Genomic DNA, 55,125 nt, shown 5'->3' on the forward strand with positions numbered 1-55,125 from the left:
GGTGCTCTCCAGCGCCGCCGCCGGCAGCATGGGCCTGCACGTGGTGGCCCACCTGGCCGCCCGGTACGGGATCCGGGTGCAGTTGCACAACACCGGCACCGGCACGCTGGCCCAGGTCGAGGTGCCCGAGTCGGCGCTCGTCCGGGTGGAGACGGTGTCCCGGCGCCCCGTTCCCGTCCGCCAGCCCGCCTCGACGGCGGCCTGGTTCCGGGCCGGGGCCGGCGCGCCGGCCCTGGCGGCGACCGTGCCGAACCCGACGCCCGCGCCCCGGCTGACGCCGACGTACGGCGGCAGCCTGTTCCGGCCGGACCCGACCGACGTCCACCACGCGCCGACGGTGACGTTGCCGGTGGTCACCCCCGGTGCCGGGGTCGCGGCCCCGCCCCGGCCGCCGGTGCTCCGGGCCGCCGTGGCGCCCCCGCCCGGCGCCGCCCACCCGTCGACCGGGCCGGCCACCTCCGGCGCCGGCCTGCCCCGCCGGACCCGCGGCGATCAGCTCCCGACCTTGCCGAACACTGCGCCGGCCCGACCGGCGGAGGACCTGCTCGACCCGGAGGTGGTGCGGGCCCGACTGTCCGCGCTCGCCGAGGGGGTGGCCAGCGCGATGCGACGTAACCAGCAGACGAGACCCAACGGGAGACACCGATGACCACACCCGTGAGCGCCGGCCTGGACTGGCTCCTGACGAACTTCGCCGAGCAGGTGCCGGACGTGTCGCACGCCGTCGCCGTCTCCGAGGACGGGCTGCGCCTGGCCTCCTCACCGCACCTCTCCCCCGACCAGGTGGACCAGCTCGCCGCCGTGATCAGCGGCCTGGCCAGCCTGACCGTCGGCGCCGCGCGGCTGATGTCCGCCGGCCGCGTGCGCCAGCAGATCGTCGACATGGACGGCGGGGTGATGCTGGTGATGGCGGTCGGCGAGCGGGCCCTGCTCGGGGTGCTCGCCGCGCCGGGCTGCGACCTGGGTCAGATCGGTTTCGAGACCGCGACCCTGGTGCAGCGGGTGGCGGAGGCGTTGGAACCGGCGGTCCGGGCGTGACCCGCCGGCCACCGCACTTGCTGGCCGTCCTGCTGGTGACGCTGCTGGTGGCGGGCTGCGGAGAGCCGGCCGCGCCGCCGCAGGCCTGGCACGGCGGCCGGATCTTCCTCGCCACCGGCAACACCACCGGCGTGTACTACCAGCTCGGTGGCGGCTACGCCGATGTGATCAGCCGCCACCTGCCCGGGTACGAGGCGCGGGCCGAGCCGACCGGCGCCTCGGTGGAGAACGTCACCCGGCTGGCCAGCGGCGACATGGAGATCGCCTTCAGCCTCGCCGACACCGCGGCCGACGCGGTCACCGGGCAGGGCGCCTTCGTCGGGCAGCCCCAGCCGGTGCGGGCGCTGGCCCGGGTGTACAGCAACTACACCCACGTGATCGTGCGGGCCGACGCCAAGGTGAAGGACTTCGCCGGGCTGCGCGGGAAGCGGGTTTCCACGGGTTCGCCGAAGTCCGGCACGGACATCATCGCCGGGCGGCTGCTGACCGCCGCCGGGATGGACCCGGACCGGGACGTGGACCGGTTCACCCTGTCCCTGCCGGAAACGGTCAAGCGGATGCGGGCCGGCACGCTGGATGCGATGTTCTTCTCCGGCGGCCTGCCCACCCCGGGCATCGCCGACCTGCTCTCCAGCGCGCCGGGCACATTCACGCTGCTGCCGATCGCCGACCTGATCGAGCCGCTCAACGCCCGGTACGGCTCGGTGTACACCACCGCCGAGCTGCCGAAGGACGCCTACCGCACGCCGTCCGGCACGCCGACGGTCACGGTGTCGAACATGATCCTGGTCAGCGCCGACATGCCGGACGAGCTGGCGTACGACCTGACCCGGCTGCTCTTCGCCTACCAGGGCGACCTGATCGGGGTGCACCCGGAGGCGGGCAACTTCACCCGGCAGAGCGCATCCAGCACCGACCCGATCCCGCTGCATCCGGGCGCGGCGCGGTTCTACCGGGGCGGGTGAGCCGGTTCAGGCGTCAGCGGGGGCGGTCGCGGCGCGGGCGGCCGCCACCAGCCGGTCGGTCTCCGCCAGCACGGCCTCGTCGTCGGCGGGGGTGCCCGGGTCGAAGCGCACGGTCCAGCTCAGCCCGTCCACACCGGCCACCCGCCGGGCCGCGACCCGCCCGGCGCCGCCGGGCAACGGGTGGTGCGCGGTGTACGCCACCGACCGGGTGACCCGGGCCCGCACCTGGTGCGGCAGCTCGCCCGGGTCGACCAGCAGGTAGGTCTCGGCCGGGCAGTCCGCCACCACCTGGTAGCCGTCGCGCTCGGTGATCCGCTCGGCCGGGGTGACGGTCAGCTCGTGGCCGGACCACACCGCCTTGAGGATGTCGTGCCAGCCCAGCCGGTGCGGGCGGCCGGGCAGCCAGAGCCCGAGGTTGCTGGCCACCACCACGCCGTCGCCCTCGCCGTTGCCGGCGGCCGCCCAGGCGAGCACCCGTTCGTCGTCGGCGAGCGGGGGCCGGGCGGCGGGCGGCAGCTTCGGCTTGCGGCTGAACAGTCCCATCACAGTCCTCCCGCGGCCTGCTCGCGCAGCGCCCGCGCGTGCTGCTCCAGCGAGAGCAGTTCCCCGAAGAGGGCGAAGTACTCGTCCTTGTTGTTCACCGGGTTGACCCGCTGGATCTTGGATTTGAGGTCCCGGATCCGGGCGGTGACCGAGCCCCACTGCAACCGGGCCATGGTGATCGAGACGTACCGGGGGTCGGGTTCGCCGTCGATGCGCAGCGGCTCGACGGCCAGTTCGCCGACCAGCGCCCGGGCGGCGAGGTCCTCGCAGGCGTCGCGGACCGACTCGATCCAGACCGCGCCGGCGGTGGCAGCCGCGGCCCCGCCCGCCGCGGCGATCGCCGCGCGGACCGCCGCGTGCACCGGGTGCCGGTACTCCGGGGCGTCGACCGCGTCGAACATCGGCCCGGCCAGCACCGGCTCCTGCAGGGCCAGCTTCAACGCCTCGCGCTCGACCATCGACTGCGGGCTGTCCACCGCCGGCTCGGGCGCCGCCGTCGAGCGGGTCGGGGCGGACGAGCGCCGCTCGGCGGTCGGGGTGGCGTCGGCGGCGAGCACCGCGCGCTGCACCGGCTCGATCTCCATGCCGAGGTCGCCGGCGAGCTTGCGGACGTACTCGGGGCGCTTCTCCCGGTCCTTGATCTTGGCGACGAGCGGCGCGGCCCGGCGCATCGCCTCCACCCGGCCGTCGACGGTGTCCAGGTCGTACCGGTTGATCACATGGCGCAGCGCGAAGTCGACCAGCGGCTCGCGGCGGGCAACCAGGTCGCGCACGGCCAGGTCGCCCTTGGCCAGGCGCAGCTCGCACGGGTCCATGTTGTCCGGGCTGACCGCGATGAAGGTACGCCCGACGAAGCGCTGGTCGTCCTCGAAGGCGCGCAGCGCGGCCTTCTGGCCGGCGGCGTCCCCGTCGAAGGTGAAGATGATCTCGCCGGCCACCGCGTCGGTGTCCAGCAGGAGCCGGCGCAGCACCGCGATGTGGTCGGCGCCGAACGCCGTGCCGCAGGTCGCCACGGCCGTCGGCACGTCGGCGAGGTGACAGGCCATCACGTCGGTGTAGCCCTCGACGACGACCACCTTGCCCTGCTTGGCGATCTCCCGCTTGGCCTGGTCGATGCCGTAGAGGACGTGCGACTTCTTGTAGATCGGCGTCTCGGGGGTGTTGAGGTATTTCGGGCCGTCGTCGTCGTCGAAGAGCTTGCGGGCGCCGAAACCGATCACGTCGCCGGTGATGTCCCGGATCGGCCACATCAGCCGGCGGCGGAACCGGTCGATCAGCGTCCCGGAACGCGACGGGCGGGACAGCCCGCCGGTTACCAGCTCGTCGTGGCTGAAGCCCTGCTGGCGCAGGTGCTTGGTGAGCAGGTCCCAGGCGTCCGGGGCGAAGCCGCAGCCGTACCGCTGGGCGGCGGCCCGGTCGAAGCCCCGCTGCGCCAGGAACTCCCGGGCCGGCCGGGCGGCGGCCGTGGTGAGCTGGGCCTGGTAGAACTCGACGGCGGCGGCGTGCGCGGCCACCAGCCGCTGCTTCTGCCCCTGCTGGGGACGGGGGCGTGGGGCGGCGTTGTCGCCCTCGACGTAGCGCAGCTGGATGCCGGCGCGGGCGGCGAGCCGCTCGACGGACTCGATGAAGCTGAGGTGCTCGGCGTCCATCAGGAACTTGATGGCGTCGCCGCCGGCCCCGCAGCCGAAGCAGTACCAGACGTTGCGGGCGGGCGAGACGTTGAAGGACGGGCTCTTCTCGTCGTGGAACGGGCAGAGGCCCTTGAGGTTGCCACCGCCGGCGGACTTGAGGGTCACCGTGTCGGAGATGACCTCGGCAATCGAGGTGCGTTCCCGGACCAGCGCGATGTCCTCGTCCCGGATCCGCCCAGCCATCTGCCACCCCCTCGGCGTACATCCTGCCCTGCCGGGCCGACGATCCGCCGACGGGGGCACGGGCGTGTGGCGAACGACGCCGGCGGGGGTGGTGTCACTGCGGGGGGCGGTGGAACCACCGGGTCACCGGTGGCGGATCCTCCTCCTCGTACGACCGGGCGGCCCGCATCGCGGCGACCAGGCCGTAGCGGCGCGGCCTGGCCACGGGCGGGTTGACCGTCGGGTCCCGCGCCAGGTCGCACAGCAGGGCCACGGCGAGCCCGAGCATCACCACCACGAACGGCAGCGCGACCAGGATCGTCGCCTGTTGCAGGGCGGCCAGGCCACCGGCGAGCAGCAGTGCGGCGGCGACCGCGCCGATCAGCACGCCCCAGAGCACCACCACGCCCCGGTGCGGCCGCAGTGCGCCCCGCGAGCTGAGCGAGCCCAGCACCAGCGCCGCCGAGTCGGCGCCGGTGACGAAGAAGAGCGCGACCAGGACCATCGCCAGCACCGTGGTCAGCGCCGCCAGCGGCAGCGCCTGGAGCAGGCCGAAGAGGGCCTTCTCGGTGCTCGCCGAGACATCGGCGACGAGGTCCCGGGTGCCGGTGGTCTGCACCCGCAGGGCGGTGCCGCCCATGATGGCGAACCAGATCACGCTGGCCCCGCTGGGCACCAGCAGCACCCCGGTGACGAACTGCCGGATGGTCCGCCCCTTGGAGATGCGAGCGATGAAGATGCCGACGAACGGTGCCCAGGAGATCCACCACGCCCAGTAGAAAATGGTCCACGCGCCGAGCCAGGCCGGGTCGGAGAAGGCCCCGGTCCGGGTGGACATGATCGTCAGGCGGCTGAGGTAGTCACCGACCGAGGCGGGCAGCACCTCCAGGGTGTAGATGGTCGGCCCGGCCACGAAGACGAAGACCATCAGCCCGACGGCGAGCACCACGTTGGTGGTCGAGAGCCACTTGATGCCCTTGTGCAGCCCGGTGAAGGCGGAGACCACGAAGGCGGCGGTGAGCGCGGCGATGACCACCAGCTCGATCGCGGTGCTGTCGGGCACCGCGGTCGCGCTCTCCAGGCCGGCGGCCACCTGGAGCGCCCCCAGGCCCAGGCTGGTCGCCGAGCCGAAGACGGTGGCGAAGACCGCCAGCAGGTCGACCGCCTGTCCGACCCGCCCGTACGACCGCGCGCCCAGCAGCGGTTCGAAGGCGGCGGAGATGCGGCTACCCCGCTTCTTCCGGAACGTCGAGTACGCCAGCGCCAGCGCCGCGATGGCGTAGATCCCCCAGGGGTGCAGGGTCCAGTGGAACAGGGTGTACTGCATCGCCACCTCGGCGGCGGCCGGGGTCTGCGGTTCGACGCCGGCGGCCGGTGGCGGTGCGGCGTAGTGCTGGATGGGCTCGGCCACGGCATAGAAGACCAGGCCGATGCCCATGCCGGTGCTGAACATCATCGACACCCAGGCCATCGTGCTGAACTCCGGCTCGTCGTCGTCCGCGCCGAGTCGGATCCGGCCGAAGCGGGACGCCGCGATCACCACCGAGAGCACCAGGAAGGCGTCCGCGGCGACCACGAAGAACCAGCCGAAGGTGTTGATCGCCCAGGCCAGCCCGGCGGCGCCGAACCCGGCCAGCGAGCCGCCCCCGAACACCCCCCAGCCGACCACCGCCAGCACCCCGGCGACGCCCAGCACCAGCACCACCGGGTCGATCCGCCCCGCCGGCCCGGCCTCCCGCGCCGACTCCCCCGCCCGCTCCGCCATGGTCACATGGTGCCGCCGACGAACCTCCTGAAAAGTCGCATACCCCCACGGTTCACCCGCGTCGACCGGGTGATCCCGCGCTCGCGGAGCCATCGCGGCCCCGAGAACAACCCGGGGTACCGAGGTCGGCGGGGCGCGGTCGGGTCAGCCAACCGGGGCGACCTCTTCGGCCTCGACCTGGCGGTTCCAGTCCGCCTTGGTGGACCGCCAACCCTCGTCGTCCATGCCCCGACGCCAGTAGCCGGAGATGGAGAGCGCCTCGCGGGGCACCCCGCGCTCGACGCGCAGCAGGCGGCGCAGCTCGCGGACGAAGGTCGCCTCGCCGTGGACGAACGCGTGCACCCGGCCGGGCGGGAACTCCAGCGCCCGGACCGCCTCGACCAGCGCCTCGCCGACCGGCCGGGAGCCCCGGTGCAGCCAGGTCAGCGCCACCGCGCCGGGGCTGAGCAGCCGCTGCTCGTCGGCCGGCCCGTCGACCTCGACGAAGACGGCGGCCGGGGCGCCGAGCGGCAGCCGCTCCAGGGCCGCGCCGATCGCCGGCAGTGCGCTCTCGTCGCCGACCAGCAGGTGCCAGTCCGCCGTCGGGTCCGGCGCGTACGCGCCGCCCGGGCCGGCGAAGAGCACCTCGTCGCCGGGGCGCAGCCGGGCCGCCCAGGGCCCGGCCAGCCCCTCGTCGCCGTGGTGGACCACGTCCAGGGTGAGTTCGCCGGCCTGCGGGTCCCAGGCGCGCACGGTGTACGCCCGCAGGCGGGGCCACTGGTGGCGGGGCAGGTCACGACGGATCGCGGCCAGGTCCAGCGGCCTGGGGTGGTCGACCCCGGGCGCCGGGAAGACGATCTTGATGTAGTGGTCGGTGTACTCCCCGACCGGCAGCCCGGCCAGCTCCTCCCCGCCCAGGACCAGGCGGATCAGGTGCGGGGTGGGCCGCTCGGTCCGCAGGACCCGGGCGGACGTGACCTTCTTGGGGCGCTCCGTCATGTCACTTAGGCTAACCTAAGTCGTCGCGGGGCCTCCGGTCGGGAGAGCGACCCGCACGCCGGACGAGCCGGTCGTGCCAAGCCACCGCCGCCGGGTCGGTGAGCGACGCCACCTGGTCGACCACCACCCGCAGCCGGGCGGCGTCGTCGGGGGCGGCCCGCCACAGCGGCGCGAAGACCGGGTCGAGCGCGTCCGGCGCCCGCTCGCCCAGCACGCCGACCAGCTCGGCCAGGATCGCCCGCTGCCGGTCGTACCGGGCGCCGGCGCCCGGGCGGTTCATCACGTAGCGCCAGGCGATCCCCTTCAGCAGCGCGCACTGGGCCCGAACCCGGCGCGGCACCACCAGGTCGGCGGCGTACCGGCGGTGCGGGCCCGGGCCGAACCGCTCCCGGGTGGCGGTCACCACGGCGGAGACGAACCGGCCGGTCAGCACGCTGGCGGTGGCCTTCAGCGTGACCTGCGCGCGATGGCTGCCGTCGTACCCGGCGAGCGCGGCGAGCTCCGGCTCGTCGAGCAGGTCGACCAGCACCTCGCCCAGATCGGCCGGGGACTCGCCGGAGTAGACGGCGGCCACGTCGACGCAGAGGGCGGCCCGCTCGTCCGGGTCGTCGAGCAGGGGCCGCAGCGAGAGGTACCCGCCGTGGATGCCGTCCTCCACGTCGTGCACCGAGTAGGCGACGTCGTCGGCCCAGTCCATCACCTGGGCCTCCAGGCAGCGCCGCGCGCCGCCGGGCGGGCCGCCGCCGTCCCCCGCGGGTACGCCCTCGCGCAGCCAGTCGAAGACCGGCCGGTCGTCGTCGTACACCCCGAACTTGCGCAGTCCCGGCTGCCGGGGCCACGGGTACTTGCCGACCGCGTCGAGCGAGGCCCGGGTGAGGTTGAGCCCGGCGGGTACGCCGTCCGGGCCGACCACCTTGGCCTCCAGCCGGGTCAGCACGCGCAGCGTCTGGGCGTTGCCCTCGAACCCGCCGCAGGACGCGGCGAGCCGGTCCAGGGCGTCCTCGCCGTTGTGCCCGAAGGGCGGGTGGCCGAGGTCGTGCGCCAGCCCGGCGGTGTCCACCACGTCCGGGTCGCAGCCCAGCCGGGCGCCCATCTCCCGGGCGATCTGGGCCACCTCCAGCGAGTGCGTCAGCCGGGTACGCAGGAAGTCGTCGGTGCCGGCGACGTGCACCTGGGTCTTGGCGGCCAGCCGCCGGAAGGCCGCCGAGTGCAGCACCCGGGCCCGGTCCCGCTCGTACGGCGACCGGCCGTAGCCGGTGTCCTTGGGCGCCTCGTCGACCCGACGCCGCGCGTCGGACGCGTCCCACGGCCCGGCCGGGTCGGCGTCACGCACCCCTCAGCCCTGCTGTCGCAGCACGCAGAACTCGTTGCCCTCCGGGTCGGCGAGCACCGTCCAGGAGGCGTCGCCCTGGCCGACGTCGACGTGCCGGGCCCCCATGTCGACCAGCCGCTCGACCTCGGCCTCCTGGTCGGCCGGGCGCAGGTCGAGGTGGAGCCGGTTCTTGGTCTCCTTGCCGTCGGCGACCGGGACGAAGACGATGCCGGGCAGCCGGTCGCGCGACTGGCGGATCTCCACCTCGTCCGGCTTCTCCGCGATCACCTGGTAGCCCAGCGCCTCGGCCCACCAGTGGGCCAGCCGGGACGGGTCCCGGGCGTCGACGGTCAAGCTCTCCCAGACGCTGGTCATGCGGCCACCCTTCGCCGGTCGTACGCAACTGCTCGCGGGAGCTCAGGTTACGCCCGGGTGGCCCGCGGGGCGCGCCGGCGAACATCGCCTGGCGGGTCCGCAACCGCCAATCAGACGACAGTTGTCGACCGATTGCCGACCGTCACGGGATCGCGGGCACGGCGTGGCCTTCGGTAACGTGCCGGGAGCGGTACGTGACACCGACGACCGGAACGCGACGAACGGGGGACGCTCGTGCACGTTGACACGGTGATGGACACGGAGCTGCGGAGGCTGCGCCGACGCCGCCCCGAGGTGGCCGGCACGGTGCTGGGCGGGCGCGACGGGATGCTCATCTCCAGCGACCTGCCGACCACCGACGCGACCCACCTGGCCGCCCTCGCCGCGGTGAGTTTCGGGGTGGGCCACCAGGTCGCCCACACGGTGCGCGGCGGCGGCTTCCGGGAGTCGGTGGTGCACACGGCCACCGGCTCCGTGGTCACCTATCCGGCGGGGCGGCACGCGCTGCTCACCCTGGTCACCGGCGCGGGTGCAGACCTGGAGGCGCTGCACGTGGAGGCGCGGGCGGTGGCCGAGCGGGCCGGCTCGGCGTTCGACTCGCAGCGGGTGGCGGTGGGCGCGACGCCCGTGCCGCAGGTGCACCGCGCGCTCGCTGTGCGTACCCCGCTGCCGGCGCTGGCCAGGCGGCGGCCCGGATCGACCTGGCGGCGCCCGCCGCTGTAGGGCCCGGCCCTCCGCGACGCAGACGCACCACACCCACCGACGACGATGGCGGCTCCGGGGCACCCGGAGCCGCCGTCGGTCGTGCGGTCAGCGGCTGTCGGAACCGTGGGTCTCGACGGCCGCGCGGCCGGCCTCCAGGCGGGCCACCGGCACCCGGAACGGGGAGCAGGAGACGTAGTCCAGGCCCACCTCGTGGAAGAAGTGCACCGAGTCGGGGTCGCCGCCGTGCTCGCCGCAGACGCCGAGCTTCAGCTCCGGCCGGGCCGCCCGGCCCTCCTCCGCGGCGATCCGGACCAGCCGGCCCACCCCGTCCCGGTCGATGGACTCGAACGGCGAGATGCCGAAGATGCCCAGCTCCAGGTAGCGCCAGAAGAACGCGCCCTCGACGTCGTCGCGGGAGAAGCCCCAGGCCATCTGGGTCAGGTCGTTGGTGCCGAAGGAGAAGAACTGTGCCGCCTCGGCGATCTGCCCGGCGGTCAGCGCCGCCCGGGGCACCTCGATCATGGTGCCGATCAGCACCTCGACGCCGCTGTCCCCGACCACCTCGGCGATGATCTTCTCGGCCTCGGCCCGTACCGTCTCCAGCTCCTGCACCGCGCCGACCAGCGGCACCATGATCTCCGGCTTGGCCACCGCGCCGGCGCGGGTGACCGCGACGGCGGCCTCCGCGATGGCCCGCACCTGCATCGCAAACAGGCCCGGGATGACCAGGCCGAGGCGCACGCCGCGCAGGCCCAGCATCGGGTTCTCCTCGTGCATGCGCCGGACGGCGGCGAGCAGCGCCTCCTCCTTGGCGACGTCCTCGCCGCGCTCCTGGGCGACGGCGACGTTGACCGCGAGCTGCTCCAGCGGGGGCAGGAACTCGTGCAGCGGCGGGTCGATCAGCCGCACCGTGACCGGCAGACCGTCCATCTCGCGGAAGATCTCCTTGAAGTCGTCGCGCTGCAAGGGCAGCAGCGCGGCGAGCGCCGACTCCCGCTCGTCGTCGGTACGGGCCAGGATCAGCCGCTCGACCAGCTCCCGCCGGTCGCCGAGGAACATGTGCTCGGTGCGGCACAGGCCGATGCCCTGGGCGCCGAAGCGCCGCGCCCGGGCCGCGTCCGCCCCGGTGTCGGCGTTCGTCCGGACCGCCAGCCGCCGCTTGGCGTCGGCGTGGCTCATGATCCGGTGTACGGCCCGGACCAGCGGGTTGTCGACGTGCTCCGGCTCGAGGCTGCCCTCGAAGTACTGCACCACCTCGGACGGCATGACCGGGACCTCGCCGAGGTAGACCTTGCCGGTGGTGCCGTCGATGGAGACGATGTCGCCCTCGTTGACGGTCTGCCCGGCCACGGTGAACCGCTTGGCCGGCACGTTCACGTCGATCTCGTCGGCGCCGGAGACGCAGGTCTTGCCCATGCCCCGGGCCACCACGGCTGCGTGGCTGGTCTTGCCGCCCCGCGAGGTGAGGATGCCCTGGCTGGCGATCATGCCGTTCAGGTCGTCCGGGTTGGTCTCCCGGCGGACCAGGATCACCGACTCCCCCTCGGCGGCCAGCTCGACCGCCCGCGCGGAGGTGAAGACCACCTTGCCGGAGGCGGCGCCCGGTGAGGCGCCGATGCCCTTGGCGACCGGCTGGAACTCGTGGTCGAGCCGGAACCGGGGGAACATCAGCTGCGCCAGCTGCGCGCCGTTGACCCGGTGCAGCGCCTCGTCCAGGTCGATCAGGCCCTCGTCGACGAGCTGCCCGGCGATGACGAACGCGGCGGCGGCGGTGCGCTTGCCGACCCGGGTCTGGAGCATCCAGAGCTTGCCGCGCTCGATGGTGAACTCGATGTCGCAGAGGTCCTTGTAGTGCCCCTCCAGCCGGGCCATGAACGCGAGGAGCTCGTCGTAGGACTTCTTGTCGAGCTGCTCCAGCTCCTGCAGCGGCACGGTGTTGCGGATGCCGGCGACGACGTCCTCGCCCTGGGCGTTGGCCAGGTAGTCGCCGTAGATGCCCTGGGCGCCGCTGCCCGGGTCGCGGGTGAAGGCGACGCCGGTGCCGGAGTCGGGGCCGAGGTTGCCGAAGACCATGGAGACCACGTTGACCGCGGTGCCGAGGTCGGCCGGGATGCGCTCCTGGCGGCGGTAGACCACGGCCCGCTCGGCGTTCCACGACTCGAAGACCGCACGGATGGCCAGGTCGAGCTGCTCGCGCGGCTCCTGCGGGAACTCCCGGCCGGTGTGCTTGACGAAGATCTTCTTGTACGCGTCGACCAGCCCGCGCAGGTCGTCGGCGTCGAGGTCGAGGTCGTTGGTGGTGCCCTTGGCGCGCTTGGCCTCGTCCAGGGCGTGCTCGAACTCCTCGCCCGGCACCTCACAGACGGTCTTGCCGAACATCTGGATCAGCCGGCGGTACGAGTCCCAGGCGAACCGGTCGTTGCCGCCGGCCTGGGCGGAGAGCCCGACCACGCTGCGGTCGTTGAGGCCGACGTTGAGGACGGTCTCCATCATGCCGGGCATGGAGAACTTCGCGCCGGAGCGTACGGACACCAGCAGCGGGTCGTCCGGGTCGCCGAGGCGGCGGCCCATCTCGCGTTCCAGGGCCTCCAGGTGGGTGGCGATCTGACCGGCCAGCCCGGCGGGTTCCTCGCCGGTGGCCAGGTACGCCTTGCACGCCTCGGTGGTGATGATGAACCCGGGCGGGACCGGCAGCCCGAGATTGGTCATCTCGGCGAGGTTGGCCCCCTTGCCACCGAGCAGGTCCTTGAGATCCTTGTTGCCCTCGGCGAAGTCGTAGACGTACTTGTGATCGACCGTCTCTTGCGCTGCCACCAGAGCCTCCCACGCGCGCCGGAATTGACACTTAACGAAGGTTCAGCTGCCTCATACCCCGGGGCAGGCCACCGGTAATCCCGGTGCCAGCACCGATCGGTGGGCGAAGGTTAAGCGAACATCGAGTGGCCTGGGACCGTTCGGTGACAATAGGCACAGTCATCACGACTATCCGCGTTCGCGGCGGTTTCTGGGAACGCTTCCATGCGCACGATCACGCAATTCCGAGTCTCCTCGTACTCTTGACGGCACCGGTTCTGCTGAACCTGACCTTTGCCATATCCGCCGCAAATACACCCCCGGAGCCGCCGCCGTGCCGCCCACCCCCGCCACCAGCCCGGAGACCGGCGCCGCCGCCAGCGCCGGGGCCGACCGGGAACCGCCGGATCAGGTCGACCTGTCCGCCCACCGGCCGGCCGCCGCCGAACTGGCCCGGGCCGCCGAGCTGACCGCCGGGGAGTTGCTGGCCCCGCCCGCACCGGTCCGACTGGGCGACGTGGTGCCGGCCCCGGAGCAGGTCCGGCCCGACCTGACGGCCGACTTCACCCTCCCCGCCGACGCGGCCGTCCGGGTGGGCCCGGACCCCGACGCCCGGGACGTGGCCGAACAGCTCGCCGAGCTGCTGCGACCGGCCACCGGGTACCCGCTGCCGGTCGTGGTCGAGGCCACCGCGACCGACGGCCCGCTGGTGCTCACCCTGGCCGCCGCGACGCCGCCCGCCGGCGTACCCCGCCCCCGGATCGCGGCCGAGGACGCGGCGAGCGCGGACGCGGGTGAGCTGGGCGTCGAGGGCTACCGCCTGGACGTCGCCCCCACGGGGGTGCGGATCAGCGCCGACACCGCCACGGGCCTGTTCCACGGGGCGCAGACGCTGCGGCAGCTCCTGCCGGCGGCGGTCGAGAGCCCGTCCCCGGTCGCCGCCCGCTGGGTGGTGCCCGGCGGTGTGATCGTCGACCGGCCGCGCTTTCCGTACCGGGGCGCGATGCTCGACGTCTCCCGGCACTTCTTCGGCGTCACCGACGTGCTGCGGGTGATCGACCACCTGGCCCGGTACAAGCTCAACCACCTGCACCTGCACCTCACCGACGACCAGGGCTGGCGGATCGCCGTCGACTCGTGGCCCGCGCTGACCACCGTCGGCGGGGCCACCGAGGTCGGCGGCGGCCCGGGCGGTTTCTACACCGGCGCGGACTACCGGCGGATCGTCCGGTACGCCGCCCGCCGGCACGTCACCGTCGTCCCCGAGATCGACCTGCCCGGCCACACCAACGCGGCGCTGACCGCGTACCCCGAGCTGGCGCCGGACCGGGTCGCGCCACCGCCGTACACCGGCACCGAGGTCGGCTTCAGCTACGTCGACCCGGCCAGCGAGCGGACGTACGACTTCGTCGCCGACGTGCTCGGCGAGGTGGCCGCCCTCACCCCCGGCCCGTGGCTGCACATCGGCGGCGACGAGGCGTTCAAGGTCAAGGGTGCGGCGTACACCGGCTTCGTGGAGCGCACCCAGCGGATCGTCGCCGGCACCGGCAAGACGGTCATCGGGTGGCACCAGATCGCCCCGGCCGAGCACGCCGAGGGACGGGTGGTCCAGTGGTGGGGCACCGACGGCGCGGACCCGGTGGTCGCCGAGGCGGTACGCCGGGGCGCCCGGCTGATCCTCTCCCCCGGCAACCACGCCTACCTGGACATGAAGTACGCCCCGGACACCCCGATCGGCCACGACTGGGCCGGGCTGATCGACGTGCGGCGCGCGTACGACTGGGATCCGGCCACGCACGTGGCCGGCGTACCCGCCGACGCGGTGCTCGGCGTGGAGGCGCCGCTCTGGACCGAGTCGGTGACCACGCTGGCGGAGATCGAGTTCATGTTCCTCCCCCGGCTGCCCGCCATCGCCGAGCTGGGCTGGTCGCCCCGCTCAACGCACGACTGGGCCGGGTTCCGCGAGCGCCTCGCCGGCCACGGCCCGCGCTGGGCCACCGCCGGCATCGCCTTCCACCGTGCCCCGGAGATCCCCTGGCCCGCCGAACGGGACGCGGCCGACACCCCGCCCACCGGAATCCCCACCCCACCCGCCACGCCGACCCCCACCGGTTGACACCTGACGCCCCGCGAAGCCCGCATTGCCCGTTGATCAAGAAGTTTGCGTCGGTCGGACGGCGTGTTTCTGACCCAAACTTCTTGATCAACGAGGCGGAGGCGGCCGGGCCGTCGGTTCGGGGTCGGATGTCCGGTTTGGGGTGGGCGGTGTCGGCCGGAACAGGTCCGTCTGGCCTGCGGTGTCGGGTGGGCGGGGCCGCCCCGGTTGCGGAATGGCCGGTGGGGCGGGGTCGTTGTACATGGCGTACCTCCGGCGCTCCCCCGGCCGGACGGATCCCGGGACCGGCCCGATGGAATGCGCGGCCGCCCGGGCCGGTTACATCCCCCGGACACCCGAGCAGGTCGCGCCGATCGCCGGGTCGATCCCCCTTCTGACTTGTCCCGCGGCACCGCGCCCCCTGTTGCGTGTGCCGCGCACCCCCGAACAGAGAGGCCGATCATGCGTACCGATCTGATCCGCAAGACCGCCCTGGCCGCTGCCGGCCTCGCCTTCACCGGCGCCGTCGCCGGCCCGCTCGCCACCGCCAACACCGACTCGGCCGCCACCGACAAGGGCGCCGCGTCGGCGAAGAACGACCGCAGGTCGCACGGCGAGCGTGAGCTGACCATGCGCTACGAGGCCCAGCCGAACTTCTACTACTGCGGCCCCTCGGCCACCCGCAACGCCCTGTCGGTGCAGGGCAAGGACATCGACGTGGACACCATGGCCAAGGAGATGGGCACCACCGAGGCCGGCACCAACTCCATCAACGACATCACCCCGGTGCTGAACAAGGAGACCGGCAAGAAGGTCTACCGCAGCGTCGAGATCCGCGACAACAGCGCCGACCGCAAGCAGACCGAGAAGCTGCGCGCGGACGTCGTCCGCACCATCGACGACGGTCGGGCCGTGGTCGCCAACATCGCCGGCACCGCCACGGACACCGACGGTGTCACCCACTCCTTCGAGGGTGGCCACTACATCAGCGTCATCGGCTACCGCGACGGCGGGAACGTCGTCACGATCGCCGACTCGGCGAACGCCGACCAGATGTCCTACCGGATGAGCGTGGACAACCTGGCCGACTGGATCGCCACCCGCGGCTACGCCGCCGCCGCCTGATCCACGGCACCACCGACACGGGCCGGCCCCCACCCGGGGGCCGGCCCTTCGTCGTGTGCGCGTCGGGGCGACGTGCGGACCAGCGGCGGTCAGCCGCCGGAGTCGTCCAGCTCGGCGCCCTCGGGCACGGTGTCGTCGTCCCGGCTGGCCAGCCAGCCGTCGGGCAGGAAGACCTTGCCCGGGGAGTTGGTACGACCACGCGGCTGACCGAGGGTGGCCACCGGGAAGGGCTCCGTCGGGTCCAGCTTGCCGAGCAGGTCGTCGAGCTGCGCCAGGCTCTCGATCATCGCCAGGTCGCGGCGCAGCTCGCTGCCGACCGGGAAGCCCTTGAGGTACCAGGCGACGTGCTTGCGGAAGTCGATGCAACCGTCCCGCTCACCCCGGGCCGGGGTACGGCTGCCGGCGGTGAACTGGTCGACCAGCAGCTCGGCGTGGCGGCGCATGGTCTGCGCGACCTCGCCCAGGGTGGGCAGCCGCCGCTCGGGGCGACCGTCGAACGCGGCCTCCAGGTCGGCGAAGAGCCACGGCCGGCCCAGGCAGCCTCGGCCGATCACCACCCCGTCCACGCCGGTGTGCGCCACCATCCGCAGCGCGTCGTCGGCCTCCCAGATGTCGCCGTTGCCGAGCACCGGCACGTCGAGGGCCTGCTTCAAGGTGGCGATCGCGTCCCAGTCGGCGGTGCCCGAGTAGCGCTGCGCGGCCGTACGCCCGTGCAGGGCGACCGCCGCCACCCCGGCGTCCTGCGCGGCCAGCCCGGCCTCCACGTACGTCAGGTGGTCGTCGTCGATGCCCTTGCGCATCTTCACGGTGACCGGCACCCCGGCCGGTGCGGCGGCGTCCACCGCGGCCCTGACCAGGCGGGCGAAGAGCCGCCGCCGCCACGGCAGCGCGGAGCCGCCGCCCTTGCGGGTCACCTTGGGCACCGGGCAGCCGAAGTTCAGGTCGATGTGGTCGGCCAGGTTCTTCTCCACCACGATCCGTACCGCGGCGGCGGTGATCTCCGGATCGGTGCCGTAGAGCTGGAGGCTGCGCGGCCGCTCGTCGGCGCCGAAGGCGATCATGCGCAGCGTCTTCGGGTTCCGCTCGACCAGGGCGACAGTGGTGATCATCTCGCAGACGTAGATGCCGCCGCCCTGCTCCCGGCAGAGCTGCCGGAAGCCGACATTGGTGATGCCGGCCATCGGGGCGAGCACCACCGGCGGCCACACCTGGTGCGGCCCGAGGGTGAGCGGGCGGAGCGCGACGGACGGGGCGGGACTGGTCACGTACCCAAGAATCCCATGCCCGGCGCGGTGGCCCCGGGTCCGGTGGCCGGTCACCGCCGCGATGGTGAGCGAACTCGCACCGCGACGGCGACCGGCGGACGGGTCAGTACGTGCCGGGGCTGGACAGAATCAGGCCCGAGACGTCCACGATGACGGACGTGGCCGCGCTGACGTGGATCGCGAACGACAGGCCGTTGCCGTTGTAGCTGCCGAGCTGCACCTCGACCAGGTTGGAGAGGATCTGGTTCGGTCCCCACCAGTTCAGCGACGAGGTCTGCGGCTTGGCGATCGAGGAGCTGTACGCGGTCAGCACGCCGGCGGAGACGGTGCCCGCCACGGTGATGTTGACGTACGCGGCGGTCGCCTTCTCCGCCAGCGCCGGTGGGACGTTCTTCACCGTCAGGTGGATGATCTTGCCGGCGTTGAGCTTGCCCGAGGTCACGCCGGCGCTGCCGGCCAGGATGTTCCCGCTGTAGGTGGAGATCGCGCGGGTGTCGAGGATCCGCTGCGGCGGGACGGCCATCGTCCGGTTCGCCCACCGCGAGGTGTTGACGTACGCGCGCGCCCCGCCCTTGCCGCCGATCACCAGCTCGCCGGAGGGGGTGACCGCGAGCGAGCCGGTCGGCAGCTCCTGCGGGATGCTGGCGGACGGAGTGGGGGTCAGCACCAGCGGAGGACGGGTGCTCGGCGCGTCGACGGTCAGCGTCGGGGCCAGCGCCGAACCGCCGCGCAGCACGGTCTCGGTGGCCCCCGCGTCGTTGGTGACCCCGATGAGCACCGGCTGCCCCGGGTCGGCGGCGGCCGGGGTGGCGACGACCGCCGCCGCGCCGACGCCGGCACCCGCGGCGACACCGGCCTTGATGATCCGGCGGCGGGTGGTCGACGACGTCTCGTCGGTGGTCATGCTGGTGGTCTCCTCGGTCTCACGCACGGGGCTGCACCTCCCGGTCAGCGCGCTCGGCGTTGACCTTGATCACGTCGGCGCGGACCCCGCTGGTGCCCGAGTCGGCGGTCAGGCTCTTCGGGTTGTTGATGACGGCGGACTCGGGGTGGAACACGAGCAGGCCGGTCACGTCGAGGATGACGGCGGTGGCGCTCTTCTGCACCCAGATGGCCACGGTGTCCGGGTAGTAGTTGCCGTTGGCGGTCGACCAGGCGCCGGTCTGGGTGATCACGCCGTTGGAGAGCAGCTGGCCGGCGCCCCACCAGTTGATGGTGGACGCGCCCGGGGCCTGGCCCCGCCCGTAGACGGTGGCGAAGCCGCCCTTCTCGGTCTTGGCGACGGTCACGTTGCCGATCAGGCCGTCGCCGTACTCGACGATGCCGGCCAGGTGGACCAGCAGCCAGGCGCCCGCGACCGCGCGGCCCTGCGAGTCGATCTGTCCGGCGCCCTCCAGCAGCCGGGCCCGGCCGGCGGCGGTGCGGGTGTCCAGCACCCGGGTGGGCGGGATCGGCACCAGCATGGTGGCGTTCGCCGTGGTGAGCGTCTCGTAGCGGCGAACCACGCCACCGGAGTCGGTGCCGGCGGCGCCCAGGCCGAGGGTGGTCGACTCCAGCGAGCCGGGCAGCACCGGCAGCTTCGACTCGGAGCGCTTGAGCAACAGCGCCGGGCCGGCGTCGTTCTGCACGGCCAGGGTGGCCGCGCCGTTGCCGGCGGCGCTGGTCACGGTGGTCTTGCCACCGCTGTTCGGTGCGCCCAGCACGACCGGCTCGCCGACAGCGGCGCTGGCGGGGCTGGCGTTCGCCGCGGTGACGGCGGTGGCGGCGACCGCCGCGCCGCCGGTGACGGCGGCCCGCCGCAGCAGGGTACGCCGCGAGGCGGAGCGGTCGGGTTCGGACGAAGTCATCTCATTCCCCCGTTGGATGGGTTGGCGGTCTGCGACGGACGGCTGTCGAGGCGGGCCGGGAACGGCCGGGCCACCTACGCCCCACCGCCGAGCAGCACCTGGCTCGGGTGGCCGACCAGCAGGCTGGTCATGTCGACAATCGCGTGGGTCGGCGACGAGGTGGCCTGGAGGGTCAGCACGCTGCGGTACGCCCCGACGGCGCCCAGCTCGGTGAAGAGGAAGTTCGACAGGATGGTGCCGGCGGTCGCCCAGTTGACCGTGGACGCGGTGGGCTTGGTGCCGCTCCCCCACACGGTGAGCACACCGGCGCCGGTCATCCCGACCACGGTGACGTTGCCCTTGATGGCGTAGCCGTCCCGGACGTACGGGTCGAGGGCGAGCACGATCGGCACACCCGGCTGGAGCCGGCCGAGGGAGTCCAGCGACCCGGAGACGATGTTGCGCCGCAGGTTGGCGTCGCGGGTGTCGAGGATCCGGGTCGGCGGCACGGCGACCGAGGTGGTGGCCCACTCGCTGGTCCACGCCCAGCCGTTGGTGGGGTTGGCGTCGGTGCCCGCCCGGACGAAGAGGTCGCCCTGGTCGTCGACCGCCACGGTGCCGGCCTCGGAGTCGAGCACGTGCGGGTAGAGGCCCGAGCTCGGCACCAGCCGCAGCGGCGCGCCGGCCGGGTTCGCCAGCACCAGCGGGGAGTCGGTGTGGGTGAGGGTGGTGCTGGCGCCGCCCGCGTCGTTCGTCGTACCCATGATCAGGTTGCCGCCCGCGTCGGCCTGGGCCGCGCCGGGCATGCCGACCGCGCCGGCGACACCGGCGCCGGCCGTGGTGGCGGCGACCGTGGCGGCGCGGCGCAGCAGGCGCCGCCGCTTCGGGTCGTGGTCGTTGTCCTGTTGCGACGCGCGCGTCATGCAGACACCCCCGTGATGAGATTCAACGCCGGGAATGCTCGCACGAGATCAAGCCCGGCTCAACCACCGGGTGGGCGCAACCGCCGCCGATGGGCCACCGACGACGACGGCCCCGCCCCTGGTCGGGGCGGGGCCGTCGGGTGCCGGTTCAGCAGCCGGGCAGACGCTCGATCAGGTAGCGCTCGACCTGGTCCAGGGCGATCCGCTCCTGCGCCATGGTGTCCCGGTTCCGCACGGTCACCGCGTCGTCGTCGAGGGTGTCGAAGTCGACGGTCACGCAGAACGGGGTGCCGATCTCGTCCTGCCGGCGGTAGCGGCGGCCGATGGCCTGCGAGTCGTCGAACTCCACCACCCAGCGCTTGCGCAGCTGCGCGGCGAGGCCCTTCGCCTTCGGGGAGAGCGCCTCGTTGCGGGACAGCGGCAGCACCGCCACCTTGACCGGCGCCAGCCGCGGGTCGAAGCGCATCACGGTGCGCTTGTCCACACCGCCCTTGGTGTTCGGGGCCTCGTCCTCGTCGTACGCCTCCAGCAGGAACGCCAGCACCGCGCGGGTGAGACCGGCGGCCGGCTCGATGACGTACGGCATCCACCGCTCCTGCTTCGTCTGGTCGAAGTAGGACAGGTCGACGCCGGAGTGCTTGCTGTGCGTGGAGAGGTCGAAGTCGGTCCGGTTGGCGATGCCTTCCAGCTCGGCGAACTCGCTGCCGCCGAACTGGAACCGGTACTCGATGTCGACGGTGCGCTTCGAGTAGTGGGAGAGCTTCTCCTTGGGGTGCTCGTAGAAGCGCAGGTTCTCCGCCGACAGGCCCAGGTCGAGGTACCAGTTCCAGCGCTCCTGGAGCCAGTACTCGTGCCACTGCTCGTCGGTGCCCGGCTCGACGAAGAACTCCATCTCCATCTGCTCGAACTCCCGCGTACGGAAGATGAAGTTGCCCGGGGTGATCTCGTTGCGGAACGACTTGCCGGTCTGCGCGATGCCGAACGGCGGCTTCTTGCGGGCGACCGTCTCCACGTTCTTGTAGTTGACGAAGATGCCCTGGGCGGTCTCCGGGCGCAGGTAGTGCAGGCCCTCGTCGCTCTCCACCGGGCCGAGGTAGGTCTTCATCAGGCCGTTGAACATCTTCGGCTCGGTGAAGGTGCCCTTGTTGCCGCAGTTCGGGCAGTTCAGCTCGGACAGCGAGGTCAACGGCTTGCCGTGCTTCTCGGCGTACGCCTCCTCCAGGTGGTCGGCGCGGAACCGCTTGTGGCAGAACTGACACTCGGTGAGCGGGTCGACGAACTCGGCGATGTGGCCGGAGGCCTCCCACACCTTGCGGGCCAGGATGACCGCGGAGTCCAGGCCGACGACGTCGTTGCGCTGCTGGACCATGGTCTTCCACCACTGCCGGCGGACGTTCTCCTTGAGCTCCACGCCGAGCGGACCGTAGTCCCACGCCGACCGGGTGCCCCCGTAGATCTCGCTGGAGGGGAAGACGAAGCCTCGGCGCTTGGCGAGGCTGACGACGGCGTCGATACGGTCGGCTGGCATGTTTCCTCCTACGCCGGCTGGCGGTCGGCGGGGACGTGATGTGGACGGAACAAGACGTGATGTGGACGGAACGAACAGTTCGGGACAACGGTACGACCAGCGGCGTCCCGAGCCCAGCAGAATACTCCGGCCGGCTCAGTTGACCCCGCAGACCTCCATGCCGCCGGTCTGCTGGTCCGGCGCGAGGGTGACCTGCTGGGTGTCCTGGAAGCCGCCGCTGTAGGTGACGTCCACCGGCACGGTGAGCGCGTTGGGGTCGACCTCGCCCACCCGGTAGGCGGCGACCGCCGGCTCGTCGGCCGCCCGCTGGGCGAAGTCCGCCCGGGACTCGCGCCGCTGCTCCTGGTCGCAGAGCTTGTCGTAGGCCGCGCCGTACTCCTTGCGCACCAGCGCGCGGTAGTAGGCGTCGGTGACCGCGTGCCCCTGCTCCTCGATCGCCTGGGCGTTGCTGATGGTCAGGCCGACCAGGGCCGCCCCGCCCCCGCCGCAGCAGATCAGCAGGGCGAGCGCCCCGACGCCGAGACCCAGCCAGAGCCGCTTGCGGCCGCCCTCGGTGGGCGGCGCGGCGAACGGCGGGGCCACTCCCGGGCCGGGCGGCGGGGCCGGCACCCCCGGGTCGGCCGGCGGGTTGCCGTCCCCACCGGGCGTCGCGGGGTACGGCGGTGGGGCTGCCGGGCCGGGTGCGGTCATGAGTGCAGGGTAGTGCCCAGCCTCTCAGCGGTGCGGACTCGCGGCCCGATCACTGGTGGCCACCACGACCCCGCCGTCCGGGGCGGCGCTGGCCAGCGTCTCGTACGCGGACGGCTCGTCCAGCGACTCGGCGAGCAGCGGGACCGCGGCGATCTTGACGTCGAACCCGCCCAGCGCCCGCCGGTACGCCCCGACCGACTCCCACTCGGTGACCAGGCACCAGTGGGCCGGGTCGTCGAGCGCCCGCAGCAGTTCGCCGCGCAGGTAGCCGGGGCGGGCGGCGAGCGCGGCGAGCGCGGCGTGCGCCCGACCGACGAAGTCGTCGGCGACATCGACCTCGACCACGAACCGGTTGGTGACCAGCACCGGCGTCCCTCCTCGTAGAGTCTGTGGGATGCAGCGTACGCAGAGCCCCCTGCTGGTCCGACTCTCCCGGGCCAACCCGACGTCGGTGTTCCTCGCCACCCTGGTGGTGGTGCTGGTGGCGTTCTTCGCACCCGGGCCGGTGGGCGGCGTGCTGCTGCTCGCGCTCGCCGCCGGGCTGAGCTGGCTGCTGGCGACCACCTGGCCGGTGCAGGCGCCGCAGACCCGGATGATCCGGCTGGTGATGCTGACCCTGCTGGTCGCGGTCGCGTTGGCCAAGCTGCTCTGACATGCACTCATGCGTTTTTGACAATCATTTCCGTTGTCACGGACAGTTCATGACATGAACATCCGCTCCGCTCCACGCGCCCTGGCCGCCGCCACCGCCCTGCTCGCCCTGAGCGGCGTCGCCGCCTGCTCGTCCGGCGGGGCGGGCGCCGATCCGCAGCGGGTCGACGTGGTGGCCGCCTTCTACCCGTTGCAGTTCCTCGCCGAGCGGATCGGCGGCGACGCGGTCGCCGTCAGCAACCTGGCCAAGCCCGGGGCGGAGCCGCACGACCTGGAGCTCAACCCGCGCCAGGTCGGGCAGGTCAGCGAGGCGGAGCTGGTCGTCTACCTCAAGGGCTTCCAGCCGACCGTGGACGAGGCGGTGGACCAGAACGCCGCCGACCGCGCCTTCGACGTGGCGACCGTGCAGCCCCTGCTGACCGCCGCGGCCGGCGGCCACGAGCACGAGGGTGAGGCCGGTCACGCCGAGGAGCCCGGCGGCGGCCTCGACCCGCACCTCTGGCTGGACCCGACCCGGCTGGCCACCGTCGGCGACCAGCTCGCCGAGCGGCTCGGCCGGGCCGACCCGAAGCGGGCCGCCGACTACACCGCCCGGGCCCGGGCGCTCCGCGGCGAGCTGGAGAAGCTCGACGCCGAGTTCACCGCCGGACTCAAGACCTGCCAGCGCCGGGAGATCGTGGTCAGCCACACCGCCTTCGGCTACCTGACCGAGCGCTACCAGCTGGAGCAGGTCGGCATCACCGGCCTCACCCCCGACACCGAGCCCTCCCCGCAGCGCCTCGCCGAGGTCGCCGCCGAGGCCCGCGAACACGGGGCCACCACGATCTTCTTCGAGACCCTGGTCAGCCCGAAGGTCGCCGAGACCATCGCGGCTGAGGTCGGCGCGAAGACCGCGGTGCTGGACCCGATCGAAGGGCTGTCGACCGACTCCGGCGGGGACTACCTTTCGGTGATGCGCACCAACCTGCAGACCCTGCGGACGGCGTTGAGCTGCTCGTGACCGCACCCGTCATCACCGTCACCCACGGGGCGGTCGGCTACGACGGCCGACCCGTGCTGCGTGACGTGTCGCTCACCGTCACCGCCGGCGAGGTGGTCGCCGTCCTGGGGGCCAACGGCTCCGGCAAGTCCACCCTGATCCGCGCCGTGCTCGGGCTGGTCCCCCTGGCCGCCGGCTCCGTCGCGCTCTTCGGCACCCCGCTGCGCCGGTTCCGGCAGTGGCGGCGCATCGGGTACGTCCCGCAGCGGCTCGGCGCCGGCGGCGGCGTACCGGCGACGGTGCGCGAGGTGGTCGCCTCCGGCCGGCTGGCCCGCCGGGGCGTGCTCCGCCCGCCGGGGCGGGCCGACCGGGAGGCGGTCGACGCGGCGCTGCGCGCCGTCGGGCTCGCCGACCGGGCCGCCGACCCGGTCGCCACCCTCTCCGGCGGCCAGCAGCAGCGCACCCTGATCGCCCGGGCCCTCGCCGGCCGGCCGGAGCTGCTGGTGCTCGACGAGCCGACCGCCGGGGTCGACGCGGCCAGCCAGGAGGCGTTCGCCACCGCGCTGCGTGACTTCGTCGCCGACGGCGGCACCGTACTGCTCGTCGCCCACGAGCTGGGCCCGCTGCGACCGCTGATCAGCCGGGCGGTGGTGGTCCACCAGGGCGGGATCTGCCACGACGGCGCGGTGCCCGAGCCCGCCGGCCACCACGCGGAGCCCGACCACGACCACGTGCACCCGCACGGTCCCGACGAGCCCGCCGGGCTGTGGAGCAGCTGACCATGGAACTCTTCCAGTACCCCTACATGCAACGCGCGCTGATCGGCGCCCTGGTCATCGGCCTGGCCGCCCCGGCGCTCGGCATCTACCTGGTGCAGCGGCGGCTGACCCTGATCGGCGACGGCATCGGCCACGTGGCGCTGACCGGCGTCGGCGCCGGGCTGCTGCTCAACCGCTCCCCGGTGCTGGTGGCGGTGGTCGTGGCGACCCTCGGCGCGATCACCATCGAGCTGGTCCGGGCGCGCGGACGCACCTCCGGCGACCTCGCGCTGGCACTGCTCTTCTACGGCGGCATCGCCGGCGGGGTGATGCTCGTCGGGCTCTCCGACGCCACCAGCGCCAACCTCAACGCGTACCTGTTCGGCTCGCTCACCACCATCTCGCCGCAGGACCTGATCACCATTGCGGTGCTCGGCGCGGCCATCCTGGTCACCATGCTGGCGCTGCGCCCGGCGCTCTTCGCGGTCTGCCACGACGAGGAGTACGCCCGGGTCGCCGGGCTGCCGGTCCGGACGTTGAACCTGCTGCTGGCGGTGGCCACCGCGGTCACCGTCACCATCGCCATGCGGGCCGTCGGGGTGCTGCTGATCAGCGCCCTGATGGTGGTGCCGGTGGCCACCGCGCAGCAGGTCACCCGGGGCTTCCGCAGCACCATGACGGCGGCCATGGCGCTCGGCCTCTTCGCGGCCGGGTCCGGGGTCTGGGTGGCGGCCACCGCCGACACCGCCCCGGGCGCCTCGGTGGTGCTGCTGGCCATCGCCTCGTTCCTGGTGGTCGCGCTCGCCGCCGCCGGCTGGCGGACGCTGCGCCGGCGGTCCACCCCGACCGGTACGCCGGCGCCCGAGCCGCACGAGGTCGTGCTCCAGTGACACCGCCCCGGCACCTGTCGGTGGTATTGGTTACCGTTGCAGGGTGACCGGCACGAACGGGTACGAGGCCTACGAGGGCGCGGGTGACCTGCTCCGCGCCCTGTCCGCCCCGATCCGGCTGGCGATCGTGAGCGAGCTGGCGCAGGGTGAACGGTGTGTGCACGAACTGGTGGAGAAGCTCGGCGCCCCCCAGCCGCTGGTCTCCCAGCACCTGCGGGTGCTGCGCGGGGCGGGCGTGGTCCGCGGCTCGCGGCGCGGCCGCGAGATCGCGTACGCGCTGGTCGACGAGCACGTGGCGCACATCGTGGCGGACGCGGTGAGCCACGCCGGGGAGGGATCATGAGCGAGGGGGCGCTGCGGAACACGCGGCAGCGCACGGCGGTGAGCTCCCTGCTCGCCGAGGTGGAGGGCTTCCACAGCGCACAGGAGCTGCACGCGATGCTCCGGGACCGGGGCGAGCGGGTCGGGCTGACCACCGTCTACCGCACCTTGCAGGGCCTCGCCGACGCCGGCGAGATCGACGTGATGCGTCCGCCCGGTGGGGAGCACCTCTACCGCCGGTGCAGCGAGGGGCACCACCACCACCTGGTCTGCCGGGCCTGCGGCCGCACCGTCGAGGTGGCCGGGCCGGCGGTGGAGACCTGGGCCGAGCGGGTCGCCGCCCAACACAGGTACGCCGACGTCAGCCACACCCTGGAGATCTTCGGCACCTGCCCGAAGTGCGCCGCCTGACGGCGATTCAGGGGGTGCCCGCCGGGCCGCGTCGTGGCACGCTGTCCGGCGTGAAGATCTACGCTGATCGCTTCCCCGTCGCCCTCCGCCAGCTCCTCACCGACCTGCTCGTCGTCGTCTGGGTGTACGCGGCGATCCGCTTCGCCCTGTGGGTGCACGACCTGGTGCAGAAACTCGCCGTACCCGGACAGAAGCTGGAGGGGGCCGGCGGCGGTCTCGCCGACAACCTGGCCGAGGCCGGCGGCAAGGTCGGCCGGGTGCCGCTGGTCGGCGACGAGCTGACCGCCCCCTTCGAGCGGGCCGCCGAGGCGGCCCGCGCGGTCGCCGACGCCGGCCGGGACCAGCAGGAGCTGGTCGGCCAGCTCGCCCTGGCCCTCGCCATCGCCGTGCTGGTCTTCCCGCTCGCCCTGGTGCTCTTCGGCTGGCTGCCGCTGCGGGTGCGCTGGATGCGCCGGGCCGCCGCGGCGAAGGCGCTCGCCACCGCCCCGGCCGGGCGGGACCTGCTGGCGCTGCGCGCCCTCACCGGGCAGCCGCTGCGCAAGCTGACCAGGATCGATCCGGACGTGGCGGAGGCGTGGCGGCGGGGCGACGACGCCACCGTCGACGCGCTCGCCGCACTGGAGCTGCGCCGACTCGGGCTGCGGGGCGGCCGCTAGGGTGTGGCGGTGCTGTACTTCCTGATCGTCGTCGCCGTGCTGCTGCTCGGGTACGCCGCCGTCCTGGTGAGCTTCGTCCGCAAGGGTCGCAAGATCCCGCCGCAGGCGTACCTGGTGCTCGCCCTGCTCAACGGGCTGATCCTCGCGGCGGTGCTGGCCTGGGCCGTCGCCCGCTGACTTCAGCGACGGCCCAGTCCCTGCTCAGCCGCCCTGACGCGGGATCCGGCGGCGGACGTCCGGCGTGGTCGACGGGCCGGGTGACCAGCGCGCCACCCACGGTGTGTCGGCTGGCGGGGTGAGCACGCCGGACTCCAGGGCGGCGTACCGGCCGGCGAGGATCCGCTTCGCCGCCGCGACGTCGACGGAGTCGGTGTTCTCCCACAGCGCGGTGAACAGCTGCTCCACCCGGACCCGGGCCTGCCGGCAGAACAGGTCGGCCAGCTCGACGTTCTCCGGGCGGGTGTCCCGCTCCGCGTACGCCCGCACGCAGACCGCGGACATCGCGAACAGCTCCGCGCCGATGTCCACCACCCGGCCGAGGAACGCCTGCTTGCGTTCCATCTTCCCCTGCCAGCGGGACATCGCGTAGAAGGTCGAGCGGGCCAGCTTGCGGGAGTGCCGCTCCACCTGCCGCAGGTGACCGGCGAGCGGGCCGAACTCGCCGTACGCGTGGGGGCTCTGTCCTCTGCCGACGGCGAGGGTGGGCAGCCATCTGGCGTAGAAGGCCCCGGCCCGAGCCCCCGCCCTGGCCTTGCGGCCGAGGCCGGCGTCCGGGTCGATGATGTCGCCGGCGACCGAGAGGTGCGCGTCGACCGCCTCCCGGGCGATGAGCAGGTGCATGATCTCGGTGGAGCCCTCGAAGATCCGGTTGATCCGCAGGTCCCGCAGCATCTGCTCGACCGCGGCCGGGCGTTCGCCCCGGGCGGCGAGCGAGTCGGCCGTCTCGTAGCCGCGCCCGCCCCGGATCTGGATCAGCTCGTCGGCGATCTTCCAGGCCATCTCGCTGGCGTAGAGCTTGACCAGGGCCGCCTCGATCCGGATGTCGTTGCGGTCGTCGTCGGCGAGCAGGCAGCAGAGGTCGAGCATGGTCTCCATGCCGTACGTGGTGGCGGCGATGAAGGAGAGCTTCTGGGCGACCGCCTCGTGCTCGCCGACCGGCCGGCCCCACTGCACCCGGTCGGCGGCCCACTCCCGGGCCACGTTCAGCGACCACTTGCCCGCGCCGACGCACATCGCCGGCAGCGACAGCCGACCGGTGTTCAGCGTGGTCAGGGCGATCTTCAGTCCCTTGCCCTCGCCACCGATGACGTTCTCCCGGGGCACGAAGACGTCGTGGAACCGGGTGAGGCTGTTCTCCAGGCCGCGCAGGCCGACGAAGGCGTTGCGCCGCTCGACGGTGATGCCGTCGCTGTCGCCGTCGACCACGAACGCGGTGATGCCGCCGCGCCGCCCCTCGCCGGCCGGCACCCGGGCCATCACCACCAGCAGGGTGGCCACCGTGCCGTTGGTGGCCCAGAGCTTCACCCCGTTGAGCCGGTAGCCGGTGCCGTCGGCGGTCGGCTCGGCGATGGTGGCCAGGCGGGCCGGGTCGGAGCCGACGTCCGGCTCGGTGAGCAGGAACGCGGACACCTCCCCGGCGGCCAGCCGGGGCAGGAAGAGCTGCTTCTGCTCGTCGGTGCCGAACATCTTCAGCGGCTGCGGCACGCCGATCGACTGGTGGGCGGAGAGCAGCGCGCCGATCGCCGGGCTGACCGAGCCGGCCAGCATCAGCGCCCGGCAGTAATGCAGGTTGCTCAGGCCGAGGCCGCCGTACTTGCGGTCGATCTTCATGCCGAATGCGCCGAGCCGGGCCAGCCCCTGGAACACCTCGTCCGGGATGGACGCGTCGCGCTCGATGGCTCCGCCGTCCACCTCGGACCGCAGATACGCGCCGAGCTCGGTGAGGAACCGCTCGGCCCGCGCGTCGTCGTCCGGGTCGGAGCGGGGCCAGGGGTGGATCAGGTCGGGCCGGAACCGGCCGAGGAAGAGCTCCTTGCCGAAGCTGGGCCGGTCCCAGGCGGTTTCCCGGGCCGCCTCGGCGACCTGTCGGGCCTCCTTCTCGGAGACCTGGCCCGCCTCGGCCGGCAGCGGCCCGGCGCCGTCCTCGGTGGGTCGGCTGTTGTGCGTCGTGGTCACGGCTGCCCCCTCGAACCTCGGTCCGGATGCGTCAACGTGCTCGACAAGAGCAACGCTACCCCCGGGTGTTACCCAGGGGTAGCGTTGCGCGCACGTCGGATTTCCCGGCCGGTGACCGGGTCAGTCGCCGGTCAGCACCTGCGGCGCGTCATCGTCGTCGTCGACGTCCTCACCCCAGTTGCGCCGGGCCATCGGCAGGAAGACCCAGAAGGTCAGGAACCACAGCCCGGTGAGCGCGCTCAGCACGAATGCGATCTCGCGCTGCAGCACGAAGTCGGTGATCAGCAGCACCGCGCTGACCATCGAGATCAGCATGAAGGCGAGGCCGGCGCTGGCCATCCGGTGCGCGAAGCGCACCAGCTCGGGCTTGCGGCCCTGGCGGAACAGCGCGCGGTGGAAGGCGACCGGCGAAATGATCATCGCGGTGGCGGCCGCCGCCGACAGCAGCGAGACGATGTAGACGTCCTTCTGGAAGCCGCTGGTCCGGGTGAAGCCGTTGCTGAACGGCAGGGTCAGCAGGAAGGCGAAGAGGATCTGCACGCCGGTCTGGGCGACGCGCAACTCCTGGAGCAGATCGGCGAAGTTGCGCTGCCAGCGCTGCTTCTCGGATTCCTTCGACACGCGTTACCTCCGGAAGAGACGGTACTGCCGACGGGGCTCACCCCGCCGGCAGCAACGCCAATGCCCCAACCGGAGTGGCGCGAAACCGGCTCAGGAACCTCGGCGGATACGGCCGGCGTACCGGGCCTCCAGCGCGGCGTTGTGCTCGTCGCCGCCGATGATGTTCGCCGACAGGTAGACCGGGGGCCGCTCCCCCGCCGCGATCAGCCGGGCCACCGTCTCGGCCACGATCTGCTGGGCCAGCAGGGCCGCGGTGATCGAGGAGACCGCGCCGACCGCACCGCCGTCGGGCAGCGGCAGGGTCGCGTCACCGTACGGGGCGCCGTTGTCCAGAACCACGTCGGCGAAGTCGGCGAGCTTGCGCCCGGACGGGTGGCGCGAGGCCATCCGGCCCGAGTGCTGCGCCGAGGTGATCGCCACCAGCCGGTGCCCCCGCTCGACCACCAGCGACGCGAACTCCACCATCGCGCCGTTGACGCCGGAGTTGGAGGCCAGCACGAAGATGTCCGACGGGCGGACCGGGGCCAGCTCGTAGAGCCGGTGCGCCACGGCCGGGTCGCGCTCCAGGTGCGGCCCGAGGATGCTCGCCGGCTCGCCGCCCAGCAGCACCAGGTCGCGCAGCGCGATCCGGTTGGTCGGCACCAGCCCACCGGCCCGGCCGGCGATCTCCATCGCCAGCGCCTCCGAGTGGCCGGTGCCGAAGGCGTGCACCACCCCGTCGGCGCGCAGCGCCTCGGCGATCAGGTCGGCCGCCCGACCCACCGCCTCCCGCTGGCTCGCCGCCACCCGGCCGATCGTCTCGGTCACCACCGCCAGGTATGCCTCGGCGCTCACCGTCATGCGTTCCTCCGCTCGTCGGTCCTGCTCGTCGGGTGGCCCACGGCGGGCTCAGGCCAGGTCGCGTACCCGGGCCAGGATCGCCTCGGCCAGCGGGGCCGACGCCTCGTCGGGAATCCAGTGGGTGACGCCGGGGAGCGCGACGAACCGGTACGGCCCGGTCACCTGGGCGGCGCAGGCCTCGGCGGCGGTCCGGCCGATCGCGACGTCCTTGTCGCTCCAGACGAAGGTGGTGGGCACCCCGACCGGCCCGGTCCGCGCCAGGTCGGCCTGGGACATGGCCCGGTACCAGTTCAGCGCCCCGGTCAGCGCGCCCGGCTCCCGCATCGGCTCGGCGTACCGGGCCACCCGCCCGGCGTCGCCCACTCCGGAGAGCAGCCGGCGCAGGGCGGCCGCCCGCACGGCCAGCAGCACCTTCTCGGCCTTGCCCGGCTGGCGGAACAGCAGCACGTACGACGAGCGCGCCTTCTGCCCCGGATCGTTCGCCAGCGCGTGCGCCATCGCGGCCGGATGCGGCACGGAGACTGCGGTCAGCGTGCGGACCCGCTCGGGGTGCCCCGCGGCGAGGCCCCAGGCGACGACCGCGCCCCAGTCGTGCCCCACCACGTGGGCCGCCTCGACGCCCAGCGCGTCGAGCAGCGCCACCGCGTCCTCGACCAGCTCCGGCAACCGGTAGGCGGCCACCTCGGTCGGGCGGGCGCCCGGCGAGTAGCCCCGCTGGTCCGGCGCGTACGTGCGCAGGCCGGCGGCGTGCAGCGCCGGCACCACCTCGTCCCACTCGCCGCCGTGCTGCGGGAAGCCGTGCAGCAGCAGGACGGGTTCGCCGCCCTCCGGGCCGCCGGTGCGTACCTCGAACGTCAGCCCTCGCGCCTCGACCCGCATGATCGGCAGCCTACCCAGCCCGGCGGTCGTCCACCCGGGCCGACCGTGGCGGGGTCGGAGCTGTTAGCGTCGACGAGACAACTTCACATCCGACAGGGGAGCGCACAGCGCTGAGAGTGCGGGCACCGCCCGCAGACCCTCGAACCTGATCTGGGTAATGCCAGCGCAGGGAGTTCGGTCGACCTCCAGCCGCGCCGCCGTCCGGTCCCACACCGGGCGCGGCGTGCGTCTTCTCCTGGTTCGATCATTTGGACTGGGAGCACACATGACCAACACCGACAGCAACCGGTGGCGCACCATCGACATCGTCATCGCGGCGGTGCTCGGGGTGGCCTTCGGCATCATCTTCTGGGCCTGGGGCCTGCTCTGGAACGGCCCCGCCGACGCGATCCCGCTGCCCGGCCGGGCGGCCATCTACGGCGTCTGGCTGGTCCCGGCCGTCCTGGGCGGCCTGATCATCCGCAAGCCGGGCGCCGCCTTCTTCACCCTCACCGTCGCCGCGCTGGTCTCGGTGGCGCTGGGCAGCAGCTGGGGCTGGACGCTGGTCATCCAGGGTCCGCTGGAGGCCGCCGCGGCGGAACTCGCCTTCGCCGCCTTCGGGTACCGCGTCTTCCGGCTGCCCGTCGCCCTGCTGGCCGCCACGCTGGCCGGCCTGGCGGCGGCGATCTACGACGTCTTCGTCTGGTACCCGGACACCGCCTGGGGCAGCTTCCGCCTCCCCTACATCCTGATCACCGCCGTCAGCTCCCTGGTGATCGCCGGCCTGGGCAGTGTCGCCCTCACCCGGGCCCTCGCCCGCACCGGCGTCCTCGACCGCTTCCCCGCCGGCCGCGAGCGCGCCGCCATCTGACCGCCCCCCGCTTCGTTGATCAAGAGGTTTGCGTCAACGGGAGCCACCGTCGTGACGCAAACCTCTTGATCACCGGCCGGGAGCCGGGTGGGCCTGGGTAGGGAGGGGGTCGGGTGGGCGCGGTGTTGGTGCGCGGGTTCGGGTGGCGGCACGCCGGGCGGAAGGCGTGGGCCGTGCGCGGGGTGGACCTGCGGATCGAGGCCGGGGAACGGGTCCTGCTGCTCGGGCCGTCCGGGGCGGGCAAGAGCACCCTGCTGGCGGCGCTGGCCGGGCTGCTGCCCGAGGACTCCGGCGAGCAGGAGGGCACCGTCGAGATCGACGGGCTCGACCCGCGCAAGGACCGGGAACGGGTCGGCATCGTCTTCCAGGACCCGGAGACCCAGCTGGTGATGGCCCGCAGCGGCGACGACGTCGCGTTCGGGCTGGAGAACCGGGGGGTACCGGCCGAGGAGATCTGGCCGCGGGTGGACGAGGCGTTGCGCCGGGTCGGCTTCCCGTACGACCGGGACCGGCCCACCGCGGCGCTCTCCGGCGGCGAGCAGCAGCGCCTGGCCCTGGCCGGCGCGCTCGCCCTGCGCCCCGGCCTGCTGCTGCTCGACGAGCCGACCGCCAACCTCGACCCGGCCGGCGCCGACCTGGTCCGCCGGGCGGTCGCCGGCGCGCTGTCCGCCGACACCACCCTGATCCTGGTCGAACACCGGGTCGCCGAGGCGCTGCCGCTGGTCGACCGGGTGGTGGTGCTGGAGCCGGGCGGCGGCGTCCGCGCGGACGGCCCGCCGGAGGCGGTCTTCGCCGCGCACGGCGAGGCCCTGGCCGCCGAGGGCGTCTGGGTGCCGGGCCGGACCATCCCGCCCCGGCACGCCACCACGCCGCCCGGCGCGGAGTTGCTCACCGCCGACCGGCTCGGCCTGCCGCCCCGGCTGGCCCCCACCGACCTGCGGGTACGCGCCGGCGAGGCGCTCGCCGTGCTCGGGCCCAACGGCGTCGGCAAGTCCACCCTGGCCCTGCTCCTCGGCGGGCTGCTCCGCCCCGGCGTCGGCCGGGTCACCGCCACGGCCGCGCTGGCCGGGGCGGACGACCGCACTCCCCCGCACCGCTGGCGGGCGCCCGCGCTGACCCGCCGGATCGGCTCGGTCTTCCAGGACCCGGAGCACCAGTTCGTCACCGCCACCGTCTTCGACGAGCTGGCGCTCGGCCCCCGCCGGACCGGCCAGTCCGAGCCGGCGGTACGCGCCACCGTGGACGCCCTGCTGGACCGGCTGCGGCTGACCCGGCTGGCCGGGGCGAACCCGTACACCCTCTCCGGCGGGGAGGCGCGGCGACTGAGCGTGGCGACCGCGCTGGCCACCGCGCCCCGCCTGCTGATCTGCGACGAGCCGACCTTCGGCCAGGACCGGCGCACCTGGCGGGAGCTGCTCGACCTCTTCGCCGAGCTGCGCGACGCCGGGCACGGCGTCGTCACCGTCACCCACGACGCGGACTTCGTCGCCGCGCTCGCCGACCGCACCGTCACCCTGAACCGGCGGCCCGACCCGGCCGACGGCGACTCCGGGCGACGCCCGTGATCAGCCTGGAACCCGTCGCGGCGCCCGGCGCGCCGCTGGCCCGGCGCAACCCGGTGGCGAAGCTGGCCGCCGCGTTGGTCTTCTCGGCCGTCCTGGTGGCCACCCTGGACCCGGTCGCCCCGGCCATCGCGATCGCCGTGGAGCTGGCCGTGCTGCCGCTGTTCGGGATCCGGTACCGGGTGCTGGCCCGGCGGGCCCTGCCGCTGCTGGCCGCCGCGGCCGGCATCGTGGTCACGCTGGTGCTCTTCGCCGCCGACCGGTCCGGCCGGGTGCTGCTGGACGCCGGGCCGCTGCTGGTCACCTCGGGGGTGCTGGTGACCGCGCTCGGGCTGGTGCTGCGGATGTTCGCGGTGGCCCTGCCGGGCGTGATCGTCTTCGCCACCACCGACCCGACCGACCTGGCCGACGCGCTGGTGCAGAACGCGAAGGCGCCGGCCCGCTTCGCCATCGGGACGCTGGCCGCGTTCCGGCTGGTCCCGCTGCTCGGCCAGGAGTGGCAGATGATCGAGATGGCCCGCCGGGCGCGCGGCGTGGACGCCGGGCGCAACCCGGTGGCGAAGCTACGGCTGTTCGTGTCGACCGCGTTCGCCCTGCTGGTCGGGGCGATCCGGCGGGGCACCCGGCTGGCGGTGGCGATGGACGCCCGAGGCTTCGACGCCGGCACCCCGCGCACCTTCGCCCGCCAGCAGCGGTTCGGCGTGGCCGACGGGCTGCTCGTCGCCGGGGCGGCCGTGCTGGGGGGTGCGGCGATCGCGGTCAGCGTCGCGCTCGGCACCTTCCGCCCGCTGATCGGCTGACCCGGCGCGACCAGGTCCCGCACCGGGCGGCCCGCTGATCGGGTCCGGCCGGGCGGCCCGGTGGTCGGGTCCGGACCGGGCGGCCCGGTGGTCGGGTCCGGCCGGGCGGCGCCGGCGGCCCCCTCGGCCAGCCACTGGTGGAGGGAAGGTCTCCGGTGAGCGCGATACCTCAGAGGCATCGTGATACCTCAGAGGTATCACGCTCGTCGCGGTCATACTCCGGGCCCGCGACACGCCGGACGGGGCTCACCGGGCCGCGCTGCCGTCGGTCGCCATGGCCAGCGGCGGCATGGCGATCGGCGCCGCAGGGCCATGCTGGACGCGGCACGCGCGCCGAGCCAGAAGCTCAGACCCCGGCTGCGCCTGGCGCCGCCGGTGCGCCAGCCGACGGGTCGCCGCACCGGAGCGCCGGAACGGGTGCCGCCGGCAACCGCACCACCAGCCCGTCGCGCGGGAAGTCGAGCGGCCCCGCCGGCATCCGTATCAGCGGGCGCCGGTCAGCTGCGGCGGAAGGCGTACCGGCGGGTCTGGCCACGGGCGGCGGTGGAGCCGCCGCGCACCGGCGGGCCGGTCCACGGCGGCGTCGCCGGGGCGGGCCGGGCGGCGGCGGGCGCGGAGCCGGTCTCCTCGGGCAGGGTGACCGGGGCGGCGGGCGCCACGGTGAGCGCGTCGAGATCCGGCGGGCTCACCGCCACCTTGGCCGGCGCCGACGGGCGGGACTTCTTCGGACTGCGCTTGGCGGGCATACGCTGCCTCCTTCGGATGCGGGGACCGCGCCGCGAGGCGGGCGGTCGGCGGGCAGGGAACGGCCCGGGCGGCCCGACCACGGAGACACCACCCGTACGGAAAAGGTGGGGAATGCGGACGCCCGGCGCGGCCGGACCCCCGACGACGCGGCGGGCCCGACTGGCTGAAGGTGGGGCGTCAGATACGCATGCCGAGAGGCTAACCCACCGACGGCGGCGGCCGCAGCCGATTTACTGGCACCATCGGCGGCATGCTGATCGCGTTCTCGATTACCCCACTGGGCGTCGGCGAGTCCGTCGGCGACCTGGTCGCCGAGGCGGTCCGAGTGGTCCGCGCCTCCGGCCTGCCCAACCGCACCGACGCCATGTTCACCACCGTCGAGGGTGAGTGGGACGAGGTGATGGCGGTGGTCAAGCGGGCGGTCGACGTGGTGGCCGAACAGGCGCCCCGGGTCAGCGTGGTGCTCAAGGCCGACGTGCGACCCGGCGTCACCGACGCGCTCACCGGCAAGGTGGCCCACGTCGAGGCCCGCCTGGCCGAGGGCTGACCCCGGCCGGCGCCGCCGCCGGCCGGCCCGGCTGGTCCCGCCGCCCGGCGCCCGCGACGGCCCGCTCCGCGCCGCTCACCGAGCGTCGATGTCCGGACCCTGGCGGCCGGTGGCCGCGATACGGTCGCAGGACGGCAGGCCGACGAGAGGTGGCGGACGGATGGCTCAGCAGGCGACGGCGCAGATCGGGGTCACGGGGCTGGCGGTGATGGGCCGCAACCTGGCCCGGAACCTGGCCCGCAACGGCTTCACGGTGGCCGTGCACAACCGCTCCCCCGAGCGCACCCGCAGCCTCCTCGCCGAGCACGGCGGCGAGGGCACCTTCGTCGGGTCCGAGTCCCTCGCGGACTTCGTCGCCACTCTGGAGCGGCCCCGCGCGGTGATCGTCATGGTGAAGGCCGGCGGCCCCACCGACGCGGTGATCGACGAGCTGGTCCCGCTGCTGGAGGAGGGCGACATCGTCGTCGACTGCGGCAACGCGCACTTCGCGGACACCCGCCGCCGGGAGGAGACGCTGCGCGGGCACGGGCTGCACTTCGTCGGCACCGGCGTCTCCGGCGGGGAGGAGGGGGCGCTGCACGGCCCGAGCATCATGCCCGGCGGCTCCGCCGAGTCGTACGCGAAGCTCGGGCCGATCTTCGAGAAGATCGCCGCGCAGGTGGACGGCGTCCCGTGCTGCCGGCACATCGGCCCGGACGGCGCCGGCCACTTCGTGAAGATGGTGCACAACGGCATCGAGTACGCCGACATGCAGCTCATCGCCGAGGCGTACGACCTGCTGCGGGCGGGGCTGTCGGCGAGCCCGGCGGAGATCGCCGGCATCTTCCGGGACTGGAACACCGGCGAGCTGGAGTCCTTCCTGATCGAGATCACCGCCGACGTGCTGGCACACACCGACGCGGCGACCGGCCGGGCCTTCGTCGACGTGGTGCTCGACCAGGCCGAGCAGAAGGGCACCGGCCGGTGGACCGTGCAGAGCGCGCTCGACCTGGGCATCCCGATCACCGGCATCGCCGAGGCGACCTTCGCCCGGTCGCTGTCCGGCCACGCCGACCAACGCGCCGCCGCCCGCCGGGCCTTCGCCGACGCCGGCGAGAAGTGGCAGGTCGAGGAGCGGGAGACCTTCGTCGAGGACGTTCGGCGCGCGCTGCTGGCCAGCAAGATCGTCGCGTACGCGCAGGGCTTCGACCACATCCGCGCCGGCAGCCGCGAGTACGACTGGGACATCGACCTCGGCGGCACCGCCACCATCTGGCGGGGCGGCTGCATCATCCGGGCCCGCTTCCTCGACCGCATCCGCGAGGCGTACGACGCCCAGCCGGACCTGCCGACGCTGCTGGTGGCGCCGTACTTCGCCGAGGCGGTCGGCGCCGGGGTGCCGAGCTGGCGGCGGGTGGTCGCCGACGCCGCCCGGGCCGGCGTGCCCACCCCGGCGTTCTCCTCGTCGCTGGCCTACTTCGACGCGCTGCGCGCCGAGCGGCTGCCGGCGGCGCTGATCCAGGGCCTGCGGGACAACTTCGGGGCGCACACCTACCACCGGGTCGACCGGGAGGGCTCGTTCCACACCCTCTGGGCCGGCGACCGCTCCGAGGTGGCGGGCTGAGGCGCGGCTGATCGACACCGGTTTGCGGCGTGTCGCGGTGTCCCGAGCCGGGGACACCGCGACACGCCGCAAACCGGGGCCGACGGCGCGGGCGGGCGGGCGGTGAGGCCGGCTCAGGCGAGGGTGGCGTGCATCTCCCAGACCAGGATCTCGGCGGGCTCGGTGGCGCTGACCCGGTGGCCGCCGGTCATCGTGATCCGGGCGGCGTCGCCCTCGCCGAGCCGGCCGGCGCCCTCCAGCGTCACCGCGCCGCTGGGCACGTAGAGGTGCAGGTAGGGCGCGTCGGGCAGGGTCACCTCGTCGCCGGCGGCGAGCCGGGCGGCGTGCAGGGTGGCGTACCGGTTGCGGATCCGGATGGCCGAGGCGCCGTCGTACCGGTCCATGCCGGAGGCGACCGGCACCAGGCCGCCGCGCAGCAGCTCGTCACCGATCTCCAGCTGCTCGTAGCCGGGGTCGACGCCGTCGGTGTCGGGCACCACCCACATCTGCACGAAGTGGACCGGGTCGCCGTGCGGCTCCCGGCCGTCCAGCCGCCAGGAGTCGTTCTTCTCCGAGTGCAGGATGCCGGTGCCGGCGCTCATCCGCTGGGCCAGCCCGGGATAGATGACCCCGCTGTGGCCGGTGGAGTCCTGGTGCACCAGCGAGCCGCGCAGCACCCAGGTCACGATCTCCATGTCCTCGTGCGGGTGGGTCTCGAATCCGGTGCCCGGGTGGACGATGTCGTCGTTGTTGACCAGCAGCAGGCCGTGGTGGGTGTTGGCCGGGTCGTAGTGCCGGGAGAACGAGAAGGAGTGCTTCGAGTCGAGCCAGGACAGTCGGGTCTTGAACCGGTCCTCGGCCCGGCGGACGTCCACCGCCGGGCTCGGCACCAGCGCGGTCACCAGGCCCGCTGCCCGGTCTCGTTCGGCGCCCAGGTCAGCGCCGGTTCACCGGTGGCCAGTTCGGCGATCTCGCCGGAGCGCACACTCGGGGCGTGCCCCAGCTCGGCGCAGTGCTGCTCGGCGATCTCGGCGCAGATCCCGGCGACCTGTTCGCAGATCGGGCTGCCCAGGTCGGCGGCGTTCAGCGCCATGATCATCTTGTACCGGAGATCCGGCATCCCCACCCCCGTGGCGGACGCGCCCGGGCGGCGCGCCCTGCGCCGATCGTACGCGCGCGGGCCGCGCCGACCGGCCGGAACGCGTCAGCGCCGCCCCCGAGGGAGCGGCGCCGACGGCGTGGTGCGGGTCGCTGGTGAGCGCGAGGAACGCAGCGCAGCGGAGTCCCGCAGTCGTGAACGAAAGGCAGGCCGGTCACCAGAACCGGCGACGCTTGGCCTTCTGCGGACGCAGCATGTCCGCGCCCTTGCTGAGCAGTCGGCTCACGCCGGTCGGGCCCCGGCGGGCCTCCAGCGTGTGGCTGAGCCGGCGCGCACCGGCCGCGGCCAGCGGCACGGCGACCGCCATGACCGCCCACTGGGCAATCCGCTTCTGAATCATGTGGGTTCACCTCCGCGTCTTGGCTGCTACCTCAAGAGGTACCCCACCCGACGCTCGGACAATCACGAGCCCGGCGACGTCTACACCTGGGGGGCGACCGGGTTGGGCAGCGCGCCCCCGAACCGGCGGTCCCGCTGCGCGTACAGCTCGCAGGCGTACCAGAGGTGCCGGCGGTCGAAGTCCGGCCAGAGGGTGTCGAGGAACACCAGCTCCGCGTACGCCGTCTGCCAGAGCAGGAAGTTGGAGATCCGCTCCTCACCGGAGGGACGCAGGAACAGGTCCACCTCCGGGATCTCCGGGTGGTAGAGGTACTTCGCCACCGTCTTCTCGTTGACCTTCGCCGGATCGAGCCGACCGGCGGCCACGTCGCGGGCGATCGCGGCGGCGGCGTCGGCGATCTCCGCCTGGCCGCCGTAGTTCACGCAGAACTGCAGGGTCAGCGTCGAGTTGCCCCGGGACATCTCCTCGGCGGTCTGCAACTCGGAGATGACGCTCTTCCACAGCCGCCCCGCCCGGCCCGACCAGACCACCCGCACGCCGAGGTCGACGAGCTGGTCGCGGCGGCGGCGGATGACGTCCCGGTTGAAGCCCATCAGGAACCGGACCTCGTCCGGCGAGCGCCGCCAGTTCTCCGTGGAGAACGCGTACGCCGACAGGTAGGGAATGCCCAGCTCGATCGCGCCCTCGATGGTGTCGAAGAGGCTGAACTCCCCCGCCTCGTGACCCTTGGTGCGGGGCAGGCCGCGCTCCTTGGCCCACCGGCCGTTGCCGTCCATCACCACCGCGACGTGCTTCGGCACCGCCTCGGCGGGCAGCGCCGGCGGCCGGGCGCCCGACGGGTGCGGTGTCGGCGGCACCGGCGCGCGCCGGCCGGCCCTCAACGATCGGATCACTCGGTCATCTCCCTGTCCACGCCGTCCACGCCGGCCCCGACGCCGGGCGGCGGCGGGACCGGACCGGCCACGCCACCGCCGGGTGACGGGACCGCGCCGGCCGCCGGGGCACCCCGGTCGACCAGCGGCAGCGAGCGTAGCGCGCGCTCCAGGTGCCACTGCAGGTGCGCCGCGACCAGGCCGCTGCACTCCCGGCGTACGCCGGTCTCGGTGGCGTCGGCGACCCGCCAGTCGCCACTGGTCAGCGCGGACATCAGGTCGATGGTGGCCGGCGCGGGGTGGGCAGCGCCCGGCGGCCGGCAGTCCGGGCAGACCGCACCGCCGGCCGGTACGGAGAAGGCCCGGTGCCGCCCCGGCGTGCCGCAGACCGCGCAGGCGATCAGCGCCGGCGCCCAGCCCGCCAGCGCCATCCCGCGCAGCAGGTACGCGTCGAGGACCAGCGTGGTGGCGTGGCTCCCGTCGGCCAGCGCCCGCAGCGCGCCGAGGGTGAGCTGGAACAGCCGCAGCGAGGGTTCCCGCTCGACCGGGGTGAGCCGCTCCGCGGTCTCGGCGATCGCGCTGGCCGCGGTGTAGCGGGGATAGTCGCTGAGGAACCGCTTGCCGTAGAGGTCGATCCCCTCGACCTGGCTGACCGTGTGCAGCGAGCTGCCCTGGTTGCCCTTCGGGTCGCCGGCGAGCTGCACGTCGACGTGGCCGAACGGCTCCAGCCGGGCGCCGAACTTGCTGGTGGTGCGCCGGATGCCCCGGGCCACGGCACGCAGCCGGCCGTGCCGGCGGGTCAGCAGGGTGATGATCCGGTCGGACTCGCCCAGCTTCTGCACACGCAGGACCACCGCGTCGTCGCGGTAGAGCTGGCGGCGGTACCCGGGCATCGGGCCATTCTCCCTCGGGGTGGGAAATCAGGGTCGGTTCGGGGTGGACCGGCGTCGCGTCCCCGATGTGCGGCGGACGGGACCGGCCGTAGGTTGCTGACCATGGCTCTTCCCCGCACCGCCGTCGCCCTGGGCGCGGCCGCCACCGTCATCCTCGCCGCCGGGTGCGACACGCTCTCCTTCCGGCGGCTGGACTTCGACCACACCGAGGCGGTGCGGATCAGCACGATCACCGTACGGCCGGGCGCGGGCGACGTGGTGGTCCGGGCCACCGGGCCGGCCACCGAGGTACGCATCAAGCGGGTGTTGCGCTACCAGGGCGACCAGCCGCGCACCACGTACGAGGTGCGGGGCGACGAGCTGGTGCTGGACGCGGAGTGTGGCCCCCGCTGCTCGGTGTCGTACGAGGTGACCGCCCCGGAGGGGGTCCGGGTGCGGGGCGAGACCGGCTCCGGCGACGTCGAGCTGAGCCGGGTCGGTGTGGTGGAGCTGGCCCTCGGTTCGGGCAACATCCGGGTGGCCGGCGCCACCGGCCCGGTACGCGCCACGACGGGCTCCGGGAACATCGAGGTGGAGGACGTGGCCGCCCCGGTCGAGCTGCGCGCCTCGTCGGGCGACATCACCGGGCTGCGGCTGCGGGGCCAGGTGAACGCCGAGGCCGAGTCCGGCAACGTGACGATCGAGCTGGACGAGCCCGCCTCGGCGCGGGCCCACGCCTCCAGCGGCGACGTCGAGGTGCTGGTGCCCGCCGGCCGGTACCGGGTGCGGTCCAGCACCGGGTCGGGCGACAGCGACCTGGGGGTGCCGAACGATCCGGGGGCGTCGCTGATGCTCGACCTGAGCACCGGCAGCGGGAACGTGCGGGTCAGCCAGCGTTGATCTCGACGGTGGCCAGCTCGGCCACCCGGGGGGCGGGGACCACGGCCCGGCCGGCGGCGCCGACCGTCGACCGCTCGCGCCGCTTTTCGCCGGGCCCGGTGGCCGGCCGTCCGGCCGTACCCGCCGGGCCGGCCGGCACGCCGAGCGTCCGGACCGGCCGGGCCGGCGTCCGGGAGCCGGCCGGCGCGGGACTCACCGGCACGGCGGGTACGCCCCGGTCGGCGGCCACCGGCGCCGAGCTCAGCGGCACGGGTACACCCCGGCGGGCGGCCACCGGCGCCGGGCGCACCGGCCCGGCGGCCTCCTGGCGATCGTCGCCGGCGCCGAGACAGGGGCCGACCACTCGCGGCGGAAGGGCGGTGGCCGGCGCCTCGACGGTGTGAGCCGGCCGGGGCGCACGCCGCCGCCCGCCCGGCACCAGCTCGGGCCGGCGCCGGGCGGCCACGTCCTCCACCCAGCCGACCAGCAGGGTCACCACCCCGACCAGGGCGAAGACCAGCACCACCCGGATGGCCAGGCCGAACGGGTCCTCGTGCGACCAGCCGACCACGTCGACCAGCGGGGTGAGCAGCACCACGAACGACATGTGCCAGAGGTAGACGGTCAGCGCCCGGCGGTTGAGCACGGTGACCGCCCGGCTGAACAGCGGGCTGCGCTCGATCCAGTGCGCCGTGGCCGGGGCCCGGCCCAGCAGGACCAGGATGAACGCCGCGGACCAGAGCGCGTTGCCCAGGTCGATGTCGTTGAGGTCGAAGCCACGCGGCCCGGGATGGGTGACGATCCAGGCGGCGCCGGCGCCCGCCAGGGCCAGCGCGGTCGGCAGCAGCACCCGGTTGGTGAGCCGGCGCAGCAGGCCGTCGTGGTGGGCGAAGCCCAGCAGCCAGGCGCCGAAGTAGACGCCGAACTCGCGCAGCGGGACCGGCGCGGCGGGCAGCAGACCCAGCTCGATCACTAGCAGCAGCGCGTACGGCAGGGCCAGGGTGGCGACCGGCGCCCGGCGGAACAGCCACAGGGCGACCGGTGAGGCGAGCAGGAACCAGAGGTAGTCACGCAGGTACCAGATGGGGCTCAACGCCAGCGCGCCCCAGTGGTTGGCCGGCGGGTCGGCGACCGGGAAGAGCCAGAGCAGCACCTTCGGGCCCGGCGACAGGCCGGTCATCAGCATGGCGGGCACGAGGACGACCGCGACCACCCAGAGCGAGGGCAGCAGGCGACGCAACCGGCGCAGCAGCGCGGCCGGGCCGGAGCGGTCCAGCGAGGCGGCCATCAGCGACCCGGCCAGGGCGAACATCACCGCCATCGCCGGGAAGACGAGGGTCAGCGACGCCCAGCCGGTGACGTGGTAGACCACGACCCGGAGGATGGCCAGGAAGCGGAGCAGGTCCAGGTATCGGTTGCGCATCAGCCTGCATCTATGTCGGGGGCGGCGGAGCAGAACCGCTCCCTACCCTCCGACCTCACCCCGCCAAACGGCCGTTGGCCCCGGGCGGACGTGAACCTTCCCATACCGCCACCGGACCGGTGACCGACCGGACATCGCCGGTCACCGCCCGCGGTGCGGTCAGAAGCCGAGCTTGCGCAGCTGCTTCGGGTCCCGCTGCCAGTCCTTGGCCACCCGTACGTGCAGGTCCAGGTAGACGCGGCTGCCCAGCAGCTCCTCGATCTGCTTGCGGGCCGCCGTGCCGACCGCCTTCAGCCGGCTGGCCTTGTGACCGATCACGATCGCCTTCTGGCTGGGCCGCTCGACGTAGACGTCGGCGAAGATCTTCATGACCTGACCCTCGGGGATCATCTCCTCGACGACGACCGCGATGGAGTGCGGCAGCTCGTCCCGGACCCCCTCCAGCGCCGCCTCCCGGATCAGCTCGGCGACCATCACCTGCTCGGGGTCGTCGGTGAGCATGTCGTCCGGGTAGAGCTGCGGCGACGGCGGCAGGTACTTGGTCATCACGTCGACCAGCGTGTCCACCTGGTGCCCGGAGACCGCGCTGACCGGCACGACCTCGGCGAACTCGCCCAGCTCGCTGACCGCCAGCAGCTGCTCGGCGAGGCGCTTCTTGTCGACCAGGTCGGTCTTGGTCACCACGGCCAGCACGGTCGCCTTCAGCTCGGCCAGCTCACCGGTGATGAACCGGTCGCCCCGGCCGATCGGCTCGTCCGCCGGGATGCAGAGGCCGATCACGTCGACCTCGCTCCAGGTCGAGCGGACCAGGTCGTTGAGGCGTTCGCCGAGCAGCGTCCGGGGGCGGTGCAGGCCGGGGGTGTCGACCAGCACGAGCTGCGAGTCCGGACGGTGCAGCACCGCCCGGATGATGTGCCGGGTGGTCTGCGGCTTGTTGGAGGTGATCGCGATCTTCTGACCGACGATCGCGTTGGTCAGCGTCGACTTACCCGCGTTGGGCCGCCCGACGAAACAGGCGAACCCGGCCCGGTACGGACGCTCCTCGGTGCCGGTCACTCGACCACCGTGCCGAGGACCGTGCCGTCCGGCGCCGCGACGTGGATCGGCGCGTCGGCGGAGAGGTCGCGCACGGCGGCGTGCCCCGCCCCGTCCAGCGTCGACGCCTCGGTCACCACCACGGCCGCCTCCAGCCGGCTCGCGCCCGCCGCCACGGCGGAGGCCACGGCGAGCTGGAGCGCGGTGATGGTCAGCGAGGGCAGCGAGACGCTCGCCGCGGCGTACGTCCGACCGTCCTGGTCCCGCACCGCCGCGCCCTCCACGGCCGCGACCCGGCCCCGGGCGCCCCGCGCCAGGACGACCAGCTTGCCGTCCTCGGCGCTCAGTTCGGCCGGGTCGGAGGGGGTCGGCCGGGCGGCCGGTACGACGGGTGACTCAGGCATCGGCGGGTTGCCTCTCCTCGGTTCTGGTCTGGTTGTTGCGGGTCTCGGCCTGCTCGCCGCGCCCCGCCCCGGCCGGCGCGTCACTCGGTTCGACCCGGCTGACCAGCACGGTGTCTATCCGATTGCGCCGCCCGGTGGTGCCCTCGGCGATCAGCCGCAGGCCGGCCACCTCGGCGCGGGCGCCGGGGATCGGCACCCGGCCCAGGGACTGGGCCAGCAGGCCGCCGACGGTCTCCACCTCGTCGGTGGGCAGTTCGGTGTCGAACAGCTCGCCCAGGTTCTCCACGGGGAGGCGGGCGGTGACCCGCACCGCGCCGTCCTCCAGGTGTTCCACCGGCGGGCGTTCGACATCGTACTCGTCGGTGATCTCGCCGACGATCTCCTCCAGGATGTCCTCGATCGTCACCAGGCCGCCGGTGCCGCCGTACTCGTCGACGACGATGACCAGGTGGTTACGGGCGGCCTGCATCTCCGAGAGCAGGTCGTCGACCGGCTTGGACTCGGGCACGAAGGTCGCCGGGCGCATCAGCTCGCATACCGGGCTCTGGTGGGCCCGCAGGTCGCCGCCCCGGGTACGCCGGATGAGGTCCTTGAGGTAGAGCACGCCGAGCACGTCGTCGACGCTCTCGCCGATGACCGGGATGCGGGAGAAGCCGGAGCGCAGGAAGAGCGCCAGCGCCTGGGAGAGCGTCTTGCCCTCCTCTATCCAGACCATCTCCGTGCGGGGCACCATCACCTCGCGGGCGATGGTGTCGCCGAGCGCGAATACCGAGTGGATCATCTGCCGCTCGCCGTGCTCCACGACGCCGCGCTGCTCGGCCAGGTCGACCAGCTCGCGCAGCTCCACCTGGCTGGCGAACGGCCCCTCCCGGAAGCCGCGCCCCGGGGTGACCGCGTTGCCGATCAGGATCAGCAGCGAGGCGAGCGGGTTCAGCGCCCGCCCCAGCCAGCGGACCAGCGGTGCCACCGCCCGGCCCACCGCGTACGCGTGCTGCCGGCCGATGGTGCGCGGGGCCACCCCGACCACGACGAAGCTGACCACGGTCATCGCGCCGGCGGTGATCAGCGCCGCCCGCCAGCCCGCACCGAAGGTGTCCACCGCGACGAGGGCGACCAGCGTGGTGGCGGTCAGCTCGGCCAGCAGCCGGAGCAGCAACAGCAGGTTGAGGTGGCGGACCACGTCGCCGGCGACGGCCTGGAGGGTACGCGCGCCGCGCACCCCGTCCCGAGCCAGTTCGGCGGCCCGGGCCGGAGAGACGGCGGCGAGCGCCGCCTCGGTCATCGCGATCAGACCGGCGAGCACCACCAGCCCCGCCGCGAAGAAGATCAGCTGGAGGTCGGGTAGGCCGGCGGCGGCCGCCGCCTGGGTGGTCATCACCGGGTCCGGGTCGACCGCCAGCTGGCCAGCAGTCGGGCCTGGAGCGTGAACATCTCCCGCTCCTCCTCCGGCTCGGCGTGGTCGTAGCCGAGCAGGTGCAGCACGCCGTGCACGGTGAGCAGGTGCAGCTCGTCGGCGGTGGTGTGGCCGGCGGTGGCGGCCTGCTTGGCCGCCACCTCCGGGCAGAGCACGATGTCGCCGAGCAGGGCCGGCTCACCGCCGGCCGGGGCGCTCTCCCCCGGACCGTGGTCGACGCTGCCCTCGTCCATCGGGAAGGCGAGCACGTCGGTCGGCCCGTCCCCACCCATCCAGCGGTGGTTCAGCTCGGTCATGTACTCGATGTCGACCAGCAGCACGGAGAGCTCGGCGAGGGGGTTGACCCCCATCTCGTCGAGGGCGTGCCGGGCGACGGCGAGCACGGCGTCGGTGTCGACGTCGACACCCGACTCGTTCGCGATCTCGATGGACAACTGTCTTCCTCTGGGTTAGCGGCGCCGGCCGGCCCGGCCGCCCTGGGCGGTCCGCCCCGGCACGGCGTGCACGCTCTGCGCCTGCTGGTTCTCCCGCTCGGCGTCCCAGCGGGCGTACGCGTCGACGATCTCGCCGACCAGCTTGTGCCGGACCACGTCCGAGCTGGAGAGCTGGGCGAAGTGCACGTCCTCGACGTTCTCCAGGATCTCCCGGACCACCCGCAGGCCGCTGGTCGTACCGCCGGGAAGGTCCACCTGGGTGACGTCACCGGTCACCACGATCTTGGAGTTGAAGCCGAGTCGGGTGAGGAACATCTTCATCTGCTCGGGCGTGGTGTTCTGCGCCTCGTCCAGGATGATGAACGCGTCGTTGAGGGTCCGGCCCCGCATGTACGCCAGCGGCGCGACCTCGATCGTGCCGGCGGCCATCAGCTTGGGGATGGACTCCGGGTCGAGCATGTCGTGCAGCGCGTCGTAGAGCGGCCGCAGGTACGGGTCGATCTTCTCGTTGAGGGTGCCGGGCAGGAAGCCCAGCCGCTCCCCCGCCTCGACCGCCGGCCGGGTCAGGATGATCCGGTTGACCTGCTTCGCCTGGAGCGCCTGGACGGCCTTCGCCATGGCGAGGTAGGTCTTTCCGGTGCCGGCGGGGCCGATGCCGAAGACGATGGTGTGCGAGTCGATCGCGTCGACGTAGCGCTTCTGCCCGAGCGTCTTGGGGCGGATGGTGCGCCCGCGCCGGGAGAGGATGTTGAGGGTGAGGACCTCGGCGGGCCGCTCCGCGCTGCCCTGCTCGAGCATGCCGACGGTACGCCGGACGGCGTCAGTGGTCAGGGTCTCGCCTTTCTCGATCAGTTCGAGCAGCTCGCTGAAGAGGCGCTCGGCGAGGGCGTTGTCCGCGGGGGCACCGGTGATGGTGATCTCGTTGCCGCGCACGTGCACGTCACTGTCGACCGAGCGTTCAACGAGGCGCAGGATCTCGTCGCCCGCGCCGAGCAGGTTGACCATGATCTTGGAATCGGGAACGGTGATCCTGGTCTGCACCCGGGGCGGGCCGGGAGGTGGGGTGCCGGTCATAAATCGGGCCGTCGGGCCCTGCGCCACCTGCTTCCGATCTCGGGCGCCGGCCCTGCTGGCGCGGCGTGCGGACGTTACACCCATCGTATCCGCTCAACCCCGACGGCACCGCGTCCATTTCCGCCCGCCCCCGGGGCGGGCGCAGGGTGGGCGATACCTCCCGGCGGCACCCACACCACGCACCCGCGCCCAGGGCGGGGGTCGGGTCAGCCGGCGCGGAAGTCGTACCGGTCGAAGGCCTCCTGCCGGCGGGTGAAGCGGTAGGTCGCCCAGTGCATCCGGACCACCGTGCCGTGCTCGTCCCGGGTCAGCCGCAGCAGCTCGCCGACCTCCCGCCCGGCAACCGTCCGGAAGACGTCCGGAGCGTCCGGCAGCGGCGCGAAGACCGCCGGGGGCTTCCCCGCCGGGTCGTCGGCGCCCCGGGCGCGCAGCGCCCCGTCGTGCCAGCTGAAGACGTACTCGAAGCCCTCGCCCCACCAGCGGCCCAGCATCCCGCGCAGCGGCCCGGGGGCGGGTTCGCCCGGCCGCCACGGCGTGACGTCCGCCGGGTCGTGCTCGGCGGACGCGGCGAGCAGCCGGTGCGGCAGGTCGAAGACCTCCGCCGCGGTGCCGGAGGAGCCGAGCACCGCGCAGCCCATCGCGCCGGCCGTGCCGTCGCCGCCGCGCCGGCCGTAGACCGCGGCGAGGAAGCCCGGCATCGCGCCGTCGTGCCCCACGTGCACCACCCGGTCCGGGTACGGCACCAGGATCAGGCCGAGCCCGAAACCGGCCGCCCAGAGCGTCTCGTCGGTGGTGGTCAGCGGCCAGCGCATCTCGTCCAGCGAGGCCGGGGCGAGCACCGCGCCGGCCGGGTCCAGCGCCACCGGGTCGGCCAGGAAGGCCGCCCACCGGGCCATGTCGGTCGCGGTGCTCCAGAGCTGGGCGGCCGGGGCGATCGCGCCGAAGTCGGTCGGCGGCTCCGGGTGCGCCTCGTCGGAGTAGGCGTCGACCAGGAACCCGGTGGCCGCCGCCGGCCCCGGCGTCACCGAGGTGGCGGCCAGGCCCAGCGGGGTCAGCACCCGCTCGATGAGCACCTCGGCCCAGGAGCCGCCGCGCAGCTCGCCGACCAGCCGGCCGAGCAGCGCCATGCCCAGGTTGGAGTAGTGGTAGCGGCGACCGGTCGGCAGCACCCGCTCGGCCCGGGCCAGCTCGGCGACGAGTTCGTCCGCGCCGGGGGCGCGCAGCGTGTCCCAGACGTCACCGTACGGCTCGCGTTGCAGGCCGGCGGTGTGCGACAGCAGCCGGCGTACGGTCAGCTCGCCGTGCGCCGGCAACGCCAGGTGACGGCCGATCGGGTCGTCCAGGTCGAGCAGGCCGTCGTCGCGACACTGCATCACCAGCACCGAGGTGAAGGTCTTGGTCACCGAGCCGAGCCGGAACCGGGTGCCCGGGCCGAGGTCGGCGTCGGTGCCGGTGCCGCCGACCTCGCAGGTCCACAGCGGCCGGTCGGCACGGTGCAGGGCCGCCGCCAGGGCCGGCACCCGGGCCTGCGCCTGCACCCGGCGCACCATCCGGGCCAGCCGGTCGGGCCCAGCCGTCACGCGACGTTCCGGGCCAGCATCGGGCCGAGCGGCGCGCCGCCGAGCAGGTGCGCGTGCACGTGGAAGAGCTCCTGGCCGCCGTACGCGCCGGTGTTGAACATCAGCCGGAAGCCGTCACCGAGCAGCCCCTCGTCCTCCGCCACCGCCGCCGCCGTGGCGAGCAGGTCGCCGGCGAGCTTCGGGTCGCCCTGCCCCAGCGTGGCGACGTCGGCGTAGTGCTCCTTCGGGATGACCAGCACGTGCACCGGCGCCTTCGGGTCGAGGTCGCGGAAGGCGAGGGTGGTGTCGGTTTCCCGGACGATGGTGGCCGGGATCTCCCCGGCGGCGATGCGGCAGAACAGGCAGTCGGATCCCATCGGGGCATGGTAAGGCGTGCCGCGCGGCTGGGGCATGATGTGCCGCGTGACTTCACGAGCGGTACTGGTGACGGGGGCGTCGCGCGGCATCGGCCGCGCGGTGGCGCGGGCGTTCGCGGCGGACGGGGACCGGGTGGCGATCCACCATCGGGACTCGGCCGAGCTGGCCGAGGCGCTCCGCGCCGAACTGCCCGGCGACGGTCACGTGGTGGTCCGCGCGGACCTCACCGACCCGGCGGCGGTACGGGCCATGGTGGACGACGCCGCCGCCCGGCTCGGGGGGCTCGACGTGCTGGTCAACAACGCCGGGGTGTACGGCGACCGGGACGCCCCGCACCCGGTCTTCGGCGCCTCGTACGAGCAGTGGCAGCGGCAGTGGCGGCGGGTGCTGGAGACCAACCTGACCGGGGCGGGCAACGTCACCTGGTGCGCCGCCCAGCACATGCGGGAGCGCGGTGGCCGGGTGGTGAACGTGTCGTCGCGGGGCGCGTTCCGGGGCGAGCCGGACCAGCCCGCGTACGGTGCCAGCAAGGCCGGCCTGAACGCGCTCGGGCAGTCCCTCGCCGTCGCGCTCGCGCCGTACGGCATCGCGGTCGCCACGGTCGCCCCGGGCTTCGTGGCGACCGACATGACCACGGAGCACCTCACCGGCGAGCAGGGCGACGCGATCCGGGCGCAGAGCCCGTTCGGTCGGGTGGCCCGCCCCGAGGAGATCGCCGCCGCCGTGCACTGGCTGGCCAGCCCCGAGGCGCAGTGGGCCTCCGGCACCATCGTCGACCTCAACGGCGCCTCCTACCTGCGTACCTGACCGGCCGCCGACAGGTCGCCCGCCCAGACCCTCCCGAGGACCGCCCGGACCGGGGACGGCGCCGTCGACAAACGGTGTCTCCCGGCGTCCCGGCATCGGGGCAGGGTCGCCGCCAGGGGGATGTTCGTGTGAGCGATATGCCTGTGAGGCATAAATATGCCTCACAGGCATATCGCTCGGCTGTGGTCATCGAGGAGGCGGCCACTACCCTTCGTAGTCAACGCACTCGCGGCGTCCGGGCGGAACGGCGTGTCGCCCGGGTGTTGGGAGTGCAAAGCGGGCCACCAGGGTGTCCACCACCCGGGCCGACACGCCGCGCAGGCCCGGTCGCGCAAGTCCGCCCCGGGCCGGTCGGCCCGGCTCGACACGCGACCGAGGCCGGCGGGGCGTGAGCAGCCCTGCTGAAGGACGGCCTACCAGCGGTCGAGGCGGGTGGCCAGCACGCTCAGTGCGGCCACCCCGGCCGTGGAGGTGCGCAGCACCGACGGACCGAGCCGCACCGGGCGGGCGCCGGCGTCGGCGAACGCGGTCAGTTCGACCGGGGCGATGCCGCCCTCCGGGCCGACCACCAGCACGATCTCGCCGGCGCCGGGCAGCTCGGCGGTGGTCAGCCGCTCGTCGGCCTCCTCGTGCAGCACGAACGCGGCACCGGCTCCGGCGATCCGCCGCACCACGGTCCCGGTGGACTCGTCCGGGGCGCCGGCCACCACCGGCAGCCAGGGTCGGCGGGCCTGCTTGGCCGCCTCCCGGGCGGTCGCCACCCACTTGTCCCGGGCCCGTACGCCCCGGTCGCCGCGCCACTGGGTCACCGAGCGGGACGCCGCCCAGGGCACGATCTCGTCCACCCCGACCTCGGTCATCGCCTGCACGGCCAGCTCGCCCCGGTCCCCCTTGGCGATGCCCTGCACCACCACGATCCGGGGGACCGGCGCGTCGGCGTACCCGCGGGAGGTGACCCGCACGTCGAGGGTGCCCCGGCCGACGGCGGTGACCACGGCGGCGGCCGTGCCGCCCCGGCCGTCGGCCAGCAGCAGCTCCTCGCCGACGCGCAGCCGCTGCACGGTGGCCGCGTGGTGGCCCTCCGGGCCGTCCAGGGTCAGCGTGTCGCCGGTGGGCAGCGCCTCGACCAGGAACAGCGGCGCGGACACCTCAGGCGTGCCCGTTGAAGGCGTCGCGCATCCGGGAGAAGAAGCCGCCCTGCTTGGTCAGCTCGGCGACCTCCTCGCCCCGGGTCTTGGCGAAGTCGCGCAGCATCTTCTCCTGGTCGGCGTCGAGCTTCGTGGGGGTCCGCACGTCGAGGTGGACGTAGAGGTCGCCCCGGCCGGTGCCGCGCAGGTGCGGCACGCCCCGGGCGCGCAGCCGCAGCGTGCTGCCCGGCTGGGTGCCGGCCTTGACGTCGACCGTCTCCTCGCTGTCCAGCGTCTTGATGGTCAGCCGGGTGCCGAGCGCGGCGGCGGTCATCGGCACGGTGACCCGGCAGTGCAGGTCGTCGCCCTTGCGGGAGTACACGTCGTGCGGCCGCTCGTGGATCTCCACGTAGAGGTCGCCGGCGGTGCCGCCGCCCGGGCCCACCTCACCCTGCTGGGCGAGCCGGATCCGCATGCCGTCCTCGACCCCGGCGGGGATCTTGACGGTCAGCGAGCGGCGGGTGCGCACCCGGCCGTCGCCGGCGCAGGTCGGGCAGGGGTGCGGGATGGTGGTGCCGTACCCCTGGCAGACGGTGCAGGGGCGGGCCGAGACCACCTGGCCGAGGAAGGTGCGCTGCACCGACTGCACCTCGCCCCGGCCGCCACACGCCTCGCAGGTGGCCAGGTGGGTGCCGGCGGCGGTGCCGGCGCCGGCGCAGGTGGTGCAGAGCACCGCGGTGTCGACCGTGATCGGCGCCTCGACGCCGAACGCGGTCTCATGCAGGTCCAGCTCCAGCCGCAGGATCGCGTCGGCACCCGGCCGGGTACGCGGTCGCGGCCCCCGGGCGCCGCCCGCGGCGCCGCCGAAGAACGCGTCCATGATGTCCTGGAAGCCGACGAACGGGCCCGCGCCGCCGGGACCGCCCGGCCCCGCGCCGCCGCCACCCGGGGCGAGCGGGTCGCCACCCAGGTCGACGATCTGCCGTTTCCGGTCGTCCGAGAGGACCTCGTACGCGGCGTTGATGTCCTTGAACTTCTCCTGGGCCTCCGGGTCCGGATTGACGTCCGGGTGGAACTGCCGCGCCAGCTTGCGGTAGGCGCGCTTGATCTCGTCGTCGGAGGCTTCCCGGCTCACGCCGAGAATGCCGTAGTAGTCCCTGGCCACTGCGTTCGGTGTCCTCATGTTCGTCTCGCGTTGCGCCGGTCGTCGGCCGGAGCCGGGTGCCGGCCCCTGCCCTGGATCAGTTCTGGGCCAGCAGCTCGCCCACGTAGCGTGCCACGGCCCTCACCGTGGCGATGGTGCCGGGGTAGTCCATCCGGGTGGGGCCCAACACGCCCAGCCCGCCGAGCGCGGTCGCCCCCGGCCCGTAGCCGGTGCTGACCACCGAGGCGGCCCGCAGGTTGTCGATCTCGTTCTCGTCGCCGATCAGCACCCGGGTGGTGGTCGACTCGGCCTCGCCGATCAGCTTGAGCATCACCACCTCCTCCTCCAGCGCCTCCAGGATGGGCCGCAGCGAGCCCTGGAAGTCGAGCAGGCCGCCCCGGGTGAGGTTCGCGGTGCCGGCGAGCGCGATGCGCTCCTCGTGCCGTTCGACCAGCGTCTCCAGCAGCACGGTGGAGAGCGTGGTCATCGCCCCGCGCAGGTGCGGCGCGGACTCGTCGACCAGCGCCTGGACCAGCGGCGGGGTCTCCGACAGCCGGCTGCCGACCAGCTTCTCGTTGACCAGCCGGCGCAGGTCGGTGACATGGTCGGCGGGGATCGGCGCGGGCAGCTCCACCAGCCGCTGCTCGACCCGGCCGGTGTCGGCGATCATGACCAGCATCAGCCGGGTGGTGGAGATCGGCACCAGCTCCAGGTGGCGCACCGAGGAGCGGGCCAGCGACGGGTACTGCACCACGGCGACCTGCCGGGTCAGCTGGGCCAGCAGCCGGACGGTGCGGTGCACCACGTCGTCCAGGTCGACCGCGCCGACCAGGAAACGCTCGATCGCCCGGCGCTCGGCCGGGCTCAGCGGCTTGACCCGGGACAGCCGGTCGACGAAGAGGCGGTAGCCACGGTCGGTGGGCACCCGGCCGGCACTGGTGTGCGGCTGCCGGATGTAGCCCTCCTCCTCCAGCACGGCCATGTCGTTGCGCACCGTGGCCGGCGAGACGCCGAGCTGGTGCCGCTCGACCAGGGCCTTGCTGCCGACCGGCTCCTGCGTGGCGACGTAGTCCTCGACGATCGCGCGCAGCACGGCGAGCTTGCGGTCGTCGAGACCCATCTCCCCACCTCCTGACGCACGTCGGCCCGGAGCGGCTGAGGCGCCCCGGGCGAGCGCACTGGCACTCGACTGTAGCGAGTGCCAGTCTACGTCGGCGTCCCCGCTGACGCGATGATCAGCGACGGACCACGGGTGCGCCCCGCCACCCGGACGGCGCGCCAGGGCCGATCATCCGGACATCCGGGGCGGTGTCGCTCTGGTGATGGCTTGCCGGCAACCCCTACCGTGACGTCCATGACTGAACCACCTCGCCCTCCCGGAGCGGGGGACCCCGGCGACCGCCCGGACCCGACCGCCCCGTCCGGCTCGTTGTACGAGCCGCCCACCGCACCACTGTCCGGGGCACCCGGGGCGGGCGGCTATCCCCCGCCCGGTGGCTATCCGCCACCCACCGGTGACCAACCGCCGTCGGGCGGCTACCCACCGCCGGGTGGCTACCCACCGCCGGGTGGCTACCCACCGCCGGGTGGTTACTCCGCGCCGGGCGTCGGCTATCCGACCGCCGGCGGGTACGGCGCTCCCGGCGGCGGCTACGGCGCCCCGGGCGGCTACGCCACCGACGACGACAAGACCTGGTCGCTGGTCGCGCACTTCGGTGGCCCGGTCGGCGTGATCGTCGGCGGCAGCCTGCTCGGCTGGGTGGCGCCGCTGATCGCGCTCTCCGCCAAGGGCCAGCAGTCCCCGACGGTGCGGGCGCACGCCACGGCCTCGCTGAACTTCCAGATCACCTGGGCGATCGCCAACATCATCGGCTTCGTCCTGGCCATCGTCACCTGCGGGGTGCTCTTCTTCATCCCGATCCTGACCGCCCTGGTGCCGATCATCTTCGGCATCATCGGCGGGGTGAAGGCCACCGAGGGTGTGGTCTACCGCTACCCGGCGAGCTACGCCTTCAAGAAGTGACCGGTCCCGGCCGGCCCACCCGGGCCGGCCGGGCCGCGCGGGATCAGGGCAGCAGGTCGCGGACCACGGCGTCGGCCAGCAGCCGCCCGCGCAGGGTGAGCACCGCCCGCCCCGCCGCGTGCCCCGCCGGGTCCAGCAGGCCGTCGGCCAGCGCCCGCTCGGCACCCGCCCGACCCGCCGCGTCGAGGGCGTCCAGCGGCAGGCCGGAGGCGAGCCGCAGCCGGAGCATGACGTCCTCCATGTGCGCCTCGCCGGCGGTCAGCACCTCCCGGGCCAGGCCGGGTGACTCCCCGGCGGCCAGGCGCTTCGCGTACGCGGTGGGGTGCTTGACGTTCCACCAGCGCACCCCGCCGACGTGGCTGTGCGCCCCCGGGCCGAGGCCCCACCAGTCCGCGCCGGTCCAGTAGAGCAGGTTGTGCCGGCACCGGGCCGCCTCGGAGCGGGCCCAGTTGGAGACCTCGTACCAGGAGAAGCCGGCCGCGCCGAGGGCGGCCTCCGCGGCCAGGTACCGGTCCGCCGCCACGTCGTCCGACGGGTACGGCAGCTCGCCGCGCCGCATCCGGGCGGCGAGCCGCGTGCCGTCCTCCACGATCAGGGCGTACGCGCTGACGTGGTCCACCCCGGCGGCGACCACCTGGTCGAGGGAGGCGGCGAAGTCCGCCGCGCTCTCCCCCGGCGTGCCGTAGATCAGGTCCAGGTTGACGTGGTCGAACCCGGCGTCGCGGGCCTCCAGCGCGGCGGCGACCGCCCGGCCGGCGCTGTGCCGGCGATCGAGGATCGCCAGCACCCCGGGCGCGGCGGACTGCATGCCCAGCGAGATCCGGGTGTAGCCGGCCGCGCGCAGGGTGCGCAGCGACTCGGGCGTGACCGACTCCGGGTTGGCCTCGGTGGTCACCTCGGCGTCGGCGGCCAGCCCCCAGGTGCGGTCGATGCCGTCCAGGATGCGGGCCAGGTCGTCGGCGGGGAGCAGGGTCGGCGTGCCACCGCCGACGAAGACGGTGTCCACCCGGGGCGGCGGGGCGTCGCCGAGGACCCGGGCGGCCAGCGCCAGCTCGGCCAGCACGGTGTCGGCGTACGACTCCCGGTCGGCGCCGCCGCCGAGCTCGGCCGCAGTGTAGGTGTTGAAGTCGCAG

General features: G+C 73.8%; 57 protein-coding genes, 1 pseudogene and 1 riboswitch (2 of these 59 cut by a window edge). Of the genes and pseudogenes, 22 read left to right on the plus strand and 36 right to left on the minus strand.

Annotated elements, in window-relative coordinates; genetic code table 11:
- The 3 genes in view from ACTMTB_RS14250 to ACTMTB_RS14260 are tightly spaced (each overlapping or abutting the next) and all read left to right on the plus strand, a layout consistent with a single transcriptional unit that may run on beyond the window.
- Positions 1-649, plus strand: the 3' end of a protein-coding gene (locus ACTMTB_RS14250; protein WP_441145736.1) for a sensor histidine kinase. It extends 1,778 nt beyond the left edge of the window; the window shows 649 of its 2,427 coding nt (coding positions 1,779-2,427); the start codon falls outside the window, past its left edge; it ends in the stop codon at positions 647-649.
- Complete coding sequence (locus ACTMTB_RS14255) at positions 646-1,038, plus strand: roadblock/LC7 domain-containing protein (protein ID WP_441145738.1); 393 nt, start codon at positions 646-648, stop codon at positions 1,036-1,038. Before ACTMTB_RS14250 ends, ACTMTB_RS14255 begins: the two co-directional genes overlap by 4 nt.
- Positions 1,035-2,003 carry a TAXI family TRAP transporter solute-binding subunit gene (locus tag ACTMTB_RS14260; RefSeq protein ID WP_441145740.1) on the plus strand — a complete coding sequence of 323 codons (969 nt, stop codon included), beginning with the start codon at positions 1,035-1,037 and terminating at the stop codon, positions 2,001-2,003. Before ACTMTB_RS14255 ends, ACTMTB_RS14260 begins: the two co-directional genes overlap by 4 nt.
- 6 nt (positions 2,004-2,009) lie before the next feature.
- On the opposite strand, the gene ACTMTB_RS14265 is transcribed toward ACTMTB_RS14260, so the two are convergent.
- From ACTMTB_RS14265 to ACTMTB_RS14290, 6 genes are all read right to left on the minus strand, one after another.
- Positions 2,010-2,546, minus strand: coding sequence for a hypothetical protein (locus ACTMTB_RS14265; RefSeq protein ID WP_441145742.1), 537 nt, complete (start codon positions 2,544-2,546; stop codon positions 2,010-2,012).
- Positions 2,546-4,420, minus strand: coding sequence for a DNA primase (gene dnaG, locus ACTMTB_RS14270; protein WP_441145743.1), 1,875 nt, complete (start codon positions 4,418-4,420; stop codon positions 2,546-2,548). Before dnaG ends, ACTMTB_RS14265 begins: the two co-directional genes overlap by 1 nt.
- 94 nt (positions 4,421-4,514) lie before the next feature.
- Positions 4,515-6,164, minus strand: coding sequence for a BCCT family transporter (locus ACTMTB_RS14275; RefSeq protein WP_441145745.1), 1,650 nt, complete (start codon positions 6,162-6,164; stop codon positions 4,515-4,517).
- Between the two features lie 144 nt (positions 6,165-6,308).
- Positions 6,309-7,142, minus strand: a complete 834-nt coding sequence (locus ACTMTB_RS14280) for a siderophore-interacting protein (protein WP_441145747.1) — start codon at positions 7,140-7,142, stop codon at positions 6,309-6,311.
- A gap of 10 nt (positions 7,143-7,152) precedes the next feature.
- Positions 7,153-8,475, minus strand: a complete 1,323-nt coding sequence (locus ACTMTB_RS14285; RefSeq protein ID WP_441145749.1) for a deoxyguanosinetriphosphate triphosphohydrolase — start codon at positions 8,473-8,475, stop codon at positions 7,153-7,155.
- 3 nt (positions 8,476-8,478) lie between these two features.
- The gene (locus ACTMTB_RS14290) at positions 8,479-8,829 is read right to left on the minus strand and encodes a VOC family protein (RefSeq protein ID WP_210777301.1); all 351 of its coding nucleotides are present in this window, start codon (positions 8,827-8,829) and stop codon (positions 8,479-8,481) included.
- 252 nt (positions 8,830-9,081) lie between these two features.
- Here ACTMTB_RS14290 and ACTMTB_RS14295 point away from each other — a divergent pair, with 252 nt between their 5' ends.
- A complete protein-coding gene (locus ACTMTB_RS14295; RefSeq protein ID WP_441145936.1) occupies positions 9,082-9,552 on the plus strand; it encodes a roadblock/LC7 domain-containing protein in 471 nt (156 codons plus the stop codon).
- A gap of 87 nt (positions 9,553-9,639) precedes the next feature.
- On the opposite strand, the gene ppdK is transcribed toward ACTMTB_RS14295, so the two are convergent.
- Complete coding sequence (gene ppdK / locus ACTMTB_RS14300) at positions 9,640-12,348, minus strand: pyruvate, phosphate dikinase (RefSeq protein ID WP_441145751.1); 2,709 nt, start codon at positions 12,346-12,348, stop codon at positions 9,640-9,642.
- Between the two features lie 313 nt (positions 12,349-12,661).
- Between ppdK and ACTMTB_RS14305 the strand changes: the two genes are divergently transcribed.
- Together ACTMTB_RS14305 and ACTMTB_RS14310 are read left to right on the plus strand one after the other, a co-directional pair.
- Positions 12,662-14,443: a beta-N-acetylhexosaminidase gene (locus tag ACTMTB_RS14305; protein ID WP_441145753.1), complete on the plus strand. Its 1,782-nt coding sequence runs from the start codon at positions 12,662-12,664 to the stop codon at positions 14,441-14,443.
- Between the two features lie 441 nt (positions 14,444-14,884).
- Positions 14,885-15,547: a C39 family peptidase gene (locus ACTMTB_RS14310; protein WP_441145755.1), complete on the plus strand. Its 663-nt coding sequence runs from the start codon at positions 14,885-14,887 to the stop codon at positions 15,545-15,547.
- A gap of 89 nt (positions 15,548-15,636) precedes the next feature.
- On the opposite strand, the gene dusB is transcribed toward ACTMTB_RS14310, so the two are convergent.
- From dusB to ACTMTB_RS14345, 7 genes are all read right to left on the minus strand, one after another.
- Entirely contained in the window at positions 15,637-16,812 is a 1,176-nt protein-coding gene (gene dusB, locus ACTMTB_RS14315; protein WP_441145757.1) for a tRNA dihydrouridine synthase DusB, read from the minus strand.
- Positions 16,813-16,915: 103 nt separating this feature from the next.
- Positions 16,916-17,743, minus strand: a complete 828-nt coding sequence (locus ACTMTB_RS14320; protein WP_441145759.1) for a hypothetical protein — start codon at positions 17,741-17,743, stop codon at positions 16,916-16,918.
- Positions 17,736-18,659, minus strand: a complete 924-nt coding sequence (locus ACTMTB_RS14325) for a hypothetical protein (protein WP_441145761.1) — start codon at positions 18,657-18,659, stop codon at positions 17,736-17,738. Before ACTMTB_RS14325 ends, ACTMTB_RS14320 begins: the two co-directional genes overlap by 8 nt.
- Before the next feature lie 74 nt (positions 18,660-18,733).
- A complete protein-coding gene (locus ACTMTB_RS14330; RefSeq protein ID WP_441145763.1) occupies positions 18,734-19,561 on the minus strand; it encodes a hypothetical protein in 828 nt (275 codons plus the stop codon).
- A gap of 148 nt (positions 19,562-19,709) precedes the next feature.
- Complete coding sequence (locus ACTMTB_RS14335) at positions 19,710-21,089, minus strand: glycine--tRNA ligase (RefSeq protein ID WP_441145765.1); 1,380 nt, start codon at positions 21,087-21,089, stop codon at positions 19,710-19,712.
- Between the two features lie 135 nt (positions 21,090-21,224).
- Entirely contained in the window at positions 21,225-21,698 is a 474-nt protein-coding gene (locus tag ACTMTB_RS14340) for a hypothetical protein (RefSeq protein WP_441145938.1), read from the minus strand.
- A gap of 105 nt (positions 21,699-21,803) precedes the next feature.
- The gene (locus ACTMTB_RS14345) at positions 21,804-22,145 is read right to left on the minus strand and encodes an antibiotic biosynthesis monooxygenase family protein (protein WP_154942524.1); all 342 of its coding nucleotides are present in this window, start codon (positions 22,143-22,145) and stop codon (positions 21,804-21,806) included.
- Positions 22,146-22,173: 28 nt separating this feature from the next.
- Between ACTMTB_RS14345 and ACTMTB_RS14350 the strand changes: the two genes are divergently transcribed.
- Genes ACTMTB_RS14350 through ACTMTB_RS14385 form a run of 8 tightly spaced genes read left to right on the plus strand, consistent with a single transcriptional unit; the run spans position 22,174 to position 26,622 of the window.
- Positions 22,174-22,431 carry a DUF6703 family protein gene (locus ACTMTB_RS14350; protein ID WP_210778440.1) on the plus strand — a complete coding sequence of 86 codons (258 nt, stop codon included), beginning with the start codon at positions 22,174-22,176 and terminating at the stop codon, positions 22,429-22,431.
- A gap of 54 nt (positions 22,432-22,485) precedes the next feature.
- Complete coding sequence (locus ACTMTB_RS14355) at positions 22,486-23,430, plus strand: metal ABC transporter substrate-binding protein (RefSeq protein ID WP_441145768.1); 945 nt, start codon at positions 22,486-22,488, stop codon at positions 23,428-23,430.
- On the plus strand, positions 23,427-24,188 hold the full coding sequence (locus ACTMTB_RS14360) for a metal ABC transporter ATP-binding protein (protein ID WP_280838082.1): 762 nt from the start codon (positions 23,427-23,429) through the stop codon (positions 24,186-24,188). Before ACTMTB_RS14355 ends, ACTMTB_RS14360 begins: the two co-directional genes overlap by 4 nt.
- Positions 24,189-24,190: 2 nt before the next feature.
- The gene (locus ACTMTB_RS14365) at positions 24,191-25,057 is read left to right on the plus strand and encodes a metal ABC transporter permease (protein WP_441145770.1); all 867 of its coding nucleotides are present in this window, start codon (positions 24,191-24,193) and stop codon (positions 25,055-25,057) included.
- 43 nt (positions 25,058-25,100) lie between these two features.
- Positions 25,101-25,400 (plus strand): ArsR/SmtB family transcription factor, encoded by a 300-nt coding sequence (locus ACTMTB_RS14370; RefSeq protein ID WP_154942519.1) that lies wholly within the window; start codon positions 25,101-25,103, stop codon positions 25,398-25,400.
- The gene (locus ACTMTB_RS14375) at positions 25,397-25,789 is read left to right on the plus strand and encodes a Fur family transcriptional regulator (protein ID WP_441145773.1); all 393 of its coding nucleotides are present in this window, start codon (positions 25,397-25,399) and stop codon (positions 25,787-25,789) included. The genes ACTMTB_RS14370 and ACTMTB_RS14375 overlap by 4 nt, the downstream gene beginning before the upstream one ends.
- Positions 25,790-25,839: 50 nt before the next feature.
- Positions 25,840-26,445 (plus strand): hypothetical protein, encoded by a 606-nt coding sequence (locus tag ACTMTB_RS14380; RefSeq protein ID WP_441145775.1) that lies wholly within the window; start codon positions 25,840-25,842, stop codon positions 26,443-26,445.
- A 9-nt stretch (positions 26,446-26,454) separates the two neighbouring features.
- Positions 26,455-26,622, plus strand: coding sequence for a hypothetical protein (locus ACTMTB_RS14385; protein ID WP_280838084.1), 168 nt, complete (start codon positions 26,455-26,457; stop codon positions 26,620-26,622).
- A 24-nt stretch (positions 26,623-26,646) separates the two neighbouring features.
- On the opposite strand, the gene ACTMTB_RS14390 is transcribed toward ACTMTB_RS14385, so the two are convergent.
- The 4 genes from ACTMTB_RS14390 to ACTMTB_RS14405 all read right to left on the minus strand — a co-directional run bounded on the left by ACTMTB_RS14390 (position 26,647) and on the right by ACTMTB_RS14405 (position 30,960).
- Positions 26,647-28,620 (minus strand): acyl-CoA dehydrogenase family protein, encoded by a 1,974-nt coding sequence (locus ACTMTB_RS14390; protein ID WP_441145778.1) that lies wholly within the window; start codon positions 28,618-28,620, stop codon positions 26,647-26,649.
- A gap of 120 nt (positions 28,621-28,740) precedes the next feature.
- On the minus strand, positions 28,741-29,241 hold the full coding sequence (locus tag ACTMTB_RS14395; protein ID WP_210778447.1) for a DUF6328 family protein: 501 nt from the start codon (positions 29,239-29,241) through the stop codon (positions 28,741-28,743).
- A 90-nt stretch (positions 29,242-29,331) separates the two neighbouring features.
- Positions 29,332-30,081: a sugar isomerase domain-containing protein gene (locus ACTMTB_RS14400; RefSeq protein WP_441145780.1), complete on the minus strand. Its 750-nt coding sequence runs from the start codon at positions 30,079-30,081 to the stop codon at positions 29,332-29,334.
- A 48-nt stretch (positions 30,082-30,129) separates the two neighbouring features.
- A complete protein-coding gene (locus ACTMTB_RS14405; protein ID WP_441145782.1) occupies positions 30,130-30,960 on the minus strand; it encodes an alpha/beta fold hydrolase in 831 nt (276 codons plus the stop codon).
- Positions 30,961-31,044: 84 nt separating this feature from the next.
- Positions 31,045-31,150: riboswitch (TPP riboswitch) on the plus strand.
- Between the two features lie 75 nt (positions 31,151-31,225).
- On the opposite strand from ACTMTB_RS14405, the gene ACTMTB_RS14410 reads away from it, so the two are divergent.
- The 3 genes from ACTMTB_RS14410 (at position 31,226) to ACTMTB_RS14420 (ending at position 34,172) form a co-directional block, all read left to right on the plus strand.
- On the plus strand, positions 31,226-31,810 hold the full coding sequence (locus tag ACTMTB_RS14410) for an ECF transporter S component (RefSeq protein ID WP_441145784.1): 585 nt from the start codon (positions 31,226-31,228) through the stop codon (positions 31,808-31,810).
- Between the two features lie 113 nt (positions 31,811-31,923).
- Positions 31,924-33,375, plus strand: coding sequence for an ABC transporter ATP-binding protein (locus ACTMTB_RS14415; RefSeq protein ID WP_441145786.1), 1,452 nt, complete (start codon positions 31,924-31,926; stop codon positions 33,373-33,375).
- On the plus strand, positions 33,372-34,172 hold the full coding sequence (locus ACTMTB_RS14420; protein ID WP_441145788.1) for an energy-coupling factor transporter transmembrane component T family protein: 801 nt from the start codon (positions 33,372-33,374) through the stop codon (positions 34,170-34,172). The genes ACTMTB_RS14415 and ACTMTB_RS14420 overlap by 4 nt, the downstream gene beginning before the upstream one ends.
- 497 nt (positions 34,173-34,669) lie before the next feature.
- On the opposite strand, the gene ACTMTB_RS14425 is transcribed toward ACTMTB_RS14420, so the two are convergent.
- A complete protein-coding gene (locus tag ACTMTB_RS14425; protein ID WP_441145790.1) occupies positions 34,670-34,918 on the minus strand; it encodes a hypothetical protein in 249 nt (82 codons plus the stop codon).
- 251 nt (positions 34,919-35,169) lie between these two features.
- Here ACTMTB_RS14425 and ACTMTB_RS14430 point away from each other — a divergent pair, with 251 nt between their 5' ends.
- Both ACTMTB_RS14430 and gndA read left to right on the plus strand, forming a co-directional pair.
- The gene (locus ACTMTB_RS14430; RefSeq protein WP_210778226.1) at positions 35,170-35,466 is read left to right on the plus strand and encodes an MTH1187 family thiamine-binding protein; all 297 of its coding nucleotides are present in this window, start codon (positions 35,170-35,172) and stop codon (positions 35,464-35,466) included.
- 160 nt (positions 35,467-35,626) lie between these two features.
- Entirely contained in the window at positions 35,627-37,069 is a 1,443-nt protein-coding gene (gene gndA, locus ACTMTB_RS14435; RefSeq protein WP_441145792.1) for an NADP-dependent phosphogluconate dehydrogenase, read from the plus strand.
- A gap of 113 nt (positions 37,070-37,182) precedes the next feature.
- On the opposite strand, the gene ACTMTB_RS14440 is transcribed toward gndA, so the two are convergent.
- The 5 genes from ACTMTB_RS14440 to recO all read right to left on the minus strand — a co-directional run bounded on the left by ACTMTB_RS14440 (position 37,183) and on the right by recO (position 40,312).
- Positions 37,183-37,950 carry a pirin family protein gene (locus ACTMTB_RS14440; RefSeq protein WP_441145794.1) on the minus strand — a complete coding sequence of 256 codons (768 nt, stop codon included), beginning with the start codon at positions 37,948-37,950 and terminating at the stop codon, positions 37,183-37,185.
- Positions 37,947-38,168, minus strand: a complete 222-nt coding sequence (locus tag ACTMTB_RS14445; RefSeq protein ID WP_088960800.1) for a thioredoxin reductase — start codon at positions 38,166-38,168, stop codon at positions 37,947-37,949. Before ACTMTB_RS14445 ends, ACTMTB_RS14440 begins: the two co-directional genes overlap by 4 nt.
- Before the next feature lie 193 nt (positions 38,169-38,361).
- Positions 38,362-38,547, minus strand: a complete 186-nt coding sequence (locus tag ACTMTB_RS14450; RefSeq protein WP_088960799.1) for a hypothetical protein — start codon at positions 38,545-38,547, stop codon at positions 38,362-38,364.
- Between the two features lie 80 nt (positions 38,548-38,627).
- A complete protein-coding gene (locus tag ACTMTB_RS14455) occupies positions 38,628-39,404 on the minus strand; it encodes an isoprenyl transferase (RefSeq protein WP_210778233.1) in 777 nt (258 codons plus the stop codon).
- 32 nt (positions 39,405-39,436) lie between these two features.
- Positions 39,437-40,312, minus strand: coding sequence for a DNA repair protein RecO (recO, locus tag ACTMTB_RS14460; RefSeq protein WP_441145797.1), 876 nt, complete (start codon positions 40,310-40,312; stop codon positions 39,437-39,439).
- A 102-nt stretch (positions 40,313-40,414) separates the two neighbouring features.
- On the opposite strand from recO, the gene ACTMTB_RS14465 reads away from it, so the two are divergent.
- Positions 40,415-41,191 (plus strand): DUF4097 family beta strand repeat-containing protein, encoded by a 777-nt coding sequence (locus ACTMTB_RS14465; protein ID WP_441145799.1) that lies wholly within the window; start codon positions 40,415-40,417, stop codon positions 41,189-41,191.
- A 193-nt stretch (positions 41,192-41,384) separates the two neighbouring features.
- Here the strand turns inward: ACTMTB_RS14465 and ACTMTB_RS14470 are convergent.
- From ACTMTB_RS14470 to ACTMTB_RS14505, 8 genes and pseudogenes are all read right to left on the minus strand, one after another.
- Positions 41,385-42,593 (minus strand): annotated as a pseudogene (locus ACTMTB_RS14470) (acyltransferase family protein); the annotation flags it as partial.
- Between the two features lie 159 nt (positions 42,594-42,752).
- On the minus strand, positions 42,753-43,649 hold the full coding sequence (gene era / locus ACTMTB_RS14475; protein ID WP_357921911.1) for a GTPase Era: 897 nt from the start codon (positions 43,647-43,649) through the stop codon (positions 42,753-42,755).
- Positions 43,646-44,032, minus strand: coding sequence for a cytidine deaminase (locus tag ACTMTB_RS14480; RefSeq protein ID WP_210778221.1), 387 nt, complete (start codon positions 44,030-44,032; stop codon positions 43,646-43,648). Before ACTMTB_RS14480 ends, era begins: the two co-directional genes overlap by 4 nt.
- Positions 44,025-45,431 (minus strand): hemolysin family protein, encoded by a 1,407-nt coding sequence (locus ACTMTB_RS14485; RefSeq protein ID WP_441145940.1) that lies wholly within the window; start codon positions 45,429-45,431, stop codon positions 44,025-44,027. The genes ACTMTB_RS14480 and ACTMTB_RS14485 overlap by 8 nt, the downstream gene beginning before the upstream one ends.
- Positions 45,407-45,880 carry an rRNA maturation RNase YbeY gene (gene ybeY / locus ACTMTB_RS14490; protein WP_154942500.1) on the minus strand — a complete coding sequence of 158 codons (474 nt, stop codon included), beginning with the start codon at positions 45,878-45,880 and terminating at the stop codon, positions 45,407-45,409. The genes ACTMTB_RS14485 and ybeY overlap by 25 nt, the downstream gene beginning before the upstream one ends.
- A 15-nt stretch (positions 45,881-45,895) precedes the next feature.
- Positions 45,896-46,954, minus strand: coding sequence for a PhoH family protein (locus ACTMTB_RS14495; RefSeq protein ID WP_350795536.1), 1,059 nt, complete (start codon positions 46,952-46,954; stop codon positions 45,896-45,898).
- Positions 46,955-47,160: 206 nt separating this feature from the next.
- Positions 47,161-48,534: a serine hydrolase domain-containing protein gene (locus ACTMTB_RS14500; protein WP_441145803.1), complete on the minus strand. Its 1,374-nt coding sequence runs from the start codon at positions 48,532-48,534 to the stop codon at positions 47,161-47,163.
- Positions 48,531-48,890 (minus strand): histidine triad nucleotide-binding protein, encoded by a 360-nt coding sequence (locus tag ACTMTB_RS14505; RefSeq protein WP_280838099.1) that lies wholly within the window; start codon positions 48,888-48,890, stop codon positions 48,531-48,533. Before ACTMTB_RS14505 ends, ACTMTB_RS14500 begins: the two co-directional genes overlap by 4 nt.
- A 46-nt stretch (positions 48,891-48,936) precedes the next feature.
- On the opposite strand from ACTMTB_RS14505, the gene ACTMTB_RS14510 reads away from it, so the two are divergent.
- Complete coding sequence (locus ACTMTB_RS14510) at positions 48,937-49,698, plus strand: SDR family NAD(P)-dependent oxidoreductase (RefSeq protein WP_441145806.1); 762 nt, start codon at positions 48,937-48,939, stop codon at positions 49,696-49,698.
- Positions 49,699-50,111: 413 nt separating this feature from the next.
- Here the strand turns inward: ACTMTB_RS14510 and ACTMTB_RS14515 are convergent, their stop codons facing one another.
- The 3 genes from ACTMTB_RS14515 to hrcA form a co-directional block, all read right to left on the minus strand.
- Positions 50,112-50,846 (minus strand): 16S rRNA (uracil(1498)-N(3))-methyltransferase, encoded by a 735-nt coding sequence (locus ACTMTB_RS14515; RefSeq protein ID WP_441145808.1) that lies wholly within the window; start codon positions 50,844-50,846, stop codon positions 50,112-50,114.
- 1 nt (position 50,847) lies between these two features.
- Entirely contained in the window at positions 50,848-51,990 is a 1,143-nt protein-coding gene (gene dnaJ / locus ACTMTB_RS14520; RefSeq protein ID WP_210778231.1) for a molecular chaperone DnaJ, read from the minus strand.
- A 76-nt stretch (positions 51,991-52,066) separates the two neighbouring features.
- Complete coding sequence (gene hrcA, locus ACTMTB_RS14525) at positions 52,067-53,089, minus strand: heat-inducible transcriptional repressor HrcA (RefSeq protein ID WP_210778214.1); 1,023 nt, start codon at positions 53,087-53,089, stop codon at positions 52,067-52,069.
- 234 nt (positions 53,090-53,323) lie between these two features.
- Here hrcA and ACTMTB_RS14530 point away from each other — a divergent pair, with 234 nt between their 5' ends.
- Positions 53,324-53,992, plus strand: a complete 669-nt coding sequence (locus ACTMTB_RS14530) for a DUF4870 domain-containing protein (protein WP_441145810.1) — start codon at positions 53,324-53,326, stop codon at positions 53,990-53,992.
- 43 nt (positions 53,993-54,035) lie between these two features.
- On the opposite strand, the gene hemW is transcribed toward ACTMTB_RS14530, so the two are convergent.
- Positions 54,036-55,125: the 3' portion of a radical SAM family heme chaperone HemW gene (gene hemW / locus ACTMTB_RS14535; RefSeq protein ID WP_441145812.1), read on the minus strand. Its footprint extends 134 nt past the window's final position; only the last 1,090 of its 1,224 coding nucleotides appear in the window; the start codon falls outside the window, past its right edge; it ends in the stop codon at positions 54,036-54,038.

This window comes from Micromonospora sp. L32, assembly GCF_052068055.1.
GTDB lineage: Bacteria > Actinomycetota > Actinomycetes > Mycobacteriales > Micromonosporaceae > Micromonospora > Micromonospora purpureochromogenes.

Excerpts from the sequence above, each read along its gene's own strand:
- ACTMTB_RS14255 (WP_441145738.1), top strand. The coding sequence starts at position 646 with ATGACCACACCCGTGAGCGCCGGCCTGGACTGGCTCCTGACGAACTTC.
- ACTMTB_RS14265 (WP_441145742.1), bottom strand. The coding sequence starts at position 2,546 with ATGGGACTGTTCAGCCGCAAGCCGAAGCTGCCGCCCGCCGCCCGGCCC.
- dnaG (WP_441145743.1), bottom strand. The coding sequence starts at position 4,420 with ATGGCTGGGCGGATCCGGGACGAGGACATCGCGCTGGTCCGGGAACGC.
- ACTMTB_RS14275 (WP_441145745.1), bottom strand. The coding sequence starts at position 6,164 with ATGGCGGAGCGGGCGGGGGAGTCGGCGCGGGAGGCCGGGCCGGCGGGG.
- ACTMTB_RS14280 (WP_441145747.1), bottom strand. The coding sequence starts at position 7,142 with ATGACGGAGCGCCCCAAGAAGGTCACGTCCGCCCGGGTCCTGCGGACC.
- ACTMTB_RS14290 (WP_210777301.1), bottom strand. The coding sequence starts at position 8,829 with ATGACCAGCGTCTGGGAGAGCTTGACCGTCGACGCCCGGGACCCGTCC.
- ACTMTB_RS14295 (WP_441145936.1), top strand. The coding sequence starts at position 9,082 with ATGGACACGGAGCTGCGGAGGCTGCGCCGACGCCGCCCCGAGGTGGCC.
- ACTMTB_RS14310 (WP_441145755.1), top strand. The coding sequence starts at position 14,885 with ATGCGTACCGATCTGATCCGCAAGACCGCCCTGGCCGCTGCCGGCCTC.
- ACTMTB_RS14325 (WP_441145761.1), bottom strand. The coding sequence starts at position 18,659 with ATGACTTCGTCCGAACCCGACCGCTCCGCCTCGCGGCGTACCCTGCTG.
- ACTMTB_RS14330 (WP_441145763.1), bottom strand. The coding sequence starts at position 19,561 with ATGACGCGCGCGTCGCAACAGGACAACGACCACGACCCGAAGCGGCGG.
- ACTMTB_RS14335 (WP_441145765.1), bottom strand. The coding sequence starts at position 21,089 with ATGCCAGCCGACCGTATCGACGCCGTCGTCAGCCTCGCCAAGCGCCGA.
- ACTMTB_RS14350 (WP_210778440.1), top strand. The coding sequence starts at position 22,174 with ATGCAGCGTACGCAGAGCCCCCTGCTGGTCCGACTCTCCCGGGCCAAC.
- ACTMTB_RS14355 (WP_441145768.1), top strand. The coding sequence starts at position 22,486 with ATGAACATCCGCTCCGCTCCACGCGCCCTGGCCGCCGCCACCGCCCTG.
- ACTMTB_RS14365 (WP_441145770.1), top strand. The coding sequence starts at position 24,191 with ATGGAACTCTTCCAGTACCCCTACATGCAACGCGCGCTGATCGGCGCC.
- ACTMTB_RS14375 (WP_441145773.1), top strand. The coding sequence starts at position 25,397 with ATGAGCGAGGGGGCGCTGCGGAACACGCGGCAGCGCACGGCGGTGAGC.
- ACTMTB_RS14400 (WP_441145780.1), bottom strand. The coding sequence starts at position 30,081 with ATGACGGTGAGCGCCGAGGCATACCTGGCGGTGGTGACCGAGACGATC.
- ACTMTB_RS14405 (WP_441145782.1), bottom strand. The coding sequence starts at position 30,960 with ATGCGGGTCGAGGCGCGAGGGCTGACGTTCGAGGTACGCACCGGCGGC.
- ACTMTB_RS14410 (WP_441145784.1), top strand. The coding sequence starts at position 31,226 with ATGACCAACACCGACAGCAACCGGTGGCGCACCATCGACATCGTCATC.
- ACTMTB_RS14425 (WP_441145790.1), bottom strand. The coding sequence starts at position 34,918 with ATGCCCGCCAAGCGCAGTCCGAAGAAGTCCCGCCCGTCGGCGCCGGCC.
- ACTMTB_RS14430 (WP_210778226.1), top strand. The coding sequence starts at position 35,170 with ATGCTGATCGCGTTCTCGATTACCCCACTGGGCGTCGGCGAGTCCGTC.
- gndA (WP_441145792.1), top strand. The coding sequence starts at position 35,627 with ATGGCTCAGCAGGCGACGGCGCAGATCGGGGTCACGGGGCTGGCGGTG.
- ACTMTB_RS14445 (WP_088960800.1), bottom strand. The coding sequence starts at position 38,168 with ATGCCGGATCTCCGGTACAAGATGATCATGGCGCTGAACGCCGCCGAC.
- ACTMTB_RS14450 (WP_088960799.1), bottom strand. The coding sequence starts at position 38,547 with ATGATTCAGAAGCGGATTGCCCAGTGGGCGGTCATGGCGGTCGCCGTG.
- recO (WP_441145797.1), bottom strand. The coding sequence starts at position 40,312 with ATGCCCGGGTACCGCCGCCAGCTCTACCGCGACGACGCGGTGGTCCTG.
- ACTMTB_RS14465 (WP_441145799.1), top strand. The coding sequence starts at position 40,415 with ATGGCTCTTCCCCGCACCGCCGTCGCCCTGGGCGCGGCCGCCACCGTC.
- ACTMTB_RS14480 (WP_210778221.1), bottom strand. The coding sequence starts at position 44,032 with ATGCCTGAGTCACCCGTCGTACCGGCCGCCCGGCCGACCCCCTCCGAC.
- ACTMTB_RS14495 (WP_350795536.1), bottom strand. The coding sequence starts at position 46,954 with ATGACCGGCACCCCACCTCCCGGCCCGCCCCGGGTGCAGACCAGGATC.
- ACTMTB_RS14505 (WP_280838099.1), bottom strand. The coding sequence starts at position 48,890 with ATGGGATCCGACTGCCTGTTCTGCCGCATCGCCGCCGGGGAGATCCCG.
- hrcA (WP_210778214.1), bottom strand. The coding sequence starts at position 53,089 with ATGGGTCTCGACGACCGCAAGCTCGCCGTGCTGCGCGCGATCGTCGAG.
- ACTMTB_RS14530 (WP_441145810.1), top strand. The coding sequence starts at position 53,324 with ATGACTGAACCACCTCGCCCTCCCGGAGCGGGGGACCCCGGCGACCGC.